General features: G+C 38.4%; 34 protein-coding genes and 2 pseudogenes. 24 read left to right on the top strand and 12 right to left on the bottom strand.

From position 1 onward, the window contains the following. Nucleotides 1-263: 263 nt before the first annotated feature. The 7 genes and pseudogenes from yihA to ispD all read left to right on the top strand — a co-directional run bounded on the left by yihA (nt 264) and on the right by ispD (nt 7,026). Nucleotides 264-884, top strand: coding sequence for a ribosome biogenesis GTP-binding protein YihA/YsxC (yihA, locus tag ACY10D_RS07795; RefSeq protein ID WP_487000189.1), 621 nt, complete (start codon nt 264-266; stop codon nt 882-884). 28 nt (nt 885-912) lie between these two features. Next, nucleotides 913-2,421: a sugar ABC transporter ATP-binding protein gene (locus tag ACY10D_RS07790; protein ID WP_487000187.1), complete on the top strand. Its 1,509-nt coding sequence runs from the start codon at nt 913-915 to the stop codon at nt 2,419-2,421. 19 nt (nt 2,422-2,440) lie between these two features. Further along, complete coding sequence (gene rbsC, locus ACY10D_RS07785) at nt 2,441-3,391, top strand: ribose ABC transporter permease (protein ID WP_487000186.1); 951 nt, start codon at nt 2,441-2,443, stop codon at nt 3,389-3,391. A 32-nt stretch (nt 3,392-3,423) separates the two neighbouring features. Continuing rightward, nucleotides 3,424-4,341 carry a ribose ABC transporter substrate-binding protein RbsB gene (rbsB, locus tag ACY10D_RS07780; RefSeq protein WP_487000185.1) on the top strand — a complete coding sequence of 306 codons (918 nt, stop codon included), beginning with the start codon at nt 3,424-3,426 and terminating at the stop codon, nt 4,339-4,341. Nucleotides 4,342-4,420: 79 nt separating this feature from the next. Continuing rightward, nucleotides 4,421-5,705, top strand: a pseudogene (gene eno, locus ACY10D_RS07775) (phosphopyruvate hydratase); the annotation flags it as partial. A gap of 308 nt (nt 5,706-6,013) precedes the next feature. Continuing rightward, entirely contained in the window at nt 6,014-6,334 is a 321-nt protein-coding gene (locus tag ACY10D_RS07770) for a septum formation initiator family protein (protein ID WP_487000184.1), read from the top strand. Continuing rightward, entirely contained in the window at nt 6,331-7,026 is a 696-nt protein-coding gene (gene ispD / locus ACY10D_RS07765; RefSeq protein WP_487000183.1) for a 2-C-methyl-D-erythritol 4-phosphate cytidylyltransferase, read from the top strand. The genes ACY10D_RS07770 and ispD overlap by 4 nt, the downstream gene beginning before the upstream one ends. Here the strand turns inward: ispD and ACY10D_RS07760 are convergent. Further along, nucleotides 7,002-7,862 (bottom strand): mechanosensitive ion channel family protein, encoded by an 861-nt coding sequence (locus ACY10D_RS07760; RefSeq protein WP_487000182.1) that lies wholly within the window; start codon nt 7,860-7,862, stop codon nt 7,002-7,004. The genes ispD and ACY10D_RS07760 overlap by 25 nt on opposite strands. A 268-nt stretch (nt 7,863-8,130) precedes the next feature. Next, nucleotides 8,131-9,609 carry an oligopeptide:H+ symporter gene (locus tag ACY10D_RS07755; protein WP_487000181.1) on the bottom strand — a complete coding sequence of 493 codons (1,479 nt, stop codon included), beginning with the start codon at nt 9,607-9,609 and terminating at the stop codon, nt 8,131-8,133. A 377-nt stretch (nt 9,610-9,986) separates the two neighbouring features. Between ACY10D_RS07755 and ACY10D_RS07750 the strand changes: the two genes are divergently transcribed. Further along, entirely contained in the window at nt 9,987-10,553 is a 567-nt protein-coding gene (locus ACY10D_RS07750) for a DOMON domain-containing protein (RefSeq protein WP_487000180.1), read from the top strand. A 43-nt stretch (nt 10,554-10,596) separates the two neighbouring features. Here ACY10D_RS07750 and ACY10D_RS07745 read toward each other — a convergent pair whose 3' ends face one another. After that, the gene (locus ACY10D_RS07745) at nt 10,597-12,255 is read right to left on the bottom strand and encodes a glutamine--tRNA ligase/YqeY domain fusion protein (RefSeq protein ID WP_487000179.1); all 1,659 of its coding nucleotides are present in this window, start codon (nt 12,253-12,255) and stop codon (nt 10,597-10,599) included. Between the two features lie 174 nt (nt 12,256-12,429). Here ACY10D_RS07745 and pckA point away from each other — a divergent pair, with 174 nt between their 5' ends. Next, on the top strand, nt 12,430-14,049 hold the full coding sequence (gene pckA / locus ACY10D_RS07740; protein ID WP_487000178.1) for a phosphoenolpyruvate carboxykinase (ATP): 1,620 nt from the start codon (nt 12,430-12,432) through the stop codon (nt 14,047-14,049). A gap of 61 nt (nt 14,050-14,110) precedes the next feature. On the opposite strand, the gene ACY10D_RS07735 is transcribed toward pckA, so the two are convergent. Continuing rightward, on the bottom strand, nt 14,111-16,297 hold the full coding sequence (locus ACY10D_RS07735; RefSeq protein ID WP_487000177.1) for a primosomal protein N': 2,187 nt from the start codon (nt 16,295-16,297) through the stop codon (nt 14,111-14,113). Between the two features lie 5 nt (nt 16,298-16,302). Next, a complete protein-coding gene (locus ACY10D_RS07730; RefSeq protein ID WP_487000188.1) occupies nt 16,303-17,547 on the bottom strand; it encodes an MFS transporter in 1,245 nt (414 codons plus the stop codon). Nucleotides 17,548-17,693: 146 nt separating this feature from the next. Here ACY10D_RS07730 and ACY10D_RS07725 point away from each other — a divergent pair, with 146 nt between their 5' ends. From ACY10D_RS07725 to ACY10D_RS07710, 4 genes are all read left to right on the top strand, one after another. Continuing rightward, the gene (locus tag ACY10D_RS07725) at nt 17,694-18,455 is read left to right on the top strand and encodes a metallophosphoesterase family protein (protein WP_487000176.1); all 762 of its coding nucleotides are present in this window, start codon (nt 17,694-17,696) and stop codon (nt 18,453-18,455) included. A 50-nt stretch (nt 18,456-18,505) separates the two neighbouring features. Beyond that, nucleotides 18,506-19,219 (top strand): 5'-methylthioadenosine/adenosylhomocysteine nucleosidase, encoded by a 714-nt coding sequence (locus ACY10D_RS07720; RefSeq protein ID WP_487000175.1) that lies wholly within the window; start codon nt 18,506-18,508, stop codon nt 19,217-19,219. A gap of 165 nt (nt 19,220-19,384) precedes the next feature. Further along, on the top strand, nt 19,385-20,101 hold the full coding sequence (gene rph, locus ACY10D_RS07715) for a ribonuclease PH (protein WP_487000174.1): 717 nt from the start codon (nt 19,385-19,387) through the stop codon (nt 20,099-20,101). Nucleotides 20,102-20,182: 81 nt separating this feature from the next. After that, the gene (locus tag ACY10D_RS07710; protein WP_487000173.1) at nt 20,183-21,046 is read left to right on the top strand and encodes a LysR family transcriptional regulator; all 864 of its coding nucleotides are present in this window, start codon (nt 20,183-20,185) and stop codon (nt 21,044-21,046) included. Between the two features lie 183 nt (nt 21,047-21,229). Here ACY10D_RS07710 and ACY10D_RS07705 read toward each other — a convergent pair whose 3' ends face one another. Genes ACY10D_RS07705 through ACY10D_RS07695 form a run of 3 tightly spaced genes read right to left on the bottom strand, consistent with a single transcriptional unit; the run spans nt 21,230 to nt 25,563 of the window. Further along, nucleotides 21,230-23,401 carry a hypothetical protein gene (locus tag ACY10D_RS07705; RefSeq protein WP_487000172.1) on the bottom strand — a complete coding sequence of 724 codons (2,172 nt, stop codon included), beginning with the start codon at nt 23,399-23,401 and terminating at the stop codon, nt 21,230-21,232. A gap of 15 nt (nt 23,402-23,416) precedes the next feature. Then, nucleotides 23,417-24,757, bottom strand: coding sequence for an efflux RND transporter periplasmic adaptor subunit (locus ACY10D_RS07700; protein WP_192482929.1), 1,341 nt, complete (start codon nt 24,755-24,757; stop codon nt 23,417-23,419). A gap of 5 nt (nt 24,758-24,762) precedes the next feature. Beyond that, nucleotides 24,763-25,563 carry an efflux RND transporter periplasmic adaptor subunit gene (locus tag ACY10D_RS07695; RefSeq protein WP_487000171.1) on the bottom strand — a complete coding sequence of 267 codons (801 nt, stop codon included), beginning with the start codon at nt 25,561-25,563 and terminating at the stop codon, nt 24,763-24,765. Nucleotides 25,564-25,771: 208 nt separating this feature from the next. Between ACY10D_RS07695 and ACY10D_RS07690 the strand changes: the two are divergent. Beyond that, nucleotides 25,772-26,194 (top strand): annotated as a pseudogene (locus ACY10D_RS07690) (PACE efflux transporter); the annotation flags it as partial. A gap of 27 nt (nt 26,195-26,221) precedes the next feature. Here the strand turns inward: ACY10D_RS07690 and ACY10D_RS07685 are convergent. Beyond that, on the bottom strand, nt 26,222-27,472 hold the full coding sequence (locus ACY10D_RS07685) for an HlyC/CorC family transporter (RefSeq protein WP_487000170.1): 1,251 nt from the start codon (nt 27,470-27,472) through the stop codon (nt 26,222-26,224). A 114-nt stretch (nt 27,473-27,586) separates the two neighbouring features. Then, on the bottom strand, nt 27,587-29,398 hold the full coding sequence (locus tag ACY10D_RS07680) for a cation:proton antiporter domain-containing protein (protein WP_487000169.1): 1,812 nt from the start codon (nt 29,396-29,398) through the stop codon (nt 27,587-27,589). Nucleotides 29,399-29,689: 291 nt separating this feature from the next. On the opposite strand from ACY10D_RS07680, the gene guaA reads away from it, so the two are divergent. Next, entirely contained in the window at nt 29,690-31,240 is a 1,551-nt protein-coding gene (guaA, locus tag ACY10D_RS07675; protein WP_487000168.1) for a glutamine-hydrolyzing GMP synthase, read from the top strand. A 9-nt stretch (nt 31,241-31,249) separates the two neighbouring features. On the opposite strand, the gene ACY10D_RS07670 is transcribed toward guaA, so the two are convergent. Beyond that, complete coding sequence (locus ACY10D_RS07670) at nt 31,250-32,095, bottom strand: MurR/RpiR family transcriptional regulator (protein WP_487000167.1); 846 nt, start codon at nt 32,093-32,095, stop codon at nt 31,250-31,252. A 167-nt stretch (nt 32,096-32,262) separates the two neighbouring features. Here ACY10D_RS07670 and ACY10D_RS07665 point away from each other — a divergent pair, with 167 nt between their 5' ends. From ACY10D_RS07665 to trpA, 4 genes are all read left to right on the top strand, one after another. Next, entirely contained in the window at nt 32,263-33,330 is a 1,068-nt protein-coding gene (locus ACY10D_RS07665) for a hypothetical protein (RefSeq protein WP_487000166.1), read from the top strand. After that, nucleotides 33,317-34,237, top strand: a complete 921-nt coding sequence (locus tag ACY10D_RS07660) for an FUSC family protein (RefSeq protein ID WP_487000165.1) — start codon at nt 33,317-33,319, stop codon at nt 34,235-34,237. The genes ACY10D_RS07665 and ACY10D_RS07660 overlap by 14 nt, the downstream gene beginning before the upstream one ends. A 114-nt stretch (nt 34,238-34,351) precedes the next feature. Then, nucleotides 34,352-35,533, top strand: a complete 1,182-nt coding sequence (trpB, locus tag ACY10D_RS07655) for a tryptophan synthase subunit beta (protein WP_487000164.1) — start codon at nt 34,352-34,354, stop codon at nt 35,531-35,533. Beyond that, complete coding sequence (gene trpA / locus ACY10D_RS07650) at nt 35,526-36,308, top strand: tryptophan synthase subunit alpha (protein ID WP_487000163.1); 783 nt, start codon at nt 35,526-35,528, stop codon at nt 36,306-36,308. The genes trpB and trpA overlap by 8 nt, the downstream gene beginning before the upstream one ends. Before the next feature lie 128 nt (nt 36,309-36,436). Here trpA and bioA read toward each other — a convergent pair whose 3' ends face one another. Continuing rightward, the gene (gene bioA / locus ACY10D_RS07645; protein WP_487000162.1) at nt 36,437-37,711 is read right to left on the bottom strand and encodes an adenosylmethionine--8-amino-7-oxononanoate transaminase; all 1,275 of its coding nucleotides are present in this window, start codon (nt 37,709-37,711) and stop codon (nt 36,437-36,439) included. A 107-nt stretch (nt 37,712-37,818) separates the two neighbouring features. On the opposite strand from bioA, the gene bioB reads away from it, so the two are divergent. From bioB to bioD, 5 genes are all read left to right on the top strand, one after another. Further along, the gene (bioB, locus tag ACY10D_RS07640) at nt 37,819-38,787 is read left to right on the top strand and encodes a biotin synthase BioB (protein ID WP_487000161.1); all 969 of its coding nucleotides are present in this window, start codon (nt 37,819-37,821) and stop codon (nt 38,785-38,787) included. Then, the gene (locus ACY10D_RS07635; RefSeq protein ID WP_487000160.1) at nt 38,768-39,910 is read left to right on the top strand and encodes an aminotransferase class I/II-fold pyridoxal phosphate-dependent enzyme; all 1,143 of its coding nucleotides are present in this window, start codon (nt 38,768-38,770) and stop codon (nt 39,908-39,910) included. The genes bioB and ACY10D_RS07635 overlap by 20 nt, the downstream gene beginning before the upstream one ends. Then, the gene (locus tag ACY10D_RS07630; RefSeq protein ID WP_487000159.1) at nt 39,907-40,584 is read left to right on the top strand and encodes a hypothetical protein; all 678 of its coding nucleotides are present in this window, start codon (nt 39,907-39,909) and stop codon (nt 40,582-40,584) included. Before ACY10D_RS07635 ends, ACY10D_RS07630 begins: the two co-directional genes overlap by 4 nt. After that, nucleotides 40,578-41,360 carry a methyltransferase domain-containing protein gene (locus ACY10D_RS07625; protein ID WP_487000158.1) on the top strand — a complete coding sequence of 261 codons (783 nt, stop codon included), beginning with the start codon at nt 40,578-40,580 and terminating at the stop codon, nt 41,358-41,360. The genes ACY10D_RS07630 and ACY10D_RS07625 overlap by 7 nt, the downstream gene beginning before the upstream one ends. 273 nt (nt 41,361-41,633) lie before the next feature. After that, nucleotides 41,634-42,296 (top strand): dethiobiotin synthase, encoded by a 663-nt coding sequence (gene bioD, locus ACY10D_RS07620; RefSeq protein WP_487000157.1) that lies wholly within the window; start codon nt 41,634-41,636, stop codon nt 42,294-42,296. The last annotated feature ends 284 nt before the right edge of the window (nt 42,297-42,580 follow it).

Below are 42,580 nucleotides of genomic sequence, written 5' to 3'. Positions count from 1 at the left end.
AATTAAATGAATAGAAAAGATCCCTATAAACCTATGCTTTGCAAGAGGGGTGGCAGCCGTAGGCTGACGGGGTGTTTTAAAATCATAGTTTTGCTAAAGTGCCTAACTCCAGTGAATAAAAAATAGAAGATATTTTTATGAGTGATAAAAAAGTAAAAGAAACAAAAAAAGTAGACAAAATAGATAAAGTGAAAGATTTGGAAAACATCAAAGAGCCACAGGCAGTCGTTGATGAAGCAGATGAATCACTACAGTTCAAGCCGATGAATTACCGGCAGGCAACCTATGTGATGGGCGCTGCATTAGTTGAGCAGTTGCCTTACGACTATGGGATTGAAGTGGCGTTTGCGGGGCGTTCTAATGCAGGTAAATCTAGTGCGTTAAATGCATTAACTGAACAGACGAAATTAGCACGTGTCAGTAAAACACCTGGGCGGACGCAACTGATCAATTTATTTGAGTTGGAAGAGCATAAACGTTTGGTTGATTTACCTGGTTATGGTTATGCCAAAGTGTCGGAAAAGATCAAAGCAAGTTGGCAGAAAACGCTAGAGATATATCTAACAACGAGAGCGTGCTTAAAGGGGATAGTGTTGCTTGTGGATTCGCGTCATCCGATTAAAAGTTTTGATTGTATGATGATTGAAGCAGCAGTACAGAATGATTTAAACTTACATGTTTTATTAACCAAGGCGGATAAGCTTAATAATTCAGAAAAATCAAAAGCGGAGCGCTTATTACGTGACTATTTAAAGCAAGTGCGCGCACCTGAGAATATTAGTTTTCAATTGTTTTCAGCGCAAAGCAAAATGGGATTAGATAAGTTAAAACATAAGCTCGATCAATGGTATAATCTACCATTTGTTGATTTGGAAAGTATCTAACGGCTAAATCTTAAGAGGGGGGAAGGTTGTGCAAAGGCATGAAGATCAATGTGTATTACGCTTAGAGAATATTCATAAAAGTTTTCCAGGGACTAAAGCATTAGATGGTGTGAGCTTATCAGCGTATCGCGGCAAAGTGATGGGGCTTTTGGGCGAGAACGGTGCCGGCAAGTCAACGTTGATGAAAGTGTTAAATGGTATTTACCAAAAAGATGAAGGGGAGATTTATTGTTTTGGTAAAAAGGTTGAGTTTGATGGTATTGCCAAAGCGCAAGCAGCGGGCATTGCTATGGTGCATCAAGAGCCCCATATATTGCCGGATTTGACGATTGCAGAGAATGTTCTGTTGGGTCGTGAGGTTATGCGTAATCGCCTAAGTATTGACTGGAGAGCAACCTATCACAAAGTCGATAAAATACTTGATCAATTGCACATGCAGCAAAAAGCAGCAAGCTTGGCGAATAACTTAAGTATTGGTGATCAAAAGCTTCTGGAGCTTGCCAAAGCCTTATCATTAGATGCACAAATTATTGTGATGGATGAACCTACCGATGCGCTTACTGAAAAAGAAGTCAGACGTTTGTTTGAGATCATCAAAAAATTGTGTTCCGAGGGCAAATGCATTATCTATATCTCGCATCGCATGGAGGAGATCTTTGAGATTTGTGATGACATTACGATTATGCGTGATGGTCAGTTTATTATTGAAAGTAAAACAAATGCATTAACGCATGAACAAATTATTGAGAAGATGGTTGGTCGTAAGATGACGGCATTATCATCTACAGAGCATACTCATATCTCAGAGCAGTCAATGCAACAATTATTTAAAGCAGAAAACATCAGTAATGATAAAATCGAGCCCGCAAGTTTCGTTATTCATCAAGGTGAAGTGCTTGGCGTGTATGGGCTAATTGGTGCTGGAAGAACTGAGCTTGCGCGCAGTATCTATGGTTGTCACCCGATTAAAAAGGGGCAAATGATGTTGGCAGGTGAGGTGATTCGCGTAAACAATCCAACACAAGCCTTAGCTCATGGTATTGTTTATATCTCAGAAGATCGCAAGGTTGATGGGCTTGTTTTGGGTGCTAGTGTTAAAGAGAATATGACGCTAGCATCACTTAAAAAACTTTCAAATGCATTTGGACATATTGATCGATCACAAGAAAAAGAGATGGTTTCTAAGTATATCGATCAACTGAAAATTAAAACACCTAATCAAGAGCAACTAGTCAGTAATCTAAGCGGTGGTAATCAGCAAAAAATTGCGATTGCCAAAGGATTATTATGTCAACCTAAGCTGTTAATTTTAGATGAACCAACACGTGGCATCGATGTGGCTGCAAAACGCGAGATATACCGCTTGATTCATACACTTAAAGCGCAGGGCTTGGCGATTTTATTTATTTCCTCAGAAATGCCTGAGGTGATTGGCTTGAGTGATCGCATGTTGGTGATGCGTGAAGGTGAGATAAAGGGTGAGTTGAGATCAGCTGATATCTCGCAAGAAGCGGTTATGAAATTGGCAATTGCTTAAATGACTTAAGGGGAGAGTAATGCTAAAAAGTAGAATGATGAGTAAAGTTAATAAACAGTTTTTAATCGAACATAAGGCGGCATTGGCACTTGTTGTCATGATTATTGTGATGTCATGTTTAAATCAATACTTTCTGACATGGAATAATATCTTAGTGATTTTGCAACAGACATCTGTCAATGCTGTGATTGCAGTGGGTATGACCTTTGTTATTTTAACCAAGGGTATTGATCTATCGGTTGGCTCTGTATTAGCACTTTGTGGTGTAATTTGCGCGTTTTTATTGCAATGGATGGTACCGATTTATTTGGTTATTCCTTTGACGATTTTAGCCGGTGTTATCTTTGGTGGTGTCAGTGGTACGATTGTCACTAAGGGCGCGGTGCAACCATTTATTGCAACATTGATTACCATGACCTTATTTCGTGGGTTGACAATGGTGTTTAGTGATGGTTATCCGGTGGCAACAAGCTCTGACGCTTTTGCTTTTATCGGTACGGGTAGTTTGTTGGGCATTCCTTTTCCTGTATATATTATGGCAGTGGTTTTTGCGGTGTCTTTTTATGTATTGAAATACACGCGTTTCGGCCGATATGTCTATGCCACAGGTGGTAATGAAGAGGCAACAAAGCTTGCCGGTATTCGTGTTAATCGTATTAAATTTGCTGTTTATTCCATCTCGGGTGCCTTATCAGCAGTCGCGGCAATGATTATTACATCACGGCTTTCATCAGCGCAACCTACAGCAGGTACAGGTTACGAGCTTGATGCAATCGCTGCAGTGGTTTTAGGCGGGACGAGCCTTTTTGGTGGTAAAGGTAAAATTATGGGCACATTGATGGGTGCGCTTATTATCGGTTTATTAAGTAACGCGCTTAACTTAATGGACGTTTCCTCGTATTATCAGATGATCGTCAAGGCATTGGTCATATTGATTGCGGTACTATTTGATTTTAAAGTGAAAAACTAGTGTAACTAACTAACTAACCTCATGGAGAAGAAATGAAAATGAAAACACGTATTTTTAAAGTAATTACAGCTATTGTTGGTATTGTTGCTATGCTCATTGTGGCAGGGTGTAGCAGCTCAAATGATAATAATAAAACGGTTGGCTTTGTGGTCTCGACTTTAGATAATCCATTTTTCGTTAGTATGAAAAATGGGGCTGAAGAAACAGCTAAAGCAGAAGGATATAAAGTTATCACACTTGATTCACGAAATGATCCGGCAAGAGAATTGTCTAATGTTCAAGATTTAATTACTAAAAACATTAAAGTGATTATCATTAACCCAACCGATTCACAAGCCGTTTCTAATGCGGTGAAATATGCGAATCAGCATGGTGTTGAAATCATTACGTTGGATCGCACAGCTGATTCAGGCAAAGTATTGTCACATATTGAATCTAATAATGTGGCAGGTGGCAAAATGGCAGCGCAATACATGATTGATCGCTTAAATAACAATGGCAAAATTATCGAGCTTCAAGGGATTCCGGGTGCTTCAGCGTCTAAAGAACGTGGTCAAGGTTTTGATACTGAAATGGCAACATCAGATATCAAGATTGTGGCGAAACAGCCAGCGAACTTTGATCGCACACAAGGCTTGAACGTTACCCAAAACTTATTGCAATCTAACCCTGATGTTAATGGTATCTTCGCGCAAAATGATGAAATGGCATTGGGTGCTATGCGTGCGATTGAAGAAGCAGGTAAAAAGCATATTATCCTGATTGGTTTTGATGGCACAAAAGAGGGTATCAATGCTGTTAAAGCTGGAAAAATGGCAGCAACCATTGCGCAACAACCGTATTTAATGGGTGAGCTTGGCGTTGAAGCAGCGATTAAATTCTTGCGTGGAGAAAAGGTAAATCCGCATATTGTTGTTCCTTTGAGATTAGTCACTCAATCTAACGCTTAATCTGCTAGGCATTTAGAGCAAATATTGGTATTCTTATGCCAGTTTTTAGGAATGGAATGAACAAATTAAAGGTAAAACAATGAACGCAAAAATTAGTAATGTTGTTGCAAGACAAATTTTAGACTCTCGTGGTAACCCGACAATAGAAGCCGATGTTATTTTAGAATCAGGTGCTTTTGGACGTGCTGCTGCACCTTCAGGTGCATCAACGGGTACTAGAGAAGCGCTCGAGTTACGCGATGGCGATAAGAAGAACTATCTTGGCAAAAGCGTGCAAAAAGCAGTGAATAATGTCAATAAGGCTATTAAAAAAGCGGTTGTTGGCTTAGATGCTTTAGATCAACGTTTGGTTGATCAGACGATGATTGATCTTGATGGTACTGAGAATAAAGAAAAATTAGGTGCTAATGCGATTTTAGCGGTATCTTTGGCATGTGCTAAAGCGGCAGCTTCACATCTGAGAAAACCTTTTTATCGTTATTTGATGAACTCTAAGGAGTATATTATGCCGGTGCCGATGATGAATGTCATCAACGGTGGTGAGCATGCTGATAATAATGTCGATATGCAAGAGTTTATGATTATGCCAGTTGGCTTTGAGAAGTTTACTGATGCACTTCGTTGTGGCGCTGAAATATTTCACACCTTGAAAAAAGTTCTAGCAAATTCAGGTTTTAGCGTTGCAGGTGTAGGGGACGAGGGCGGATACGCCCCTAACTTGCCATCAAATGCAGTGGCGATCGAGATGATTTTAAAAGCGATTGAAGAGGCAGGTTATAAAGCCGGTGAAGAAGTTTATATCGCATTAGACCTAGCCAGTAGTGAGTTCTATAAAGATGGTAAGTATGTGTTAGCATCTGAGAATAAATCATTAAGCTCAGCAGAGTTCGTTGATTATCTAGAAGATTGGGTTAATCGCTATCCAATTATTTCTATTGAAGATGGCATGGCTGAGAATGACTGGGATGGCTGGAAGTTATTAACTGAACGTTTAGGCAAAAAAGTGCAATTAGTTGGTGATGATTTGTTTGTGACCAATAGCAAAATTTTGCGTGAAGGAATTGATAAAGGCATTGCCAATTCGATCTTAGTTAAACTGAATCAAATCGGTACATTAAGTGAGACGTTTGAAGCGATGGCGATGGCAGCTGAAGCAGGTTATACTTGTGTTATTTCACATCGCTCAGGTGAGACATCTGATACGACGATTGCTGATTTAGCTGTAGCAACGGGTGCCGGACAAATCAAAACGGGTTCACTATGCCGTTCTGATCGTGTTTCTAAATACAATCAGTTGTTACGTATTGAAGAAGATCTAGCAGATAATGCCATCTATCCAGGGCTTAAGACATTTAATTTTAGTGGCGATGTTGATACTGATGATTCAGCTGCTGAGCAAAGTGCTGAAACAACAGAGGTAGTTGCAGAAACCGAAGTTGCGCAAACAAACACTGTTGTTGAAGAGACAATCGTTATCGTTGAAGATGAAAAAAATCATACGACTGAGGTTAAGGAGCATATCGTTGAGAAAACGGAAGCCTTAGTGGATGATACACAGATTCAAGAGGATAAAGAAATTAAAAAGATTGAGCCGGTTGAATCAAATGATACAACAGCAGAAGCACATCCCAAAGCATAAGCAAATATCAAAAACCTAAAAAATAAAAGTATAATGATCTCACGTTACACCCTGTTTATTGCTGTACTATTTATTGGCATTATTGCCTTACAATACGATTTTTGGTGGAGTAAAACAGGTTTTTTTGCCACGCACGAGCTAAATGAGCAGGTAAGCATCAAAGAGCAAAAAAATAATAAGCTCATAGCACGTAATATGCATTGGTATGCAGAGATCGTCTCTTTGCGCCAGAATGACTCCGTACTTGAAGGTATGGCGCGCGCTAATCTTGGCTTTATCAAAAATGGTGAGGTTTTTTATCAAATCGTCACACCACAGGATAAAAAGGTGGCATTACAGGAAGATAGTCAATGAAGCGAATTCTAGTGATTCCAGCAAGTGGCATTGGTAGTCGCATGAATCATGATATTCCAAAGCAATATATCAAATTGGATAATGGTTTATCGATTCTCGATACCACGATTGCAAGATTATTAAGTGAACCTTTCTTTGATTTGGTTGTGGTTGCACTTGACGCAAAAGATCGTTACTGGAAAAACTCAATTCATATCAGTAATGCACGCATTAAGATATGTGCCGGTGGCAAAGAACGTCGTGATAGTGTGCGTAATGCCTTGATGGCGTTGAAAAATGTCGCTAGTGATGATGACTGGGTGTTTGTGCATGATGCAGCAAGACCTTGTGTGCGTTTAGATGATATTAGAAGGCTTTATGCTGCCATTCGTGTTGAAAATGCGATTGGTGGGATTCTCGCCACCCCAGCTCACGATACCGTTAAAGCTGTTGATCAAGAGTTTAATATTGTTAAAACACTGGATAGAAAAAAGATTTATCTTGCGCAAACGCCACAGGTATTTCGCTATCGTACTTTATTGATGGGCTATTATTTTTGTCTGCACAATAATATTGCTGTGACGGATGAAGCATCTGCAATTGAAGCACTTGATCATCAGCCAATTATTGTTGATGGTGATAAGCGTAATATTAAAGTCACGACACCAGAGGATTTGGTGCTTACAAATTATTTTTTATCGACATTGAGTTGAGTTGAATTATTTTCAATATGTAGTGATCTTTGTGGGAAAGGGATTTCAATATTGTGCTCATCAAAGCAAAGTTTAGTCTCTTCAGTTAATTTCCATTTGGTTTCTAAAAAGTCAGCGCGCTTTGTCCAATAGCGGATCAGTAGATTAACACTGCAGTCGGCTAATTCATCAACCCGTATAATAGGTGCTTTTCCTTCTTCTTTGATAATGTTTTCATTGTTGTTTACAAGTTCTTGTAGTAATGACTTTGCTTGTTGTAGATCACTGCTGTAACCAATACCGATAATAAAGTCATTGCGTCTGAATTCGTTGTTAGAGAAATTAGTAATAATACGTGAAGTCACTAAGCTATTAGGTACTTTCACTTGGCGCCCATCACTAGTGCGTAGTGTGCAAAAGACAAAATTAATTTCCTCAACCGTGCCAGAGGTGCCCCCCATGTCGACAAACTCGCCGATTTTAAATGGACGAGTCGAGACAATCATAATACCGGAAACAATAATATTAGCAGAGGTTTTAAGTGACATACCAATGCCGACAATAAGTGCTGTAATTGCAGCAGTTAGCGGGGTAGTGGATATCCCCATCTCGCTTAGGGCGATTAAAATGACAAAAATAACCAGAAAGATATATAACACTTGCATTAAAAACATCGTTACGGCTTTATCTAGCTTGGTTTTAAATAATAGCTTTTGCGTGGTTGAACGGATCACTTTAGCAAGAATAAGCCCAACAACGAAGATAATCAGCGCAAGAATGACACTTGGTAGATGTTCTAAGATGAGGGATATAACCCATTGAAAATATTGATTAATATTCTGTGTGTGAAGCTCCATTAAATAAGTCCTTTATATAAAGATTTGTTAATGAAGTTAAAGTTACAGAAAATAGCAAATAGTGCAAGCAAAAATAGGATAAGACTAAATTTTTGCCCACAAGAGCTCATCATATCCTAAGCATAAGTCGAAGCGATGCAATGAGCATTAGTCGAAGTGGGTTTGGAAAAATCATATTTCATAGAGGCTTCGACTTACGCTCAGCTAGCGCTGATATAATCAAAATAGGTTGGAATATTGTTACCGCCCAGAAATATAAAGAAGTTATTTAATTGATGACTTCATTGATTTGATGATCACTGGTGCTCTCTTTTTTATCATGAATGTACTTATTCAAAATTGGTCGCGATAGCCACATGACTGCGGCAATAATCAAGGTAACAATACCGATTTGTGCAAACACGCCGGTATAGACATTTAGGCTTTCTAGTGTGCTTAATGTTACACCACTTGGTGGAGAGGTCATATTTCCAACAAAAGCACCTAATGGACCTGCTAGCATGGATGTTAAGAACCAAATACCCATAACAAAGCCAGACATGGCGCGTGGGCAAAGCTCAGCAACCATGGCAACCCCTAGGCCAGAAACTAATAACTCACCGGTAGACTGCAAAGTATAAGTCAATACCATCCACCAAGGTGAAGCAAGACCTGTTTCCGCTGCAGTAAAGCGTGGTAAGTAAAGTACTAAGAAGGCAAGGCCACACAAGGTCATACCAAAGCAAAATTTAGTGACATGTGTGCCAGGCAGTTTTTTATAAATCACAGCCAAAATAGGCGAGGCAATGATAATCACAAGTGGGTTTAACACTTGGTAAGAAGCCGCAGGAATTGTCCAACCAAAGAAATTGTTGTCGATGTTGTGCACAGCAAAGAATGTCAATGAGGTAGGCATTTGGTTATAAAGAACAAAAAAGACAATGCCTTCAAGAATCAAAAGAAATGCAATCAGCATACGAATGCGATCAGAGCCTTTTAAGCTAAATGCGGTTTTTAGAAAGTACAAAAATCCACCGGCAACGACAATGTAAACGATTGCATAGCAGACAGTTGTATGAGGAAGTAGTTTGCCAAATATAATAACAGCAACAATTGAGGCAACAATAATGGTGACCAAGCGACCGAAAATCATGGGTTTTGCACCAGCCTCGGTTGAGATAGAGCCCAAGACTTTGTAAAAGACAAAGTAGTTTAAAAGACCAAGCAATAAGCCAAAAGCACTGATCCAGAAGGCTGCTTCCCAACCATAGGCCTGTGCAGCAATTGGGGCAATCAACATAGAAACAAATGAACCTAGGTTAATTGCCATATAGTATAAGGTCATCGCGCCATCTAAAGCTGGATCACCTTTTTCATATAACTTAGAGATAAGTGATGATGGATTGGCTTTAAATAATGCATTACCAACAATAATGCCACCAAGCGCATAAAAAATAGTGCCCTTAGTTGACATTGCTAACGCCATATAGGAGATAAACAAAATAACAGCCCCCAGTGCAACAGTACGCTTGGCACCTAAGTATTTATCACCGACATAACCGCCAACCCAAACAAATCCATAAACAAAAGCTGAAAAAGAGCCAAAAGTATAAATACTTAACTCTTGGCTAAAGCCTAAGTGATTCACAAAGTAAAGTGCCAAAATAGCTTGGGTTGCGTAATAACCAAAGCGTTCCCATAATTCAATTCCCCAGATCACCCAAAATGGTTTAGGTAGTCCTCTAGAGGCAATGACCTCATTTGACATGTAGTTTCTCCCGTATTTCATATTTTTAATAACATTTAGAATCAGAAGCTATACCCATTGCAAAGGGTATATAACAAGAAATCAATAAAATTGCTATGGATCACAATTAATCATGATGCATAGTAACTTTACTAGATTATATGTTTTGACCTCTTCCGCTCTGGCAGTATTTATAAATCCTTTTATGATTAAAAGCAACTGAAAACAAGTAAACGACTGTAAATTTACTTCATTTTTTAGTGCTATTATTATTTGATACATTTCGTATGATAAATTTTAGCATTGTTTTTGCCATTTGATGTAATTGTATTACGGGAATGGCTATGCTTAAATAACGATGTTGATGATAGTAACTAAAACTAAAATAAGGAAGTTCAATGGATAAACAATCAAAACTAATATTAAGAAGCGTATTACTCGGCAGTTTTATGATGACAGCTGCATTTGCTGGAGCCAAAGCACCTGATGAAGTATGTAAAGAGGGTGTATGCTCACTGCATTTGAAGAATATGTACTTGGCTTATCAGATGCAAGCAGATAAAAATATCAAGTTTACATTAAGTGCTAAGACAACAGGTTGGGTTGCAGTAGGGTTTGGTGTTAATCATACAATGGCAGACGCGGTAATGGTATTGGGATATGTTGATACCAATGGCAAAGTACAGCTATCACAGGAGTATGGGGTAAAAGGACATCCACCACACAAGAGTGTTGCATCTTTAGGTGGGATGCCAGAGGTTAAGTTAGTTTCGGGTAAAATAGAGAAAGGGCAGACAACCATTAGCTTCACGCTGCCAATGACACCATCATCGGCTAAATATAATTATACGTTTACTCAAGGTGAAGATATCCCCATTATTTTGGCTTATGGCAAAAATGGCGCAAAGAATTTCACCAGTTACCATCAGTATCAAACTAGTGCGGAGATAAAGTTACCAAAATAAACTAAGTGTTTGTGTTGTCTATTTCATTTATTGTTCCACAAACCTAATTTGTCCAAGTATCTCTAAGATTAACAATTTGATTAAAGACAATATTGTTAGCGCTATGCTCAATTTGATCAGCACAAAAATAACCTAAACGGTTGAACTGAAAACGTGTTTCAGTTTCAGCTTGTGCTAATGAGGCTTCAAGTTTCGCATCGTTAATAATCACTAAAGAATGTGGATTTAAGCCTTGCTCTAACTTATCTAAAGCAGCAGGGTTTTCGCAGTTAAATAGTCGGTCATATTGTCTGATTTCGGCATTGATACAATTATTAGCATCTACCCAATGGAGCATTCCTTGCGGTTTGATACCATCGTTTGGTTTCTTACCACCGAGTGTTTCTGGTAAATAGCGACATTTTAACTTGGTGATATGACCCAAGTGATCTTTTTCAAGATCATAACACTCAATCACATAGGCATTTAACAAACGCGCTCGTCCATTTAAAGAGAGTTTTTTATGCCCTTTTTCTAACTGTTCCATGAAATCATCTTGTTCAATATAAATATGGTTTGAAATGCTAATATCTCTGCGTCCAAAATCAGGATTTTGTGGGTGATTAGGCACATTGAGCACTTCATCCTCTAGGTCATCAATTTCAACCAACAACGGCTTTAATACGGCATTGCGACGTTCAACGGTTTGATTTAGATCATTGCGAATGACCTCTTCAAATAAGCTGTAGTCAGTAATGGAATCTTGCTTTGAGATACCGACAAGATCAATCAAGCGACGAATAGCAGCAGGTGTCACACCACGGCGGCGTAATCCGCGAATAGTCGGCATCCTTGGATCATCCCAGCCAGAAACAAGTTGCTGTTCGACAAGGTATTTTAATTTGCGTTTGCTAGTGATGGTATAGTTTAAATTCAAGCGTGAGAACTCAATTTGCTGTGGCTTGTTCTCAAATCCACACTTTTCAACAACCCAGTCATACAATGGGCGGTGATCTTGAAACTCAAGCGTGCAAAGTGAGTGAGTGATTTTCTCAATAGCATCAGAGGCAGCATGTGCGAAATCATACATAGGATAAATACACCAAAGCTCTCCTGTGTGTGGATGAGTCACTTTCTTAATGCGGTAAAGTGCAGGATCTCGCATATTTATGTTGCCAGCACTCATATCAATTTTAGCACGTAAGGTGCAAGTGCCTTCATCAAAGAGACCTTGACTCATTTGTTCAAACTTTTGTAAATTTTCTTCAACACTGCGTTGGCGATATGGACTGTCTTTACCGCTTTCTGTCAGTGTGCCGCGGTGAGCGCGCACTTCATCTGCCGTTAAGTCACAAACATAGGCGTTACCCTCTTTAATTAGCTTAACCGCTAGCGCATAAAGTGTTTCAAAGTAATCAGAGGCATAGAAAAGATTATCTGCCCAATCAAAACCAAGCCATTTCACATCTTCTTTGATTGCTGCAACAAATTCAGCTTCCTCATTAGCAGGGTTGGTATCATCGAAGCGTAGGTGACATGGTCCTTTTTGGTAAGCTAGTGCCAAACCAAAGTTAAGGCAAATCGATTTGGCATGGCCAATATGTAAGTAGCCATTAGGTTCTGGTGGAAAGCGTGTAACGACTTTGCCATGAGTTTTATTATTAGCAAGATCTCTATCGATAATATTACGTATAAAATTGGTCTTGTGTGCAGTTTCAGACATTGTTTGCTCAGGTTTATTTAGTTAACTGTGCTATTGTAAAGTGCTTTATCAGTCAGCTCAATAGCAAGCTTAGTAAAGCGAATAAAATTTTGATAAAGTTGGTTAGAGTGGGTTGTTCATTTTTCTTTGGCATATTATTATATTTATGCACAAAACAATGGAGAATTTACAAAAATGCTACTTGATCAGTTGAAAAAATGCGGAATTAATGAAACAAAAGAAATATTTCACAATATTTCTTATGAAGGCTTATACGATCACGAAACGTCAGCAACTGCTCAAGGGTATGAAAAAGGTGTTGAAACAGCTACTGGTGCTGTTGCTGTAGATACGGGTAAGTATACGGGGCGTTCACCAAAAGATAAGTTTATCGTTGAAACGTCTGAAGCAAAGAAAAATGTTTGGTGGGCAAAAGATGGTTCAGACAATAAGCCATTGTCTATTGAAAGCTGGCAGCACTTAAAAACATTGGCAACAACACAGCTTAATGATAAAAAACTGTATGTTATGGATGGTTTTTGTGGTGCCAATCCTGAAACACGATTGTCTGTGCGCTTGGTGACTGAAGTTGCATGGATGGCGCATTTCTTTAAAAATATGTTTATTCGCCCAACAGCAGATGAGCTTAAAAATTTCACACCGGATTGGACAATTTTAAATGCATGCAAAACAAAATGTGAAGATTACCAAAAATGGGGTTTAAACTCAGAAACTTTCGTTGCATTTAATATCGCTGAGCGTATGACTTTAATCGGTGGTACATGGTATGGTGGTGAGATTAAAAAGGGCATTTTCTCAATGATGAATTACTTCTTACCATTGCAAGACATCGGCTCTTTCCATTGTTCTGCAAATGTTGGTAAAGAAGGTGACTCAGCCTTATTCTTTGGTTTATCAGGCACAGGTAAAACAACACTTTCAGCTGATCCAAAACGTGAGCTTATTGGTGATGATGAGCATGGTTGGGATCATGATGGTATCTTCAACTTAGAAGGAGGGTGCTATGCTAAGACCATTAACTTATCTAAAGAAAATGAGCCAGATATTTATCATGCAATTCGTCGTGATGCATTACTTGAGAATGTTGTCTTAAACGATGATAAAAGTATTGATTTCGCATCAAATGCCAAAACTGAGAATACACGCGTCTCTTATCCTATTTATCATATTGATAATATTGTCAAGCCGATATCTAAAGCAGGGCACCCAACCAAGATTATTTTCTTAACCTGTGATGCTTATGGTGTGCTACCTCCTGTATCAAAACTATCGATTGAGCAGGCAATGTATCAGTTTTTATCCGGTTACACGGCAAAAGTTGCTGGTACTGAGCTAGGTGTTAAAGAGCCAACAGCTGTGTTTTCATCCTGCTTTGGTCAACCATTTTTGTTACTTCACCCAACAAAATATGCTGAAATTTTGGGTAAGAAAATGCTTGAGCATGGAGCCAGTGCCTATTTGGTTAATACCGGTTGGACGGGTGGTGGCTATGGTAAAGGACATCGCATTTCAATCAAAGATACACGAGCAATCATTGATGCGGTACTCGATGGTTCAATTGATCATGCGCCATTACGCAAAGATGAAATGTTTGGTTTTGAGATTCCACAAGCCTTGCATGATGTAGATAGTAATATTTTAAATCCACGCAACACGTGGACAGATAAAGCCGCCTATGATGCTCAATATCAGAAGCTTGCTGAGATGTTTGTCAATAACTTCAAGAAGTTTACTAATAATGACTTAGGCAAAAAGTATGAACAATACGGCCCAAAGTCTGACGCCTTGGTTTAATTTATAGCTTAAATCAGGGAACAAGTAGAATAAAACCCCATAGGCTTAAGCCCGTGGGGTTTTATTTAATATCCACTGGATCGATATCAATAGTGATCTTCACCTTCTTACGCGCAAGCTTAATATCATTACTAACTGCATTTAACAGCTGTTGCAGCTGTTTGCGTGTACTCGCTGTCAACATTAACATAAAGCGATAATGTCCTGCTTGTTTGATATTAATTGCAGGCAATACATGCGAAATCTGACAGTGTAATTGCTTAAGTTCATTACAGTTTACAAGTGCGTGATTGAGTTGCTGTAAGGCATGTGTGCAAGTCTGCGTCTTACTTGCTTGGGCATAAATATATGCTTGATAGGAAAAAGGTGGGTAACTAAGAAGCTTACGTGTTTCAAGGCTATGCTCTAAGAATTTTTTATAATCTGCCTGTAGAATCAGTTGCAATATAGGATTATCTGGCTGATAGGTTTGAATATAAACATCTCCTGGTTTACTACCGCGTCCTGTTCTACCAGAGACTTGAATAATCAATTGTGCCGTTTTTTCAACAGCATGAAAATCTTGACTATAAAAGCCTGCATCAGCATTGATAATACCGACAAGGCTGACATTTTGAAAGTCATGCCCTTTGGCAATCATTTGGGTTCCAACGATGATATCAATATGCTGTGATTTGATGTTATTCAGCACATCTTCAAGTGTGCCTTTTTTTTGCGTTGAACTGCGATCCAGGCGCGCGATATGCGCAGTCGGTAAAAGGATACTTAATTCATCTTCGAGTTTCTCAGTACCTTGTCCAATATCTGATAAGTTATGTGATTGGCAATTAGGGCATTGCAGAATAATCTCACGTGCCTTACCACAAAAGTGGCATGCCAGATGCTGAGGCTTGGTGTGTAAAGTATATGGTTTCTCGCATTGGTTGCAGTTAGCACACCAACCGCAATCTTGACAAATTAAGCTATGAGCAAAACCGCGACGATTGATAAATAATAGGACTTGTTCATTGTTGGCAATCGTCTGTTTGATTTTATCAATCAATATCGGACTCAAGCCTGCTTGAGTTTTACTTTTCTGCAAGTTAATAATATGTACTTGATTGCTAACTTGATTCAATGCGCGATTTTTTAAGGTCAATAAATGATATTTGCCATTTGACGCATGATAATAACTTTCTAAAGATGGCGTGCCACTGCCTAAGATAATCGGAATATTATATTTTTGTGCTTTGACAATCGCAATATCACGCGCGTGATAGGTAGGGATGTTTTGTTGCTTATAAGAAGCGTCATGCTCTTCATCAACGATAATCATGCCAAGATTTGGCGTGTCAAATAAAAGACCTGAGCGTGTTGCGATAATAATATTAATCTCAGCATGTTGTACTTTAACAAACAGCTCAAAGCGTGCTTGGTCCGTCAGTTGCGAATGAATAGCGGCAATAGGTTCATTAAAGTTTTGCTCAAAGCGCATCAATGTTTGAGGGGTAAGGTTGATCTCAGGCACTAAAACTAAGACTTGTTTGCCGCTTTGAATCACGGGCTTAATCGCTTCAATATAGACTTCTGTTTTGCCACTTCCTGTTACGCCAAAAAGTAAAAAGGTTTTAAAGTGATGAAGATGCTGGCAAATAGCATCAACAGCGCTTTGCTGTGCAGTATTAAGTGTACGTGGTGTTATTGCTGTTGTGGCGTGAGTTTCTGGAAGACGCCTGTGTTTTGATTGTGTGATGATATTTTTGTTGATGAGTGACTTTATCGTTGCTGATGTGATCTCATGACTGATAAAGGCATCATGTGAAACACTGCCATGTTCACGCAATAATGCTAATGCTTTATGCTGTTTATGTGCATTCTTAGCAGGCTTAAAATCATTATTGTCAGTATTATTTAAGGTATAAATAATTTGTTTGGCGCATTCGGGTTGTTCTTTTTGCAAATAGTGCTTTGGTAGCGATAATCTTAGGCTTTGATATAAAGTGCACTGATAGTAATTAGCAAGCCATTTAACCAGATCAATCGCTGGTGTTGATAACAGTGCCCTTTGATCAAGTATTTTAACAATGGGTTTAAGTTTATCCTTAGGTAAGCTAACTTTGGGGTTGATCTCACTAATAACACCAATTACCTTACGCCTGCCAAGCGGGACAACAACACGAGTAAAAAGTATTGGTGGAGTTGTAACAGAATAAAGATAATCAAGCCCATCAGTAAAGGGACCATGCACAAGAACACGAACAATAGCCATAAATATTATTTTTTGATCATGCGATTAACGAGCATAGCAATAAGCGTAATAAAGGCGCCAACAGCCAAGACATAGGCAGGCGCCATTAAGTTGCCACTGGCTTTAATCGCAGCAATAACAATTGTTGGCGTTAAACCACCAAAAACAGCAAAACCTAGATTATAAGCAAAACCGATACCGCTATATCTCACATCTTGTTTGAAAGCTTCAATAAGCATTGCGGGGATATTGCCCCAGCATAATGCACAAACAATCGCACTGATAACAATTGCAAGGAAGTAGATATTTTGATTCTGTGTGTAGATATGATAGATAAAAAAGCTAGCAATTATGGTGGTAATAATGGTTAGTAATAGAATCACTTGTCTATTGATTTTATCCGCAAAAAAACCAACGATAATACATAAAATTGATAAAATAATAACACCTAAGCTGTTAATCCAAACAAAGTTCTTCAAATGCAATTTGAGAATGGTACCAAAATAGGCTGGAAGTAATAAAAATAATGTGACAAAGCATAATGCACCGAATGAGACAATGATTGTGGTATAGACTAAGTTCCAGCCATGGGTGTGCAAGACTTTGGTAATAGGTAAAGCATACTCTTTTTGGATAAAGGGTTGAAAGTCCTCAATGTCCATCAATTGTTTACGTAGGTAATAAGCAATAAAACCAAAAATGCCGCCCAAAATAAAGGGTATACGCCACACATGCATAAGCATTTGCTCATGGCTAAAAAACTGCAATAAAAGCGCTTCAACAATAAAACCAATGGCGACACCAGTAATTAAAAAACAAAAGACAAAACCAGTCATAAAAGCTTTTTTATCCGGTGCTGATTCGCTGACATAGGTAATGGCTCCTGGGATTTCACCACCGACAGAGAAGCCTTGGGCAATGCGACAAATCACCAATAAAATGGGTGCTAGCATACCAACGCTTTGATACGTTGGCAGAATGCCAATGATAAATGTTGATAATGCCATCACTAAGATCGAAATGGTAAAGGTTTTCTTGCGCCCATATTTATCACCAAAATGACCAAAAATAATGCCGCCGAATGGGCGTGCAAAATAACCAACAGCATAAGCACTAAAGGCAATTAAAAGCGAGTTAATTGCTGAATGCGTTGGAAAGAAAAGCTGTGATATATAGCCAGCAAGTAGCGCGTAGATGATGAAGTCATAAAACTCAAGCATGCCACCTAAGCTTGATAACAATAAAATTTTACGTTGATTCTTGTTAAGCATATTGATTGATCTGTCCATATTCACATGGGGGTTGCCTGATTCTATCAATGAAATTTTGGCAAGACTAGCGATAAATTTTCTTTTATGTCGAAAGTTTTGACTATACTGAAGTCGTGCCTTGCAATCAATCAATAAAAGGATGAGCAATGAAACGGATTATTCACTTAACCGATACCCATTTAGGTTATGAAAACCTATCTTCCGTCATGCGTGATTTAGTCACACGCATTATTTTTACCAAGGAAAAGGCGGATGATTATATTATCGTGATCACAGGTGATATTGTCGAGGATGCAACAAAAGATGGCGCTTATGATGAAGCCGTAGCGCAAATCAATCGTTTAAAACGCGCTGGATTTTATGTGCTTGTGATTCCAGGCAACCATGACTATGGCACAGGATCGATTGGTTATAGTGGTTATGTACCGGCATTTAAACAGGCTTTTTATGGCAGTATTGATGTGCAATACCCGATTAAAACGATTGTCGATAATATCGCCTTTTTGGGATTGGACTCCATGGCGGAAGAGCTTCATTGGTATGATCGATTATTCGCCGAGGGGCAGTTGGGTGAGGCGCAATTACAGCGTTTAGATAATTATTTAAGCCATGATGAAGATGTTAAAAATGCAGCATATCGCGTGATTTATTTGCATCATCATCCCTTCTCACCTCGCCCATTTCATCATTTAAAAGACTCAGATGATTTAGGTGAAATACTAAAAGCACATAAGATTGATATGCTGTTATTTGGTCATAATCACGATGGTTTGGTGTGGAGTGGTAAATGGGGAATCCCACGTGTTTATGACGGTGGGACATCCACGGGTAAACAAGGCAAGCCATCACCACACCGCGTGATAGATTTATCAAAGCATCCGGCATTTGATTATGATGCTAAATTTTAGTTATTGATGGTCAATGCATGATGTTTTGCGTATAGTATTTGTTATTGATCATGACCAAGAAAAATCAAAAAATAACAATGAAAATTGCAATTATGGGGGCAATGCCCGAAGAAATCACACCAATTCTTGCTGAACTAGACACTTATGACACCAAGGAATATGCCAATAACACCTATTATCTAGGACATTATCATGGGCATGAATTAATTGTTGCCTATAGCAAAATCGGTAAGGTGTTTTCAACCTTGACGGCAACTGTGATGATTGAGCATTTTGGCGCGGAAGTTTTACTATTTTCTGGTGTTGCTGGAGGTGGCTCGGCAGATGTGCAAGTTGGTGATATTGTTGTTGCCACACAAACGGTGCAACATGATATTGATATCACCGCATTTGGTCGCCAAAAGGGTGAGATTCCAGGAAGCAAAGTGTTTATTGAAACCTGTCAGCGTTTAACATCAAAGTTAAAAATTGCTGCAAATACGCATGGAATTGCCTTAAAAGAAGGTATTATTGCGACGGGGGACCAGTTTATTCATAGCAAAGAAGTCAAGGAGATGATTGTGAAGCACTTCCATGCGCAGGCGATTGAGATGGAAGGAGCCAGTGTTAACTTGGTGTGTCATGAGCTTAATGTCCCTTGTGTGGTATTGCGTGCTATCTCAGATACAGCAGATGGTCAAGCAGTGGATGATTTTCCACAGTTTGTTGAAGAAGCAGCCAAGCAATCAGCCACACTTATTTTATCGTTGGTAAGATTATTATAAGGTAAATGTATAAAGTGAGAATAATCAGATTTTAGGGCGTATTCAATACGCCCCTACGGTAAATACATTCATCGTAAATCATTTTGCAGCATTTGATTGTATTCTGGTTTGTGATGAGCATTAAATTAAATAAAATTAAATAAAAGTAAATAAAAGGAATAGATAATGCGTCCAAGTCAACGTCAAACCAATGAAATGAGAAAATTAACAGTAACTCATCAATTTACCAAACATGCAGAAGGCTCTGTGTTAGTATCTTTTGGCGATACCAAAGTATTATGTAATGCCTCAGTATTAAAAGAAGTACCTAAGTTTCTAAAAGATGCCAATCAAGGTTGGTTAACGGCTGAATATGGTATGCTACCGCGTTCTACTCATTCAAGAATGGATAGGGAAGCTGCCAGAGGTAAACAATCAGGCAGAACGCAAGAAATCCAGCGTTTAATCGGTCGTGCGCTACGTGCTGCAGTAAACTTGAATGAATTTCCAGGAATTACCATAAAAGTAGACTGTGATGTCTTGCAAGCCGATGGTGGCACAAGAACGGCTGCAATTACTGGAGCGAGTCTTGCGATTGAAGATGCGGTGAAATATATGCAGGCAAATGGTCTTGTTAAAGAAGATGCCAAGCCAATTCAGGCACATGTTGCTGCCATTTCAGTCGGTGTCTATAAAGAGACACCAGTACTTGATTTAGATTATGCTGAGGATTCAGATGCTGATACGGATATGAATATTGTGATGACGCATGATGGTGGCATTATCGAGATTCAGGGGACGGCTGAAGGCGCACCTTTTTCAGAAGAAGATTTTGCGCAAATGCTTGCTTTAGGTAAAAAAGGAATTAATGAGATTTTCAAGCAAACACGTAATTTAGCGTAGGGGCGTATTACATACGCCCACAAATATGCAAAACCGATAGGCGTGTACTGTATACGCCCTAAAAACATTGGAGTAAAACCGATGATTCGCCTAAGTCCTTTACTACAAGCCTTTTTAAGTGTTGAGAAAAACAAAACAGTACACGCTGCCGCGGAGACTCTTTTTTTGACGCAAACTGCGGTAACACAAAGAATAAAGCAGCTTGAGGAGAAGCTTGGTGCATCACTTTTTATTCGCTCACGTAAGGGTATGCAACTCACCGAAGAAGGGCAGGTGCTGCTTAGATATTGTCATGATATGCAAAACTTAGAAAACAGCTATTTGCATAGCTTAAATATGAGCGAAAGTGACAACATTATTGCTTTGAAATTGGTATCTTCCTCGACATTAATGAAAACACGGATTGTCAAAGTAGTGACAGCTATTGCTAAATTATACCCGCAACTAAGACTGTATTTGCAGATTCAAGATATTGAAGCGCGACATGAGTTGTTAAAGACAGGGCAAGTTGATCTGGCGATTGTTAATAATAAGCAAGTGTCAAAAGAGATGTGCGCTAAGGCACTATCTCCAGAGCGTTATGTCTTTATTGTGCCTAAGGCGTGGGCAAAGCGTGCGATTAAAGACGTTGTACTTAATGAAAATATTATTGATTTTGATAGCAGTGATGATATTACGTTTTCCTATTTGGCAAAGTATGACTTATTACAGTTTGCACGCAAAGACCGACATTTTATCAACTCTCCTGATCAATTGGCGCAATTGGTTGGCTTTGAGCTTGGTTATACGGTGGTTACTAAGCAGTTTTTTGAGCAATATTGTGATCAAACTAAAGTAGTCATTCTTAAAGGTAATTGGTTTTATGATCATGAAATTTCATTGTGTTGGTATGATCGTAGTGTGTTGCCGAGTTACTTTAAGGCGTTAATCGATGCGATTAACTAATACCAGAAATGACTTCGACTAACGCTCAGCCAACGCACGCCCCCTGAGCTCGGTCGAAGGGGAGCGGGCAAGGCAGCAAATGGCTTCGACAAACGCTCAGCCAACATCTGTCCCCTGAACTCAGTCGAAGGGGATAGGGAAAGGCAGCAGATGGCTTCGACTAATGCTCAGCCAACGTATAGTTTAAAACCCAGACTCTTTTACCCAAAGGATAAGGACTTGCTGCCATAGGCGTGCGGCAAGTGATTTCCTTTCAATATCAATAAATACTTTGCCTCTGACAACATGCGGTAACTCATAAGGTAAAGGCGAACTAAGCGTTAATAAAATCAAAAACACATTTTCCTGAGGTGTGAGTTTACCTTCTTTATCAGGGTTAACGGCAATACTCCCCCCGAAGCTTGATGCATGATATGCACTTAATGGAGCTGCTTCATGGATATAGCTTAGGTTGGCTTTGTTTTCATTCTGACTTTTGAAAACACTTGATTGTGAGCTCACAATATATCTAATCTCAACGGGCATTTTAGCAAGATCAATGTTCTCAGGGACAAAATAGCCCTTTTGATTAAGCTTTAGCTGATCCTGATCATCTGTCGTTGTATAGGCGCGTAGTTGCAACGTTTTGTTATTGACAATGAGCATTAATGCTTGCTTGGATTTTAGCCAAGCATCAGGGTGCAAATCTTCAGATAATGACTCAACAATGCCATCAAAAGGTGCAGTAAACCTTAACTTGTCTTGTTGTTTTTGTAGTTGCATTAATTGGGTTTTCGTGTGATTGATTTGTGTTTGCAATACTTGTTGTTGATCCAGTTTGGTTTGAAAATGCACATTATTTCTTTGCTGCCAAATGAGTTGTTTAAGCTTCTCATTGGCTTGGGCAATTTGAAACTCAAGTTGATCAGATGCTAATTGTGCTAAAACTTGCCCTTTTTTAACGTATTCTCCTTTTTTAACATTAACTGATACAACGCGTGCTGCAATCTCGGTATAAAGCGGCTTGGTTTGGTAAGATAAGGTTGCTGGCAATGAGACTTGTGATTGCCATGGAATAAAAAATAAACCCATTAAAATAAGGATGATAATGGATAAAATAAGGGTGTTTTTATTAAGGGATATGTTGCTTTTCATGCTCCACCAGACTTTGAGTTCGCGATAAATGGGATGTAAAATAAAATAAACAATTTCAATGACAAATAAGATAATACCCAGCGCCTTGAAAAATAAGTAATAAACCATAATTGCAATCCCTAAAAATAGCACAAAGCGATAGATCCAAGTCAATATGGCATAAGTGATCAAAGTACGTTGACGTGCTTTAGAGAATTGTTCAGGTTCAGGCATATTCAACCCAAATAACATCTCACGCAATTTCCATTTGGTTAGTGCAAAAGCACGTGTTTGCAAATTACGCATACTTAAAACATCAGACAGCACATGATAACCGTCAAAGCGCAAAAACGGGCTGATATTAATAATATAGGTGGTCATTAAGCTATAGGTTGCTAGGAAAAAACAAATACTTTTAATCGCGCCTTCAGGCATGAGTAACCACGCGCACAACGCAAAGATCGCAATATATGTTTCAGTGATAACACCTGCTAATGCGATAGTCACACGCTCTTTGGGGTCATTGATTTTCCAACTTTCACCAGTGTCGGTATAAAGCATCGGAAACATGACCAAAAAAGCGATCCCCATTGTGGGCACATTCAGCGCATATTTTTTACACATTAACGCATGTCCTAATTCATGACAGCTTTTAGCAAGTATTAATGCAATACCATACAATAAGATATATTGGATGGAAAAAAGGGCAAAAAAGGTATGCGTAAATTGATCCCATTGTCTCAATGTAAAGATAATGGCAATAAATCCTAATATGATCATGCTTAATGCAAAACCTTTACCAAGTGCAAAACGCATATAAGGATAAATAGCATTTAAAAAGCGATTCGGTTTGACTAAGGGGACGCGAAAAAACAAATAGTTTTTAGCAAGCCATAAAAACCAATTCATTTTTTTCGGTGCTTGCGTTTCATTAATGGTCTTCATGGTGCCAAAAGACTGCTCAATCAGGCAATTTTGTGATAAAAATTTTAATATTTGTGTAATGTCATCTGTCGTAACTTGTGCCAGAGAGTTTGCTTTAACTGTATTAATTAACTCATCAGGGGAAATGCTTTGCCAAAAGCGCAATATCTCATGCTCGCGCCAACCAAGATGGAAAAAACGATTATTTAAAAGATCCTGCACAACCCATGTTGGACTATTATTAAAGTCCATGCCACCTTTTTGCAAGATAACACCTTCACGCAAAGAAGGGAGAATTTCTGGTAATTCTGAGTTCATTGACATTTGCATACTTTACCACCCAAAAAATTGTCGTAAGGTTGTGATTGGTTTACGGAATAAGTAATAAAATAAACTAACATTATTACCCATCAATTTGGCAGTTCCTTGGCTGCCAATTTTAGGTATGTCTTGATTTGAATTAATACGAGCAATGACCTGATAAGCCAGAATTTGCGATGGTGTAATCGTTGCTTCAAAGCTTGCATAATCAATAATGCCATAAACAGGGTTAAGCGGGTCAGCATTTAGAAATAACTTGACCTTGTCACCTTTGTTAAAATTGATGGCATCAGCAACAGGCAGCCAGATTTCTATCTCAACTTGGCCTGGCGTTGCTACTTGCATAACATTCTCACCCGTGACAACGGGTTTACCAAACCATTGGTTAGGCGTATCAATAATAGCAATACCATTAATAGGACTTTTGACGTCTGATTCATTAATTAGATGGGCGGTATAGTCAACTTCAAGTTGTTTTTCTTGCATTAGCGCTTGTAAAACTTGAATCTCAGCACGTTTTTCAATGTCTTGATAACTGCTTTGAACGGCTGTTTTGTATTTAGCAGTAGCTGTTGAAAGCTCTTTTTGTGCAAGCTCATGAGCATTGAGAAGATCTCGCTTATCCATATCAAATAATGTCTCACCTTGCGTAATATACTGCTCAGGTTTTACAAATACAGTCTCGATCACACCTTCCATTGGTACGGTAATAATCATAGGGTCTTTGGCAATAATTGTGGCAGGTGCTAATACACTTTGTGGTACGCGGATAAACATCGCCAGAAATGCAGCTACAATGATGAGCCATATAATACGACGTTTACGACTTTTAAAGTAATAGGTAAACTGTCCAAAGATATTGCGTGGTTTGCTTAAATGAAGCCATGCTTGTTTGTAGGAATGGGCGATCCAGTCAAATTGTTTAAATTCATTTTCTTCAGGTAGTTCATTGTTTAATAATAGTATGCCACCGATAACTTCTTTGTGGCTATTGCGAAAAAAGTAGAAGGTGACATATTTGGATAAGGGTTCTAACCAAATCTTATTAACGGCTTCAACAGCTGTCTCGCTATCAATCGTTTGCACTTCTTTATTTTGTGCATAATAAGTGATTAATTTATCAATAAACTCAGTAGCAGACAGTTGATAGGGGCTTGTTTTATTCAAACGCGTAATGCCGGAGATGCTTTTAATTTGGATATGTTTGTTTTGCCATGAGCTCCATACTATGGCGCGTTGGTAATCAATAACAACTTTGCTTTGATGCGCAATAAAAAATGCAAGCTCATTGAGTTTGTTGATTTCTCTTAGCTCTTGTTGTAAAGAAAGTAGATTGGCTAATGTATCTTTCATATTGCCTACTCCTTATTAATCGATGTGTGCATGTCTGGATTAAAATAGGCAATACCACTCATGCCTGAGAATAGCATTTGTGGTGTGAGTTTCTTATTAGTATCGGGCATTACTAGCTTACCGTAGATTAAAATAGACTGACTTGCTGGGTCAATTTGTCCGACGATCTTTGTTACTGTGGCATTAAAGCGTTGTTTTGGTAGTTCATCTAACACTAAAGTAAAAGGTGTTTGTGCTTTGATATGTTGCAGCCAGATGGAGGGAATATACATCTTAATCTCAAGCTCGCGATTATCAATGATATCAATTAAGGGATCATCCGTTTTAACGGTTTCATTTTCCTCAGCGGATTGATGGACAACTTCGCCATGGTAGGGGGCTAAAACCTGACATTGTTTTTGTTGGAATTTCATGATGTTAAGATCAGCTTTTGCAATTTCAAACTGGCTTTTTGCTTTTGCAAGTTCAATTTTGCTCGCCGAGTTTAAACGCATAAGCTCAGTTGTACTATCTAGTTGCGCGCTAGCGGCATCAAGCTCAGCTTGAGCACGTTTGCTTTTTAAATCAACCTCTTCACAATCAAACTGTACCAGCACATCACCTTGTTTGAATTGATCTCCTGGGCGAAAGTTGATTTTCTGAATAACACCAGTCATGGGACTTGATAATGAAGCTTTTTGTATTGGAAACAGTGAGGCATATGTGCTATTTGATTTGTCGTAGTTATTGTTGATTGATGTGGTGTTATCAGCGTACAACAAGCTAGTCATTAGTAAGCTAATATAAAAAATAATGGGTTTATGCATAACGATTCCCTGTAAAATGATATCTTTTTTATTTGATGTTTAGCGTAGTAATAAGGTGTTGTTATAACAATGGGTAATAACTTTTTCTTATGTGCGAATTTAACGATAACCATATGGCAAAGTGCGTATTTAGTGCGTGTTTTAAAGTGACTGGGATTTAGCTAAACTAATGATTAATTTAAGCAACAACAAAAAAAGAGAGTTTGTTATGCAACAGAATAATGGATTTAGTTTGACGACACGAGTCATTCATATGATTGGTTTTGAGTTATTTGCGCTTATTATTTTTGCGCCTGTCGCAGCATTGGTATTGAATAAGAGTATTGTTGAAGTAGGTGTATTGGGTGTGCTTATCTCATTGATGGCGATGTTGTGGAATTTTATCTATAACTGGATGTTTGATCATTATGAGGCAAAGCTTGGCAAAGATCGTTTTAAGCGAAGTGCAATTATCCGAGCAATACATGCATTATTATTTGAGTTGGGACTTCTTGTTGTCACCATTCCATTGGTTGCTTATTGGCTTAATATGACATTATGGCAGGCATTTATTGTTGATATTGGTTTTGTCGTATTTTTCTTGGTTTATGCTTTTGTCTATAACTGGTTATTTGACTGTATATATCTGCAATTATCGCGTAGAGCAATCGCCAGAAATTTAGTTGATCTCATGGATCTTAACCAGTTTAATCATATTGTTTTCAACCTTCTTCACCTCAATGATAAATCCATTGATTTTAAGGCAGCAGTTGCCAATTGGGATTTCACGTAATTCATCGATAATAAAGCCAGAGATTGTTTTAGCACCTTGGGTTGGTAAATGTAGATGCAAATGACGATTAATCTCACGAATGGTGGTATCTCCAGTGGTGCTATAAGTGTTGTCTTTGCCCGTTTTAATATGGGTTTCAAGGTTGTATGTATCGGCAAATTCACCAACGATTTCTTCAATAATATCTTCAACAGTAATAATGCCTTCAATCTCACCATATTCATTCACCACGGTAGCAAAGCGCATACCTTTTTGTTGGAAATTAATCAATTGGCGCTTAATAGAGATATGATCAGGAATATAGTAAGGCTCTTTAAGCAATGTCAAAACCTCTTCATAGGTGGGTGTGTCATCTGTGGCAATAAACTTTAATGCCTCTCGTGTAAGAATGATGCCGGCTATGTCCTCAATATTTTCATAGCAGGCAATTAAAATTGAATGCTTAGAATGGATAATTTGATGAATGATTTGATCAATATCAAGACTCAAGTTGAGATACTCAATTTTATGATGTGGGATCATGACATCAGAGACTTTGATCTGATCAAGCTCTAACACACCTAAAAGCATATTTTTGTTGCGGGGACCCAATTTACTTTTGGAGTCGTGAACAACCGAGTGAATCTCATCACTACTTAATGGCTCAGCGGTTTCTTTGTGTTTTATGTTAAGTCCTACTAAACGGAATAACAGATTAGCAAAACCATTTAATAGCCATACAAGTGGATAAAATAAAACCAGTAAAATGAGCAATAAGAAAGAAGCGGGAAATGCTAATTTTTGCGGAAAAAGAGCAGCCAATGTTTTTGGAATAATCTCAGCAAATAGAAGAATAATAATGGTGAGCACAATGGTTGAAATAATCATGCCAATGTGCCCAAAATGTTGCTCGGCATAGCTTGTTAGAATGGCTGAGGCAATGATGTTGGCAAAGGTATTGCCAACAAGGATCATGCCTAACAGGCGATCAGGGCGCTTGATAAGGTTTAAACTGCGCTTAGCGGCTTTATTTTTGCGTTTTGCCATGTGTCGCAATTTATATTTATTTAACGACATCATTGCGGTTTCAGAGCCTGAGAAAAAGGCAGAGCACAAAATTAAAACGACCAAAAGAATAAGTGTAAAGCTAAGATCCATGTGTGTTATTGGTTATATATTAAATTTATCACTTGATTATCATAGCAATCAGCTGTGAAGCGCGCATTATTTTTATTGTTTTTTATGTGATGCGAATACATCAGTTGTAAATCATTAATCTTTAGCGCTCTTTGCCATTAATGCAGCAAGCATTTGTTTATTGGTGTTTGCATGGTCGATATAGTCTTTGTTCGTGCCATTTTCAAGCCATTCTTGTTTTAGTTTTTTCATGGATTCAATGTCATGCGCTTTGAAGATATTTACTTTTTGTGTGGCAATATCTTTATCGTCACCAAGCATTATAAGTGCTTCAATAGCCGTTGTACTAGCGGACTCAAAGGTCTCTCGAATAACATAATTAGCGCCTGCTTCTTCTAATTCGTAGGCATGGTGCCTATCGCGTGCTCGCGCAATAATTTTGATGTTTTTTTCATGTCGTCTAACCATTGCTACAAGCTCTGTTTGACTGTCACGATCATCTAAGGCCGCGACGAAAATAGTTGAATTCATGATGCCTGCTGAGATTAAAACCTCGGGTAAGAGTGCATTGCCATAATAAGCTGTATTACCATATTTTCTAAAGGTTTCAACCATATCAATATCATAATCAAGAATAACAGGCTCATGTTGGTTGGCATTTAATACGCGCGCGATAATTTGACCAAAACGACCAGCACCGGCAATAATAATATTGCTTTGATGTGCAATAGTGTCATTAGGCATGTTTTGTTTATTTTGATATTTCACGAGGATGACACGTTCATAAATTAAGAAAATTATAGGCGTTAACAGCATCGACAGAATAATGACTAATATGGCAATGCTCACAATATAGCTTTGAAATAACCCCAGGGTTAATGCAAATCCCAATAATACAAAGGCAAATTCGCTACCTTGTGCCAAAGATAGGCTAAATAGCCAAAAATTTGTGGTTTTAAGTCGGTAAACTTTTGCCAATAGTGCTAATATGATGATTTTTATACAAATTAGTAGTAAGACAGCAACTAAGATATATATCCAGTTTTGAGCGAACAAGACAAAATTAATGCTCGCACCAATCGAAATAAAAAATACCCCCATCAATAAGCCTTTAAACGGAGATATTTGGCTTTCAATTTCATGGCGATATTCACTTTCGGATAAGATAACACCAGCAATAAAGGTGCCTAGTGCCGCAGATAACCCCAGTGATTCCATTGTCAAAGAAACCGCAATAATTAGTAACAATACAAGAGCGGTAAATAATTCAACCAATTTGGTTTTAGCAACATAGCGAAAAACATACCTTAAAATATATTTGCCAACAAAAATCATCAAAATAATCACGGCTAATATTACCAGTGCTTGAACATAACCTGGCAAACTAGCCATAAACCCTAAATGTCTATTTGCTACACTAGCGTTAGTTGAAGAAATAACAAGCATCGGTAAAATGGCAAAAATTGGAATCACCGCGATATCTTGTGAAATGAGCACCGATAGAATTGACTTACCGGCTTTGGTGTTTAACTGCTTTGTTTCTTGTAAGCTTTGCAAGACAATGGCTGTTGATGATAATGAAAAAATAAGCCCCAAAGCAATGGATGGATATAGCTCAAATCGGAAGATAAAGTGAGTGGATAAACCCAAAAGTATTGTGGTTAACACGATCTGCATGCCACCTAGACCCAGTAACTGTGATTTCATATGCCAGATTTCTTTAGGCTTTAACTCCAAGCCAATTAAAAACATCATCATGACAACGCCAAGCTCAGCAAAGTGTTGGATCGATGATACTTCAGAACCAATCAGACCAAATAAAGGACCAATCAAAATGCCTGCCAATAAATAACCTAAGACTGATCCTAGTTTAAATTTCTTGGCAATGGGCACAGTGATAATGGCAAAAAATAGAAATAAAGCAGCTTGAGATAGCATTGAGGTCATATAGATTCTTTCTAAGGAGCATAATTGATACTTAATATTATTACAGCTTATTTTTGTTAGTGCATTAATTAACTGTTTATAATGCGCAGGGTGACTACTATGAATGTTTGAAGGGCTATTAATAATAGCAAGAGATATTTGGTGATATTAAGTCAAATATTCGCGGTAACAAGCGAGTTAAAGTGCCTTGGCACTTAAATTTTATCAGCAATTTTAAGCAAATGGATGCAATGTTTTATTGGCATGATATAATCGCGGGCAGTTTTTAATGTGGTGATGAGTACTTCCTGTATGCAAGATATACATAAGCATAGATTGTTGATTTTAGATTTTGGTTCGCAATATACGCAATTGATCGCGCGCCGTGTGCGTGAAATTGGTGTGTATTGTGAGATTTATCCTTATGATGTTGATGTCAGTTTTATTAAAGATTTTGCTGCCAGTGGCATTATCCTTTCAGGTGGACCTGAGTCAGTTAATGAATCGGTACATGTTAGAGCGCCCGAATGTGTGTTTGAATTGAATATCCCTGTACTTGGCATTTGCTATGGTATGCAAACCATGGCACATCAATTCGGTGGTGAAGTTGCCTCATCTGATAAACGTGAATTTGGTTATGCCAAGATTGAAATCAGTAAAGCAAATCCTTTGTACGAATCAGTGCCGCAAACTCAAGATGTATGGATGAGCCATGGTGATAAAGTGGTTGCTCTAAGTGATGAGTTTGAAGTAATTGCATCTTCTGAAAATGCACCGATTGCCGCAATGGCACATAAAACAAAGCCATATTATGGTGTGCAATATCATCCAGAGGTGACGCATTCTGCTTATGGTAAAGAGCTACTTGAGAACTTTGCGTTTAAAATCTGTGGCTGTGAAGCGTTGTGGAATCCTGCAAGCATCATCGAAGATGCCGTACAAAAAATTAAAGCGCAAGTTGGATCTGATGAAGTCGTCTTAGGTTTATCCGGTGGTGTTGATTCATCAGTGGTTGCTGCTCTTTTGCATAAAGCCATTGGTGAGAAATTAACTTGTGTATTTGTTGATACTGGGTTGTTGCGCTTGCACGAAGGTGATCAAGTCATGCAGACATTTGCTGAAAATATGCATGTTAATGTTGTGCGTGTTAATGCGGAAGATAGGTTCTTGGCTAAGCTTGAAGGGGTTAATGATCCAGAGAAAAAGCGCAAAATTATTGGTAATTTGTTTGTTGATATCTTCGATGAAGAGTCAGCAAAGCTGAAAAATGCTAAATGGTTAGCGCAAGGCACGATTTATCCTGATGTGATTGAATCAGCAGGCAGCAGTAGCGGTAAAGCGCATGTGATTAAGTCGCATCATAATGTGGGTGGCTTACCTGAAGATATGAAACTTGGGCTTGTTGAGCCGTTAAGAGAGCTTTTTAAAGATGAAGTGCGTAAAGTCGGTGTTGAGCTAGGCTTGCCATATCGCATGGTTTATCGTCACCCATTCCCAGGCCCTGGTCTTGGTGTGCGTATCTTAGGCGAAGTTAAAAAAGATTATGCTGATATCTTGCGTCAAGCCGATGCCATCTATATGCAAGAGCTAGAGAAAAGTGGTTACTATGATAAAGTCAGTCAGGCGTTTGCTGTGTTCTTACCGGTAAAATCAGTTGGGGTAATGGGGGATCAACGTAAGTATGATTATGTCGTTGCCTTAAGAGCAGTTGAGACGATCGACTTTATGACCGCACGTTGGGCACATTTGCCTTATGAGTTGATAGGTCTTATTTCCAATCGGATTGTTAATGAAGTTAAAGGCATATCACGCGTAGTTTATGATGTCACAGGCAAACCACCAGGAACGATTGAGTGGGAATGATTAAAATAACTAAATAATACTGTGTTGCTGCTTTAAGTTGGTTAACGCCGTTTTTGTTTTCTTTAAACGCTGAGCTGCACGCTGCTCATTCAATCTTGCGTAGTTATATACCAAAAAGTCGATAATTGTTAATTGTTTTAAGCGATGTGCCATCGGTACAAATAATCCGGTATCGACTTGCTTTTTGATATTCAAACGCGCGCTTGCTGTTTGATCAACCGGTGAGCCTGGATCAGTGATCGTAATGACTTTTGCACCATTGCTACGTGCTAGTTTGCATAAGCTAATCAAAGCCTCTGATTTACCGCTATTAGATATGGCAATAATTGCGTCACCCGGTTCCAAAGAGCCGATCGCCATTGCCGACATATGCATATCAGGGTAGTAGCCAACTTTTGGCATCATTCTAAAGAGTTTATGGAAGCTATCAAAAGCAGTGCAGTTTGACGCGCCAAAACCACAAATAACGACTTTATTAGAGTCAATCAAAATATGTGTCGCTAACTCCAGTTGCTCAGCATCAATTTCACGATCAACATTAGCAATAGCAGCACGTGCGTATTGGGCAACCTTATCTTTAACAACCGCAGTAGAGTCATCAAGCTTAATATCGATAGATTCGTTGATTTTACCAAGGGCTAGCTCCTCAGCAAAGCGAATCTTAAACTCCTGAAAACCTTTGCAACCCACCGCACGACAAAAGCGGACAATCGTTGGCTCACTAACACCAATGTTTTGTGCAATTGTCGTGATGTTTAAAGAAGTCGCTGCATGGCTGTTATCGATAATCCAATTCGCAACTTTTTGTTCAGATTTCCTTAATTTAAACTCCCCATTTTGAAGTTTTTCTAACATTGTTTCATCATGTCTCACGCTTTTGTACCCCTAAGTTGCAGCGGTGTCACTGCATTTCTAGCGTTTAAACGCTATAATTTGCAATGGCATTAAGATTTGCTTATAACCATAAAAATTGGGCGCATTATAGCATGGCGTGTAGATAATAAACATGGATCACAGTAAAAATGATAAAACATTTTATATACAACTTATCAAAGAATGATCCCGGGGCACATGTGTTGTCTATGGTGATCAAAGTTGGTGCGATTATGATTGTGTATTTTTTAATCGCATGGCGCTTTGGACTTGTTTATGAGGTAATTATTTGGGTGTTTTATTTTCTGGCATTTGCTGCCATCGTTTGTGCTGTGGGCGATATATATTCACGACGCAAGATATTTCTATGGTTTTTAGCAGGATTTGCCTTAGCATTAACTGCCTCTTATTGGCTGTACCCCTATAAGTTATTAAGTTTCACCTTGTTAATTATTTGTGCGTATTATGCCTTTTGGGTAAGGAAATATGACCCTATATTTAATCAGTTTCCTGGTTACTTAGTCATTGTATTGGCGATATCATCAATTCAATTACCAGTACTTAAACAAGATTTAATACAGTTATATATCAGTCTACTATGTGTAGGGAGCGCCTTTTTTGTACTGGTGCTGATGCTGCGCCCATGGGATACGCCAAGGCAGTTATTACGCGTCTTACAGATGCATGCGATTTTGCTGCAAAATGAAACACGCTATATCTTGCGTATGGCATTTGATGTCAATACAGGTGTTTTTGATATAGATAAAACCCAAAAAGAAGTTAATAAACGGCTCATTACATTACATGATAAAGGTGCTAGCTGGATTATTTTGCCCAAGCGCAAAATTGCTTGGCATAAATGCTATGGGCATTATAACAGCCTAGTGCAAAATACCTTTCGATTGATCTTTTTCTACTACACTCTATCCAAAAGAAAATCGACTATTGCGGAAAGTATTATTAAAAAAACGGCAATTAAAGATATCGTTTATATGGCAACGAAGCTTGCCGTTTGGGTGTTTTTGATGAATAAAGATCAAGACTTTAAACATCAGTTAAAGCAATTTAAAACATATAGCAATCATTTTAAACAAGAAGTATTAACAGCATCTAGCTTGAAAGGCTGCCAAGTCCTTGTTTTTGAGATAATACTTATTCTTGAGAGTATGCATAACACTGCGCTATCTTTAAGAGAGGTTGTGCATGAGATTGACTAATTGGTTAAACGCGTTGCCGGCGTACAAGTTGTTGGCAATAAGGGTAGCAAGTGCTTGCTTAATTGCAATTGTATTAACCGAAGTCATTGGTTTGCAACGTAACTATTGGAGTGTTTTGGCAATTATATCCATTAGTATTAGCGTACATGCCAGAGAGGTTCTACTTCGTTCTAAAGCCGTTATTATCAATACGATTTCCGGCTGCTTTATTGGGACATTTGCTTATTATGTGTTAAACCTTTATGTGCCGTTTTATGTGATTATCACAGTGATCTTAGTGTTAGCACTTTATACGCTTTATTTTAGTGTGGTGCATTATGCGGTGGGCGTTTTCTTTAGTAGTATTTTTGTGGTGATGTTTATTGGTACTTTATCCTTTTGGGATATGTCGTTACTTATCGCACGTATATTAGATATTGCAATAGGGGCATTAGTGATTCTGCTAATTAGCAGGCTATTAAAACAGCGCAATTTAAGAGAAAAATTTTATGCAGAATTTTCATCGGTTTATCTGACGCATAAAGAGATTATTGAAATGTTTTTAAGGCAAAGAGAAGAAAAAAACAAGACATCAATAGATAAAGAAAATGGCTTTGACCAGAGTTTGGATAAAGAGATATTAAGGTTGCTTATCGATGAGTTAGCACTGCAAGAGAAGCATGTGGTTGAGAATTTTATTAACACTAAAACAGAACTTAATGAGGCGCAAATCAGTATGATTAAGGTGCTGCTGTCAACAATGCGTGAACTTATGTCAGTTTATCGTGCCTTGTTGCTGTTAGATGATCGTCAAAGTAATCAAAAATTACTGCATTTTTGCCGCCAGAAATTAGTGATGTTTTTTGATCTGTTAAAAAATGAGTATGCTTTACTTGAAAATATAACTAACAACCCATCTAAAAAATAGTTGATTATGATAGTATTGTATTTGTGTATCGATACATAATTGCAAAATTCTTTTGTGCGTTGATAAAAAGCATGTTATCGTAGCTGCACTTATGCTTAACTTAAGTCTTAATTTATGCAATTAAATACACGCTATGGGCAATTTGGGGGCTGTTATGCGCCAGAGAGTTTGATGCCAATTTTAACCGAGATTGAGAAAGGCTTTATCGCCATTCAACAAGATCAATCCTTTCAGTTAGAATTCAAACGTTTGTTAAAAGACTACGCAGGACGCGAAACACCGATTACTTATATACATAACTTATCAGATAAATATGGTGCTGATATTTATCTTAAGCGCGAGGATTTATTGCATGGTGGTGCACATAAAACCAATAATACGATTGGGCAGATGCTCTTGGCCAAATATCTTGGCAAAAAGCGCGTTATCGCTGAGACGGGTGCTGGTCAGCATGGTGTGGCAACGGCAATGACAGGAGCGATGCTTGGGCTTCAAGTTGAGATCTATATGGGGGCTGTAGATATCGCCCGACAAAAGCCTAATGTTGAGCGCATGAAATTATTTGGTGCTAAGGTTCACAGCGTGTCATCAGGAAGTGCAACATTGAAAGATGCGATCAATGATGCCATGCGTGATTGGATTACACATGCTGAGGATACCTATTACTGCTTCGGCACTGCGGCAGGGCCGCATCCATTTCCGGCCTTAGTGCGTTACTTCCAAGAGGTTATTGGTAAAGAAGCACGTGTGCAAATGCTTAAATTAACCAATGCTTTGCCTGATGCAGTTATTGCTTGTGTTGGTGGAGGTAGCAATGCAATTGGACTATTTAGTGGTTTTTTGAGTGATGAGAATGTGGCTATTTATGGCGCTGAACCTGCTGGAAAAGGTATTGAAACTGGTGAGCATGCGGCAACGATGAATAAAGGTGAAATAGGTGTGTTCCATGGTATGCAATCACTGTTCTTACAAGATAAAGATGGGCAGATCAAAGAGCCTTATTCGATCTCAGCCGGCCTTGACTATCCTGGTATTGGACCTGAGCATGTTTATTTGCAAGAGAGCAAACGCGTGAGTTATCTTACCATCACCGATGATGAGGCTATTGCGGCATTTGAAGCGTTATCAAAACAAGAAGGTATTATTCCAGCCTTTGAATCAGCGCATGCATTAGCATTGGCGTTTCAATTGGCGCAGTCGCAGCTGAAGGGTAAAACCATTTTGGTCAACTTATCAGGGCGGGGTGACAAAGATTTACAGAGTTATTTTAAATATAAAGGACTTTCCGATGAATAATCGATTTGACACATTGTTTAAAGATCACAGCAAAAAAATATTTATGCCATTTTTCACCTTAGGCGATCCCAATTTTGATGAGAGCCTACATATCATATCTGCAGCAATTGATAGTGGTATTGAAGCGATTGAACTTGGCTTTCCATTTTCTGACCCAATTGCCGATGGTCCAACCAATCAACGCTCGATGGAAAGGGCACTAAAATCAGGCATGACGTTTGATCGCTGCATTGAGATGCTAAGTATTATTCGTCAAAAGTATCCGGATATCGCAATTGGCTTACTCATTTACTACAACCTGTTATTTAAGCAAGGTGAAAGCGCTTATCAGAAACTGCAAAGTGTGGGTGTTGATGGTGTAGTTTGCGCTGATCTACCGTTAGAAGAGTCACAAGCGCATGAGGCATTACTTAGGAAGTATCATATTGGTGCGGTACAAATGGTTGCCCCTAATTCATCTGATGAGCGTGTCAAGCAGTTAGCCAGTCATAGTAGTGCGTTTAATTATGTGTTAAGTGGTTATGGCACCACGGGTGCTAAAAGTGAGATTGCTCCACAAACCATCGCACGAATTAAACAGGTAAGGGCGCTGATTGATCAACCCATGGTGGTTGGCTTTGGTATTTCAAAACCTGAGCATGTTCACGCAGTATGGCAAGCAGGTGGTAATGCGGCGATTGTCGGTAGTTATTTTACTTCATTAATTGAGCAGCATTTAGATGATACAACAATAGCAGCTGATAAAATACGTCAGTTTATTAGTGAACTCAAGTAATTGATATATGGCTTCGACTGACGCTCAGCCAACGGTTATACCTTTGCCGCTCCCTGAGCGCAGTCGAAGGGAAGGAAAGAAACTAATAGCTTTGACTAATGATTAGCCAATAGTTATACATTGATGCTTCATAATAGCTCAAGCAATATCTCTCCCAGCCTATTTATCGTTTTAATATCAGTATTTAGTGGTGGCAGCCAATAAATAGTATTCCCCAATGGACGCATGAGTGCGCCTTTTTCAATGGCTCTTTGATAAAGCTTATAACCCGCGCGAGGTTCCGTGGTTTTTAGATCAGCAACGACAACCCCGCCTAGGCTGCGAACATTATTTAATTTTTGGGTGCTTTGAGCGATTTCTAGCATGATATTATGCATCGTTGGCGACAATGCTTTATTAACATAATCCAGTATATGCTCACGTTCAAAAATATGGAGTGTTTCTAAAGCGACTTTTGAAGCCAGTGTATTACCACTATGGGTATGCGAGTGCATAAAAGCTTTCTGGGTTGAATAATCATCATAAAATAGCGCATAAATATCATCATGCGTTAAGCAAATACTCAAAGGCAGCATGCCTGAAGTGATGCCTTTAGATAAACAAATAAAGTCAGGTGTAATATCAGCATGTTCACAGGCGAGCATTTTACCAGTGCGTCCAATGCCGGTCATAATCTCATCGGCAATTAAGTAAACATCATTCTCTTTACACCATTTAGCTAGTCTTGCCAGATAGTCTTTGCTATAAATCAGCATACCACCAGCGCCTTGAATAAGCGGCTCGATAATCACGGCATTTAGCTTATCTTGAATTGCTTCTAATTGCGTTTGTGATTTTTGCCAAGCATGTTGTGCATCATGCCAAAGTGGATCGTTAATACCCGTCACATAGGGTATATCTTGCAAGAAAGTACAATCAAATAATAAGGGTTGATAAGCATGCTTGTACAAACCTAAATCACTTACGCTTAAGGTGGCACAAGTTTCACCATGATATCCATTTTGCAGTGCGGCAAAATGCGTTTTGTTTGTCTGCCCTTTAATAACACGGGCATGAATACTCATTTTCATCGCAATCTCAACAGCACAAGAGCCGTCACTGGCAAAGAGTGCTTTATCGGTGTGGGTGAGCTGGCAGAGCTTTTGTGTTAAGTCTTCAATGGTTGTGTTTGTGGTATTTGCCAAAATGGTATGCTCAAGTGCACCTAGCTGTTGTGTTAAAGCTTTTTGCAAATCTGGGTGGCTGTGACCTAATGACTTACACCACCAGCTTGAGATGGCATCAATAATCGGTTTGTCATTGTGATAGATAAAGCTGCCTTTGGCTTTAGTAATATTAAGAGGTGAGAAGGTTTCATAATCTTTCATTTGTGAGCAAGGGTGCCAAAGATTGGTCGAATACATTTTTGTAAACCTTAATTAAATTATAAGTTGACTAAAGTGGCAAGTATATCTAGATTGTTGCCGATGTAAAAGTATCACAATGTGAAAAACAAAGGATAATAATGCCAATGATTGATTTAAATTATGCACAAAGCTTATATAACAAACCATTTAATGAATTGCTATTTACGGCACAAACAGTACATCGCGAAAATTTTGCTGATGAAATTGAACTGTGTGTACTGCTAAGCATTAAAACAGGCAGTTGCCCTGAGGATTGCAAGTATTGTCCGCAAAGCGGGCATTATAATGCGGGCGTTCAAAAAGAAAAATTGATGGATGTACAGAGTATTGTATCACAAGCCCAAAGAGCTAAAGATCTTGGTGCTAAGCGTTTTTGTATGGGGGCTGCGTGGCGTAATCCACCGGAGAAAGCGATGCCACAATTACTTGAGATTATCCAATCTGTTAAGTCATTGGGATTGGAAACTTGTATGACTTTGGGAATGTTGTCCAAAGCACAAGCGACAGAATTAGCCGATGCGGGTCTTGATTATTACAATCATAATCTGGATACCTCAGAGGAATTTTATCAAGAGATTATTAGTACCAGAGATTACCAATCGCGCTTAGATACTCTGGAAGAAGTAGCAAATGCTGGCATGAAAGTCTGCTGCGGTGGTATTCTTGGAATGGGCGAGACGATTGATGATCGTTTACAAATGTTAGTGACACTTGCGAATTTAAAAACACCACCGGCAAGCGTGCCAATCAATCAATTGATTCCAGTGCCAGGTACGCCACTTGGCAATAAACTAAAAAAAGCAGAGGTTGATAGCTTTGACTTTGTGCGCACGATTGCTGTGGCAAGAATCTTAATGCCAGGCTCAAAAATCAGACTGTCAGCAGGGCGATCGCAAATGAGTGATGAAATGCAAGCTTTAGCCTTTTTAGCAGGGGCAAATTCTATTTTTTATGGTGATAAGTTATTAACTGCAGCGAATCCTTCAGAGAATCATGATCTAAAACTTCTCAATACACTTGGCTTTAAAGTAACAAAAAATAGTGAGGAACATCATGAGCTTGTTAGCGAATGATGAGCGTTTAACGGCAATTAAACACAGCGGACGTTATCGGCAACGCGTATTTACCCAAATACAAGATAAGTTTATTTATATTAATGAACGAGAGTTGATCAATTTTAGTGGTAATGATTATTTGGGATTATCACAGCATATTGAGGTTGAAAAACAGGCGAAGAAAGCCATTGAGTGTTATGGTGTGGGTAGCACATCATCTGCGATTGTTTCAGGAAGTCATTATCTCATTGAGGCGTTAGAACATGACATAGCGGCATTCGTAGGCTATCCACGTGCTTTGCTATTTAATTCCGGTTATCATGCCAATTTAGCGGTGATGAGTCTAATAGGAAAAAATGCTCAGACAGTGGTTGCGGATAAATTAGTTCATGCCTCTATTTTAGATGGCATTGCCTTATCAGGCGCCAAGCTTAAGCGTTATCCGCACCAAAATATTGATAGTTTGCGCACCATTTTAAAAAAACATCCAGAAGCCAACTATGTCATTACCGAAGGTGTTTTTAGTATGGATGGTGATATTTCGCCTTTAGCAAAGCTTGCCAATATTGGTCCTACTAAACTTATTATTGATGATGCGCATGGCTTTGGTGTGTTAGGTCAATTAGGCAAGGGTGCGGTAAATCATGCGGGGTTAACTTTTGAGGATGTACCTGTCATGATCGTACCCTGCGGCAAAGCATTGGGTGCTATGGGTGCATTGGTTTGTGCAAGTGATCAGTTTATTGAGCTATTAATACAAACAGCGCGTAGTTATATCTATAGCACGGCACTTGCTATTCCGGTTGTTGCTGCTTTAAATGCGAGTTTACAGCTTGTTATGGACGCTGATCATTTGCGTGACAAGTTGTTTGAAAATATTGCCTTTTTTAACCACTATGCACAAAGACTAGGCCTTCATGTTGTGTCTTGCGATTTGACGCCAATTCGCAGCATTATTATTGGTGATAACCAACAAACACAAAACATACAAAGTATGCTGAAAGATAAAGGTTTTTATGTTTCATGTATTCGTCCACCAACGGTGCCTGAGCATAGTGCACGACTACGTATATCACTCACTGCGCTACATGATACAGGTGATATTAAAGCATTATTAGATCAATTGGTGTGTATGTTATGAGTGTTCAAAATCATCTGTTTCTATCAGGTTGGGGTTTTAAAGCGAGTCTTTGGCAAATATTTCACCCTGAGATATCCGCTCATCAATGCATAGATATGCCTTCTTTTGAGAGCATGGATGAAAAAGATGAAGAACAAATATTGCAGTATTTATCAGTGAAATTAGCTAAAGCCGAAGTCATTCATGCATGGTCACATAGTGGCTTGTGGGTTTTGATACTTATTCAACAAAATAAATTAGATATCAAAAATAAAAGCATTTATTGTTATGGTTTGCCGTTGTTATGGCAATTTTCTAGTGATGAGAAAAAACAAGCCTTTATAAGACAATATGAATTAAACCCAAAAAAACTGTCACAGAAATTTTTAAAACTTGTTGCTTTTCCGGAGGTTGAGAGGATTAAACTCATAGAGTCATATTGCCTACTGGCAGATGCTGTAGAGTATCATAGCCAATTAAACTATTTAAAGTGGATGTTTTCTTTTACTGAAAGAATGCCAATAACAGATGCCATTGCTTTGTGTCAAAAAACGGGTGTTAATATATTTCTGGTAGAAAATGATGCGATTGTTGATAGTCTATCCTTGGCAAAGTTATTTAATAGTAAGCTCACAAAGAACCAAAGCCATCTAGGCTTATTACATCTTGCAGGAAGTGAGGTAAGCGCATGCTAAAATCGCCTCGTATAAGCTTTAGTGCCGCCAAAGATAGTTATCATCAACACGATCAAGTGCAACGCAAGGTGGATGAGAATTTAAAAAACATGGCATTTCAGCATCTTGAGCAATATAAAAATACACAGCATATATTAGAGCTAGGCTGTGGAGATGGTGTTAGCAGTATCGATATAGTAAAAAAGATTATGCCATTGACTTATGATGCAGTTGATATTGCAGATGTGTTAATTGATAAAGCAAAGGAGATAGCAGTTGATAGCTCGTCGATATCAAGGTGCAACTTTAACTTTATACAAGGTGATTTTAATCAATCATTTTTCTGGCAAACGTTATCTCAAAAAAAATATGATGTGATCTATAGTAATATGGCGCTACAGTGGTCTAATTGCTTACAAAGATTATTCAAATACATTGATCAAGTGTTGGCTGCAAATGGTATATTTGCCTTTTCGATTCCAGTGAATGGCACCCTTAAAGAACTTAAAAAAATAGTGCGTATTAATAAATTTACAACGCATCATGAAATGCAATGGTTGTTTAAATCGTTTAATTGGCAGTGTTTAAGTATCGATAAGCAAAGCATTCAATTAGAATTTTCTAATAGGCTGGCGCAACTTAAGCATTTAAAAAGCACAGGTGTAAATAGTTATTTGGGGGATGAAAAGAGTGAAAGGCCAGAGATGAAATCACTGCAGAGATATTTGCGTGATGATAATGAGCAAATGACAACGTTAAGTTATGAAATTGGGTTATATGTTATTACAAAGGGGTAATTCATGAATTACCCTGTGATGGTGTGTGTATGTGGCAATTGAAGAATTTGGCATATATCAGGTGACTTGTGGATTGCACCAACCACCGTGAAATTATACGGTTAGGTTATGTGTGATGATAAAACAATTCCTGTAGGGGTAATTCACGAATTACCCCTACGATGGTGCATGCATCAGGCAATTCGTGAATTGCCCCTACAAGGATCTTCGTAGGGGCGTATTGCATACGCCCTTTATGCAATACCTTTTAAAAATAATTAACAAGGAAAACAAATGAATATATCTTCATTAACAAAATTAACAAAACATAAGCAAATCGCGATTATCGGCACAGATACCGAAGTGGGTAAAACTTATGTCTGTGTTTATTTAATGAATCAATTAAAAAAGCAAGGCTTAACAGTCGCTGGATTAAAACCAATGGCATCAGGCGCTTTTATTGAAGGTGGTCACTTAGTTAATGAGGATGCATTGGCCTTACAAGAGGCATCTTCTGTGCCACTTCTTTATGAGGTGATAAACCCTAACGTTTATGAACCTGCCATTGCGCCACACATTGCTGCAAAGCAAGCAAATAAATCATTAACTGTTGAAAAACTTGTTGCGCAAACCAAGCATTCTTTAGCGCAAATTAGCAGTGATATCACTTTTATTGAAGGCGCAGGCGGCTTATTAACGCCATTAAATTTCAATGAAACATGGGCGGACTATTTAAAGGCGTTGGATATTCCAGTGCTTTTAGTCGTCGCTATGAAGCTTGGCTGTATTAACCATGCTTTGTTAACTGAATACTATCTTAAACAGCAACAAATACCCTGTGTTGGCTGGGTTGCTAATTGCATTAATCCTAATATGCCTGTTTTGCAAGAAAATATTGTGACATTGACGCAAATGTTAACGGCCCCCAAAGTAGCAGAGATTCAGTTTAATCTGTAAATGGTTAACATCCAATGTTGTAAGTAATTTAATTTCGTTATGAAATCTAGTCTATTTTTATTTTTGTTGGTTTATTTCCTTCCTTTTGTCGATTTTGTCATTTTTATGTAATTTTTATAATGTTTATCTGATATTTTTGTCGCACATGCTCATTTTTTTCGGTAAATTACTGTGAGGATTGATTAATAGGATGTTAACGAATGTTATCAAATGCGAATCAAGGGTTGAATAATAATCAAAAATAAAGTTTACGAGTTGCCAATCCATAATTTATTGTGTTAATG

The sequence above is a fragment of the Cysteiniphilum sp. genome, assembly GCF_057495195.1.
Note: the sequence above shows the minus strand (reverse complement) of the source record. Positions and strands in the feature narration are given on the sequence as shown.

Bases quoted from the DNA above. Each gene is read 5' to 3' on its own strand.
- ACY10D_RS07745 (WP_487000179.1), bottom strand. From the start codon at position 12,255: ATGTCTGAAACTGCACACAAGACCAATTTTATACGTAATATTATCGAT.
- trpB (WP_487000164.1), top strand. From the start codon at position 34,352: ATGCAATTAAATACACGCTATGGGCAATTTGGGGGCTGTTATGCGCCA.
- ACY10D_RS07680 (WP_487000169.1), bottom strand. From the start codon at position 29,398: ATGACCTCAATGCTATCTCAAGCTGCTTTATTTCTATTTTTTGCCATT.
- ACY10D_RS07705 (WP_487000172.1), bottom strand. From the start codon at position 23,401: ATGAACTCAGAATTACCAGAAATTCTCCCTTCTTTGCGTGAAGGTGTT.
- ispD (WP_487000183.1), top strand. From the start codon at position 6,331: ATGAAGCGAATTCTAGTGATTCCAGCAAGTGGCATTGGTAGTCGCATG.
- rbsC (WP_487000186.1), top strand. From the start codon at position 2,441: ATGCTAAAAAGTAGAATGATGAGTAAAGTTAATAAACAGTTTTTAATC.
- ACY10D_RS07730 (WP_487000188.1), bottom strand. From the start codon at position 17,547: ATGCTTAACAAGAATCAACGTAAAATTTTATTGTTATCAAGCTTAGGT.
- ACY10D_RS07770 (WP_487000184.1), top strand. From the start codon at position 6,014: ATGATCTCACGTTACACCCTGTTTATTGCTGTACTATTTATTGGCATT.
- ACY10D_RS07700 (WP_192482929.1), bottom strand. From the start codon at position 24,757: ATGAAAGATACATTAGCCAATCTACTTTCTTTACAACAAGAGCTAAGA.
- ACY10D_RS07755 (WP_487000181.1), bottom strand. From the start codon at position 9,609: ATGTCAAATGAGGTCATTGCCTCTAGAGGACTACCTAAACCATTTTGG.
- ACY10D_RS07750 (WP_487000180.1), top strand. From the start codon at position 9,987: ATGGATAAACAATCAAAACTAATATTAAGAAGCGTATTACTCGGCAGT.
- rph (WP_487000174.1), top strand. From the start codon at position 19,385: ATGCGTCCAAGTCAACGTCAAACCAATGAAATGAGAAAATTAACAGTA.
- ACY10D_RS07735 (WP_487000177.1), bottom strand. From the start codon at position 16,297: ATGGCTATTGTTCGTGTTCTTGTGCATGGTCCCTTTACTGATGGGCTT.
- ACY10D_RS07760 (WP_487000182.1), bottom strand. From the start codon at position 7,862: ATGGAGCTTCACACACAGAATATTAATCAATATTTTCAATGGGTTATA.
- trpA (WP_487000163.1), top strand. From the start codon at position 35,526: ATGAATAATCGATTTGACACATTGTTTAAAGATCACAGCAAAAAAATA.
- bioB (WP_487000161.1), top strand. From the start codon at position 37,819: ATGATTGATTTAAATTATGCACAAAGCTTATATAACAAACCATTTAAT.
- ACY10D_RS07665 (WP_487000166.1), top strand. From the start codon at position 32,263: ATGATAAAACATTTTATATACAACTTATCAAAGAATGATCCCGGGGCA.
- ACY10D_RS07670 (WP_487000167.1), bottom strand. From the start codon at position 32,095: ATGTTAGAAAAACTTCAAAATGGGGAGTTTAAATTAAGGAAATCTGAA.
- ACY10D_RS07695 (WP_487000171.1), bottom strand. From the start codon at position 25,563: ATGCATAAACCCATTATTTTTTATATTAGCTTACTAATGACTAGCTTG.
- ACY10D_RS07710 (WP_487000173.1), top strand. From the start codon at position 20,183: ATGATTCGCCTAAGTCCTTTACTACAAGCCTTTTTAAGTGTTGAGAAA.
- ACY10D_RS07635 (WP_487000160.1), top strand. From the start codon at position 38,768: ATGAGCTTGTTAGCGAATGATGAGCGTTTAACGGCAATTAAACACAGC.
- bioD (WP_487000157.1), top strand. From the start codon at position 41,634: ATGAATATATCTTCATTAACAAAATTAACAAAACATAAGCAAATCGCG.
- ACY10D_RS07625 (WP_487000158.1), top strand. From the start codon at position 40,578: ATGCTAAAATCGCCTCGTATAAGCTTTAGTGCCGCCAAAGATAGTTAT.
- ACY10D_RS07720 (WP_487000175.1), top strand. From the start codon at position 18,506: ATGACCAAGAAAAATCAAAAAATAACAATGAAAATTGCAATTATGGGG.
- ACY10D_RS07660 (WP_487000165.1), top strand. From the start codon at position 33,317: ATGAGATTGACTAATTGGTTAAACGCGTTGCCGGCGTACAAGTTGTTG.
- pckA (WP_487000178.1), top strand. From the start codon at position 12,430: ATGCTACTTGATCAGTTGAAAAAATGCGGAATTAATGAAACAAAAGAA.
- guaA (WP_487000168.1), top strand. From the start codon at position 29,690: ATGCAAGATATACATAAGCATAGATTGTTGATTTTAGATTTTGGTTCG.
- rbsB (WP_487000185.1), top strand. From the start codon at position 3,424: ATGAAAATGAAAACACGTATTTTTAAAGTAATTACAGCTATTGTTGGT.
- ACY10D_RS07630 (WP_487000159.1), top strand. From the start codon at position 39,907: ATGAGTGTTCAAAATCATCTGTTTCTATCAGGTTGGGGTTTTAAAGCG.
- ACY10D_RS07725 (WP_487000176.1), top strand. From the start codon at position 17,694: ATGAAACGGATTATTCACTTAACCGATACCCATTTAGGTTATGAAAAC.
- ACY10D_RS07685 (WP_487000170.1), bottom strand. From the start codon at position 27,472: ATGGATCTTAGCTTTACACTTATTCTTTTGGTCGTTTTAATTTTGTGC.
- bioA (WP_487000162.1), bottom strand. From the start codon at position 37,711: ATGTATTCGACCAATCTTTGGCACCCTTGCTCACAAATGAAAGATTAT.
- yihA (WP_487000189.1), top strand. From the start codon at position 264: ATGAATTACCGGCAGGCAACCTATGTGATGGGCGCTGCATTAGTTGAG.